The 57,671-nt window shown below is 58.8% G+C and carries 54 protein-coding genes (1 of these 54 running past the window's edge); 31 read left to right on the forward strand and 23 right to left on the reverse strand.

The window, feature by feature from the left end; all coding sequences use genetic code 11:
* The 4 genes from rluC to NPX02_RS12060 all read left to right on the forward strand — a co-directional run.
* A partial coding sequence (rluC, locus tag NPX02_RS12045; protein WP_335342557.1) for a 23S rRNA pseudouridine(955/2504/2580) synthase RluC occupies positions 1 to 1,014 on the forward strand: 1,014 nt, incomplete at its 5' end.
* Between the two features lie 23 nt (positions 1,015 to 1,037).
* Positions 1,038 to 1,691, forward strand: coding sequence for an HAD-IA family hydrolase (locus NPX02_RS12050; RefSeq protein WP_260293845.1), 654 nt, complete (start codon positions 1,038 to 1,040; stop codon positions 1,689 to 1,691).
* Between the two features lie 91 nt (positions 1,692 to 1,782).
* On the forward strand, positions 1,783 to 2,757 hold the full coding sequence (sppA, locus tag NPX02_RS12055) for a signal peptide peptidase SppA (RefSeq protein ID WP_260293847.1): 975 nt from the start codon (positions 1,783 to 1,785) through the stop codon (positions 2,755 to 2,757).
* A 259-nt stretch (positions 2,758 to 3,016) separates the two neighbouring features.
* Positions 3,017 to 3,379 carry a hypothetical protein gene (locus tag NPX02_RS12060; protein WP_260293848.1) on the forward strand — a complete coding sequence of 121 codons (363 nt, stop codon included), beginning with the start codon at positions 3,017 to 3,019 and terminating at the stop codon, positions 3,377 to 3,379.
* Between the two features lie 272 nt (positions 3,380 to 3,651).
* Here the strand turns inward: NPX02_RS12060 and NPX02_RS12065 are convergent, their stop codons facing one another.
* Positions 3,652 to 3,855: a DUF1127 domain-containing protein gene (locus NPX02_RS12065; protein WP_260293849.1), complete on the reverse strand. Its 204-nt coding sequence runs from the start codon at positions 3,853 to 3,855 to the stop codon at positions 3,652 to 3,654.
* A gap of 148 nt (positions 3,856 to 4,003) precedes the next feature.
* Here NPX02_RS12065 and NPX02_RS12070 point away from each other — a divergent pair, with 148 nt between their 5' ends.
* The 4 genes from NPX02_RS12070 to NPX02_RS12085 all read left to right on the forward strand — a co-directional run bounded on the left by NPX02_RS12070 (position 4,004) and on the right by NPX02_RS12085 (position 8,524).
* A complete protein-coding gene (locus NPX02_RS12070; protein WP_260293850.1) occupies positions 4,004 to 5,425 on the forward strand; it encodes an aminotransferase-like domain-containing protein in 1,422 nt (473 codons plus the stop codon).
* Positions 5,422 to 6,048 carry an NUDIX hydrolase gene (locus NPX02_RS12075; protein ID WP_260293851.1) on the forward strand — a complete coding sequence of 209 codons (627 nt, stop codon included), beginning with the start codon at positions 5,422 to 5,424 and terminating at the stop codon, positions 6,046 to 6,048. Before NPX02_RS12070 ends, NPX02_RS12075 begins: the two co-directional genes overlap by 4 nt.
* 101 nt (positions 6,049 to 6,149) lie before the next feature.
* Entirely contained in the window at positions 6,150 to 7,598 is a 1,449-nt protein-coding gene (locus NPX02_RS12080) for an adenylate/guanylate cyclase domain-containing protein (protein ID WP_260293852.1), read from the forward strand.
* Complete coding sequence (locus tag NPX02_RS12085) at positions 7,595 to 8,524, forward strand: outer membrane protein assembly factor BamD (RefSeq protein ID WP_260293853.1); 930 nt, start codon at positions 7,595 to 7,597, stop codon at positions 8,522 to 8,524. The genes NPX02_RS12080 and NPX02_RS12085 overlap by 4 nt, the downstream gene beginning before the upstream one ends.
* 10 nt (positions 8,525 to 8,534) lie before the next feature.
* Here NPX02_RS12085 and NPX02_RS12090 read toward each other — a convergent pair whose 3' ends face one another.
* Positions 8,535 to 9,509 carry a PDC sensor domain-containing protein gene (locus NPX02_RS12090; RefSeq protein WP_260293854.1) on the reverse strand — a complete coding sequence of 325 codons (975 nt, stop codon included), beginning with the start codon at positions 9,507 to 9,509 and terminating at the stop codon, positions 8,535 to 8,537.
* Between the two features lie 39 nt (positions 9,510 to 9,548).
* Complete coding sequence (locus tag NPX02_RS12095; RefSeq protein ID WP_260293856.1) at positions 9,549 to 10,160, reverse strand: Maf family protein; 612 nt, start codon at positions 10,158 to 10,160, stop codon at positions 9,549 to 9,551.
* A gap of 377 nt (positions 10,161 to 10,537) precedes the next feature.
* Here NPX02_RS12095 and NPX02_RS12100 point away from each other — a divergent pair, with 377 nt between their 5' ends.
* From NPX02_RS12100 to NPX02_RS12175, 16 genes are all read left to right on the forward strand, one after another.
* Complete coding sequence (locus NPX02_RS12100; RefSeq protein ID WP_260293857.1) at positions 10,538 to 10,786, forward strand: OadG family protein; 249 nt, start codon at positions 10,538 to 10,540, stop codon at positions 10,784 to 10,786.
* A gap of 67 nt (positions 10,787 to 10,853) precedes the next feature.
* Positions 10,854 to 12,635 carry a sodium-extruding oxaloacetate decarboxylase subunit alpha gene (gene oadA, locus NPX02_RS12105; RefSeq protein ID WP_260293858.1) on the forward strand — a complete coding sequence of 594 codons (1,782 nt, stop codon included), beginning with the start codon at positions 10,854 to 10,856 and terminating at the stop codon, positions 12,633 to 12,635.
* Between the two features lies 1 nt (position 12,636).
* Positions 12,637 to 13,770: a sodium ion-translocating decarboxylase subunit beta gene (locus NPX02_RS12110; protein ID WP_260293859.1), complete on the forward strand. Its 1,134-nt coding sequence runs from the start codon at positions 12,637 to 12,639 to the stop codon at positions 13,768 to 13,770.
* A 168-nt stretch (positions 13,771 to 13,938) separates the two neighbouring features.
* Complete coding sequence (locus NPX02_RS12115) at positions 13,939 to 14,379, forward strand: YceD family protein (RefSeq protein ID WP_260293860.1); 441 nt, start codon at positions 13,939 to 13,941, stop codon at positions 14,377 to 14,379.
* Positions 14,380 to 14,419: 40 nt separating this feature from the next.
* On the forward strand, positions 14,420 to 14,599 hold the full coding sequence (gene rpmF / locus NPX02_RS12120) for a 50S ribosomal protein L32 (protein ID WP_260293861.1): 180 nt from the start codon (positions 14,420 to 14,422) through the stop codon (positions 14,597 to 14,599).
* Positions 14,600 to 14,777: 178 nt separating this feature from the next.
* Positions 14,778 to 15,803, forward strand: a complete 1,026-nt coding sequence (gene plsX, locus NPX02_RS12125) for a phosphate acyltransferase PlsX (protein ID WP_260293862.1) — start codon at positions 14,778 to 14,780, stop codon at positions 15,801 to 15,803.
* On the forward strand, positions 15,800 to 16,768 hold the full coding sequence (locus NPX02_RS12130) for a beta-ketoacyl-ACP synthase III (protein WP_260293863.1): 969 nt from the start codon (positions 15,800 to 15,802) through the stop codon (positions 16,766 to 16,768). The genes plsX and NPX02_RS12130 overlap by 4 nt, the downstream gene beginning before the upstream one ends.
* Before the next feature lie 200 nt (positions 16,769 to 16,968).
* Entirely contained in the window at positions 16,969 to 17,709 is a 741-nt protein-coding gene (fabG, locus tag NPX02_RS12135) for a 3-oxoacyl-ACP reductase FabG (RefSeq protein ID WP_260293864.1), read from the forward strand.
* Between the two features lie 194 nt (positions 17,710 to 17,903).
* Complete coding sequence (gene acpP, locus NPX02_RS12140) at positions 17,904 to 18,137, forward strand: acyl carrier protein (RefSeq protein WP_029134634.1); 234 nt, start codon at positions 17,904 to 17,906, stop codon at positions 18,135 to 18,137.
* A gap of 98 nt (positions 18,138 to 18,235) precedes the next feature.
* On the forward strand, positions 18,236 to 19,480 hold the full coding sequence (gene fabF, locus NPX02_RS12145) for a beta-ketoacyl-ACP synthase II (protein ID WP_260293865.1): 1,245 nt from the start codon (positions 18,236 to 18,238) through the stop codon (positions 19,478 to 19,480).
* A 193-nt stretch (positions 19,481 to 19,673) separates the two neighbouring features.
* The gene (pabC, locus tag NPX02_RS12150) at positions 19,674 to 20,492 is read left to right on the forward strand and encodes an aminodeoxychorismate lyase (RefSeq protein ID WP_260293866.1); all 819 of its coding nucleotides are present in this window, start codon (positions 19,674 to 19,676) and stop codon (positions 20,490 to 20,492) included.
* Between the two features lie 49 nt (positions 20,493 to 20,541).
* On the forward strand, positions 20,542 to 21,540 hold the full coding sequence (gene mltG, locus NPX02_RS12155; protein ID WP_260293868.1) for an endolytic transglycosylase MltG: 999 nt from the start codon (positions 20,542 to 20,544) through the stop codon (positions 21,538 to 21,540).
* Positions 21,541 to 21,546: 6 nt separating this feature from the next.
* Positions 21,547 to 22,191, forward strand: coding sequence for a dTMP kinase (gene tmk, locus NPX02_RS12160; protein ID WP_260293870.1), 645 nt, complete (start codon positions 21,547 to 21,549; stop codon positions 22,189 to 22,191).
* Entirely contained in the window at positions 22,184 to 23,197 is a 1,014-nt protein-coding gene (locus NPX02_RS12165) for a DNA polymerase III subunit delta' (RefSeq protein ID WP_260293871.1), read from the forward strand. Before tmk ends, NPX02_RS12165 begins: the two co-directional genes overlap by 8 nt.
* A 7-nt stretch (positions 23,198 to 23,204) precedes the next feature.
* Positions 23,205 to 23,564, forward strand: coding sequence for a PilZ domain-containing protein (locus NPX02_RS12170; RefSeq protein ID WP_260293873.1), 360 nt, complete (start codon positions 23,205 to 23,207; stop codon positions 23,562 to 23,564).
* Positions 23,565 to 23,617: 53 nt separating this feature from the next.
* The gene (locus NPX02_RS12175) at positions 23,618 to 24,394 is read left to right on the forward strand and encodes a TatD family hydrolase (protein WP_260293874.1); all 777 of its coding nucleotides are present in this window, start codon (positions 23,618 to 23,620) and stop codon (positions 24,392 to 24,394) included.
* A gap of 23 nt (positions 24,395 to 24,417) precedes the next feature.
* Here NPX02_RS12175 and NPX02_RS12180 read toward each other — a convergent pair whose 3' ends face one another.
* Positions 24,418 to 24,819 (reverse strand): acyl-CoA thioesterase, encoded by a 402-nt coding sequence (locus tag NPX02_RS12180; RefSeq protein WP_260293875.1) that lies wholly within the window; start codon positions 24,817 to 24,819, stop codon positions 24,418 to 24,420.
* Between the two features lie 78 nt (positions 24,820 to 24,897).
* Positions 24,898 to 26,043: an aminotransferase class V-fold PLP-dependent enzyme gene (locus tag NPX02_RS12185; RefSeq protein ID WP_335342558.1), complete on the reverse strand. Its 1,146-nt coding sequence runs from the start codon at positions 26,041 to 26,043 to the stop codon at positions 24,898 to 24,900.
* 342 nt (positions 26,044 to 26,385) lie between these two features.
* Here NPX02_RS12185 and NPX02_RS12190 point away from each other — a divergent pair, with 342 nt between their 5' ends.
* Both NPX02_RS12190 and NPX02_RS12195 read left to right on the forward strand, forming a co-directional pair.
* On the forward strand, positions 26,386 to 26,757 hold the full coding sequence (locus NPX02_RS12190; protein WP_260293876.1) for an ArsR/SmtB family transcription factor: 372 nt from the start codon (positions 26,386 to 26,388) through the stop codon (positions 26,755 to 26,757).
* Positions 26,750 to 27,196 (forward strand): hypothetical protein, encoded by a 447-nt coding sequence (locus NPX02_RS12195; RefSeq protein WP_260293878.1) that lies wholly within the window; start codon positions 26,750 to 26,752, stop codon positions 27,194 to 27,196. Before NPX02_RS12190 ends, NPX02_RS12195 begins: the two co-directional genes overlap by 8 nt.
* Positions 27,197 to 27,264: 68 nt before the next feature.
* Here the strand turns inward: NPX02_RS12195 and NPX02_RS12200 are convergent, their stop codons facing one another.
* The 7 genes from NPX02_RS12200 to nagZ form a co-directional block, all read right to left on the reverse strand.
* The gene (locus NPX02_RS12200) at positions 27,265 to 30,333 is read right to left on the reverse strand and encodes an error-prone DNA polymerase (RefSeq protein WP_260293879.1); all 3,069 of its coding nucleotides are present in this window, start codon (positions 30,331 to 30,333) and stop codon (positions 27,265 to 27,267) included.
* A 10-nt stretch (positions 30,334 to 30,343) separates the two neighbouring features.
* Positions 30,344 to 31,765 (reverse strand): Y-family DNA polymerase, encoded by a 1,422-nt coding sequence (locus tag NPX02_RS12205; protein ID WP_260293880.1) that lies wholly within the window; start codon positions 31,763 to 31,765, stop codon positions 30,344 to 30,346.
* Position 31,766: 1 nt separating this feature from the next.
* Positions 31,767 to 32,378, reverse strand: a complete 612-nt coding sequence (imuA, locus tag NPX02_RS12210) for a translesion DNA synthesis-associated protein ImuA (RefSeq protein ID WP_260293881.1) — start codon at positions 32,376 to 32,378, stop codon at positions 31,767 to 31,769.
* Between the two features lie 273 nt (positions 32,379 to 32,651).
* A complete protein-coding gene (locus NPX02_RS12215; protein WP_260293882.1) occupies positions 32,652 to 34,169 on the reverse strand; it encodes a hypothetical protein in 1,518 nt (505 codons plus the stop codon).
* A 331-nt stretch (positions 34,170 to 34,500) separates the two neighbouring features.
* Positions 34,501 to 35,247, reverse strand: a complete 747-nt coding sequence (locus NPX02_RS12220; protein ID WP_260293883.1) for an S-methyl-5'-thioinosine phosphorylase — start codon at positions 35,245 to 35,247, stop codon at positions 34,501 to 34,503.
* Between the two features lie 143 nt (positions 35,248 to 35,390).
* Entirely contained in the window at positions 35,391 to 35,996 is a 606-nt protein-coding gene (locus NPX02_RS12225; protein ID WP_260293884.1) for a peroxiredoxin, read from the reverse strand.
* 389 nt (positions 35,997 to 36,385) lie between these two features.
* Positions 36,386 to 37,432 carry a beta-N-acetylhexosaminidase gene (gene nagZ / locus NPX02_RS12230; RefSeq protein ID WP_260293885.1) on the reverse strand — a complete coding sequence of 349 codons (1,047 nt, stop codon included), beginning with the start codon at positions 37,430 to 37,432 and terminating at the stop codon, positions 36,386 to 36,388.
* 92 nt (positions 37,433 to 37,524) lie between these two features.
* Between nagZ and NPX02_RS12235 the strand changes: the two genes are divergently transcribed.
* Positions 37,525 to 37,935, forward strand: coding sequence for a flagellar basal body-associated FliL family protein (locus tag NPX02_RS12235; RefSeq protein WP_260293886.1), 411 nt, complete (start codon positions 37,525 to 37,527; stop codon positions 37,933 to 37,935).
* 6 nt (positions 37,936 to 37,941) lie between these two features.
* On the opposite strand, the gene NPX02_RS12240 is transcribed toward NPX02_RS12235, so the two are convergent.
* From NPX02_RS12240 to cysM, 6 genes are all read right to left on the reverse strand, one after another.
* Positions 37,942 to 38,439, reverse strand: coding sequence for a L,D-transpeptidase family protein (locus NPX02_RS12240; RefSeq protein WP_418067330.1), 498 nt, complete (start codon positions 38,437 to 38,439; stop codon positions 37,942 to 37,944).
* Positions 38,436 to 38,903, reverse strand: coding sequence for a CYTH domain-containing protein (locus tag NPX02_RS12245; protein ID WP_260293888.1), 468 nt, complete (start codon positions 38,901 to 38,903; stop codon positions 38,436 to 38,438). Before NPX02_RS12245 ends, NPX02_RS12240 begins: the two co-directional genes overlap by 4 nt.
* 13 nt (positions 38,904 to 38,916) lie before the next feature.
* Positions 38,917 to 40,248 (reverse strand): 23S rRNA (uracil(1939)-C(5))-methyltransferase RlmD, encoded by a 1,332-nt coding sequence (rlmD, locus tag NPX02_RS12250; RefSeq protein ID WP_260293889.1) that lies wholly within the window; start codon positions 40,246 to 40,248, stop codon positions 38,917 to 38,919.
* Between the two features lie 200 nt (positions 40,249 to 40,448).
* Positions 40,449 to 41,063, reverse strand: coding sequence for a YdbL family probable chaperone protein (locus NPX02_RS12255; RefSeq protein WP_260293891.1), 615 nt, complete (start codon positions 41,061 to 41,063; stop codon positions 40,449 to 40,451).
* A gap of 298 nt (positions 41,064 to 41,361) precedes the next feature.
* Positions 41,362 to 43,458: a hypothetical protein gene (locus NPX02_RS12260; protein WP_260293892.1), complete on the reverse strand. Its 2,097-nt coding sequence runs from the start codon at positions 43,456 to 43,458 to the stop codon at positions 41,362 to 41,364.
* On the reverse strand, positions 43,439 to 44,332 hold the full coding sequence (cysM, locus tag NPX02_RS12265) for a cysteine synthase CysM (protein WP_260293894.1): 894 nt from the start codon (positions 44,330 to 44,332) through the stop codon (positions 43,439 to 43,441). Before cysM ends, NPX02_RS12260 begins: the two co-directional genes overlap by 20 nt.
* A 188-nt stretch (positions 44,333 to 44,520) precedes the next feature.
* On the opposite strand from cysM, the gene NPX02_RS12270 reads away from it, so the two are divergent.
* The 3 genes from NPX02_RS12270 to NPX02_RS12280 all read left to right on the forward strand — a co-directional run bounded on the left by NPX02_RS12270 (position 44,521) and on the right by NPX02_RS12280 (position 50,392).
* A complete protein-coding gene (locus NPX02_RS12270) occupies positions 44,521 to 46,476 on the forward strand; it encodes a TonB-dependent receptor plug domain-containing protein (protein ID WP_260293895.1) in 1,956 nt (651 codons plus the stop codon).
* 86 nt (positions 46,477 to 46,562) lie between these two features.
* A complete protein-coding gene (locus NPX02_RS21475) occupies positions 46,563 to 47,561 on the forward strand; it encodes an ABC transporter substrate-binding protein (RefSeq protein ID WP_260293896.1) in 999 nt (332 codons plus the stop codon).
* Entirely contained in the window at positions 47,558 to 50,392 is a 2,835-nt protein-coding gene (locus NPX02_RS12280) for an ATP-binding protein (protein WP_260293897.1), read from the forward strand. Before NPX02_RS21475 ends, NPX02_RS12280 begins: the two co-directional genes overlap by 4 nt.
* Positions 50,393 to 50,459: 67 nt before the next feature.
* Here the strand turns inward: NPX02_RS12280 and dsbB are convergent, their stop codons facing one another.
* Positions 50,460 to 50,990, reverse strand: coding sequence for a disulfide bond formation protein DsbB (gene dsbB, locus NPX02_RS12285; RefSeq protein ID WP_260293899.1), 531 nt, complete (start codon positions 50,988 to 50,990; stop codon positions 50,460 to 50,462).
* Positions 50,991 to 51,530: 540 nt separating this feature from the next.
* Positions 51,531 to 52,634 (reverse strand): saccharopine dehydrogenase family protein, encoded by a 1,104-nt coding sequence (locus NPX02_RS12290; protein ID WP_260293900.1) that lies wholly within the window; start codon positions 52,632 to 52,634, stop codon positions 51,531 to 51,533.
* Positions 52,635 to 52,825: 191 nt separating this feature from the next.
* Between NPX02_RS12290 and NPX02_RS12295 the strand changes: the two genes are divergently transcribed.
* Positions 52,826 to 54,313 carry a cobyric acid synthase gene (locus NPX02_RS12295; protein WP_335342560.1) on the forward strand — a complete coding sequence of 496 codons (1,488 nt, stop codon included), beginning with the start codon at positions 52,826 to 52,828 and terminating at the stop codon, positions 54,311 to 54,313.
* Positions 54,314 to 54,317: 4 nt separating this feature from the next.
* Here NPX02_RS12295 and NPX02_RS12300 read toward each other — a convergent pair whose 3' ends face one another.
* The 3 genes from NPX02_RS12300 to recO form a co-directional block, all read right to left on the reverse strand.
* Positions 54,318 to 56,504 (reverse strand): EAL domain-containing protein, encoded by a 2,187-nt coding sequence (locus tag NPX02_RS12300; RefSeq protein WP_260293903.1) that lies wholly within the window; start codon positions 56,502 to 56,504, stop codon positions 54,318 to 54,320.
* A gap of 221 nt (positions 56,505 to 56,725) precedes the next feature.
* Complete coding sequence (gene pdxJ / locus NPX02_RS12305; protein WP_418067329.1) at positions 56,726 to 57,487, reverse strand: pyridoxine 5'-phosphate synthase; 762 nt, start codon at positions 57,485 to 57,487, stop codon at positions 56,726 to 56,728.
* A 23-nt stretch (positions 57,488 to 57,510) separates the two neighbouring features.
* Positions 57,511 to 57,671, reverse strand: the final stretch of a protein-coding gene (recO, locus tag NPX02_RS12310; protein WP_260293905.1) for a DNA repair protein RecO. The gene runs 559 nt beyond the window's last position; the window shows 161 of its 720 coding nt (coding positions 560-720); its start codon lies beyond the right edge, outside the window; it ends in the stop codon at positions 57,511 to 57,513.

Raw genomic sequence — 57,671 nt, forward strand, 5'->3', positions numbered from 1 at the left:
CTACTTGAACAACTACTTGGTGTCGTTTCCGAAACTGGTATCATACGCCCGATGTCCTACTCCCAGCCGATCAGCAGTGCCGTACATACCCTGAATATAGAATCGGGTTATGACGGGCAGCGTATTGACAACTTCCTTATTAACTATCTCAAGGGGGTTCCCCGGAGCCTGGTCTACAGGATACTGCGGCGCGGCGAAGTGCGCGTCAACAAGGGTCGCATCAAGGCGAATTATCGCCTGCGGACAGGTGATCAGGTGCGTATCCCCCCGGTCCGCATGGCCGAAAGGGATACCCAGGAGAGGGTGGACAGCCGCCAACTGGATCGGCTCGAAAAGGCGATAATCTTCGAAGATAAGCGATTGTTGGTACTGAATAAGCCGTCAGGGGTTGCCGTGCATGGCGGCAGCGGCCTCAGTTTTGGCGCCATCGAGGCACTGCGCCAACTGCGCCCCGAAGAGCGCGAGCTTGAACTGGTGCATCGACTGGATCGCGAGACATCGGGGTGCCTGCTGATTGCAAAGCGCAGAAGTGCCTTGCGAACACTGCATGAACTTATGCGCTCCAATGGAATCGATAAGCGTTACATTGCGCTCGTGCGGGGACACTGGGGGCGCGATCGTATCGAGGTTGACGCACCACTCCTGAAGAACACCCTGCAGGGGGGGGAGCGGATGGTGATGGTCGATCCGCGCGGCAAGGAATCCGTCACCCGGTTCAGTGTCATGGAACGGATGACCGAACTAATGCTGGTGGAGGCCAGGCTGATGACCGGGCGTACCCATCAGATCAGGGTTCACGCGGCCCATCTGGGAACGCCGATACTGGGTGATGAAAAATATGGTGATGCCGGCGCCAACCGGGAGATGAAGGCCGCGGGCCTGAAGCGCCTGTTCCTGCACGCCGAAACATTGAAATTTCGCTGGCCCGACGAGAAACGGGATCAGGTATTCAGGGCGCCGCTTGAACCGGCGCTGGAGGAGCTGTTGCAGCGGCTTCGGGCAAAGAGTGCATGAACTGAAGTGGTACCGGACAACCCATGACACGTAACTTCAAACTCCTGGTATTTGACTGGGACGGCACATTGATGGATTCGGAGGCGCGAATCGTCTCCTGTGTCCGCGCCGCCACCCGGGATATGGCGATCGAAACCCCGCCTGACGAGCAGATCAGGAACATCATTGGGTTGGGGCTGAAAGAGGCGCTGGAGATGCTGTTCCCCGGCTCCAGCGAGCCATTCAAGGAGCGCTTCATCGATTGCTATCGCCACTATTTCCTGAATGAGGACAGCACACCCTCGCTGCTTTTTCCCCGCGCCATGGAGGTGCTTAATCGGCTGGCGGAACAGGAGTATCTGCTGGCGGTCGCCACGGGGAAGGGGCGACCGGGCCTGAACAAGGTGTTGGATGAGACCGGCCTGGGGCCGTTGTTCCATGCCACCCGATGCGCCGACGAGACCTTTTCCAAGCCGCACCCGGAAATGTTGCTGCAGATCATGGATGAACTGGGCGTGGAGCCGGCGGATACCCTGATGATCGGCGATACCGAATACGATCTGCAGATGGCCATCAACGCCGGCACTCAGGGACTGGCGGTGAGCTACGGGGTGCATACGGTGGATCGTCTCAACCGCTTCAACCCGCTGGGTTGCCTGGACGATATAGGGGAATTGGCCGACTGGCTGAATCAGTGACCCGGGACGCGAGCCATCGCACAGCGCTGGATTATTCCTGCAGTCGCGGGCTATAACAAAAAACTGACTAATCAATAACAGAGCGAGAGAGATGGACGATCTGGAACAAGAGCGGGTGAAACGCAAGGATGGCTGGGAACGCGAGTTGCTGGAAAAACTGGCCATGGCCTCCATCATTGAGCAGCGCCGCTCCCGGCGCTGGGGGATATTCTTTAAACTGCTGACCTTTGCCTATCTGGTGATTCTGCTGCTGCTCTGGCTGCCGGACTCGCTCACCGGAGACGCCATGACGACGGCCAAGGAGCACACGGCGTTGGTCGAAATAAACGGCGTGATTGCGGATGATAGCGACGCCAGTGCCGATAACGTGGTGACCGCCCTGCGCTCCGCCTACAAGGACAAGAAAACCAAGGGGGTGGTTCTGCGTATCAACAGCCCGGGCGGCAGTGCGGTGCAGGCGGGCTACATCAATGACGAGATCAAGCGACTCAAAGCGAAACACCCGAAAATACCCGTGTACGCGGTCGTTACCGATATGGCCGCCTCGGGTGGCTACTATATCGCGGTGGCGGCTGACGAAATCTATGTGGACAAGGCCAGTATCGTCGGCTCGATCGGTGTACTGATGAGCACCTTCGGATTCGAACGCGGGATGGAGAAGCTGGGTGTCGAGCGCCGGCTGCTGACCGCCGGTGAGCATAAAGGCATACTCGACCCCTTCTCCCCCCTGAAATCCGAAGAGAAACAGCATGTACAGGAGATGCTGGATCAGGTGCACCGGCAGTTTATTCAGGCGGTAAAGGATGGCCGTGGGGAAAGGCTGAAGGAGCAGGACGATATCTTCAGTGGACTCTTCTGGTCCGGAGAGGAGAGCATCAAACTGGGCCTCGCCGATGGCCTGGGCAGCAGCAGTTATGTGGCGCGTGAACTGATAGGCGCCGAGAACATGGTCGATTATACCCGCTCCGAGGACTTGCTGGAACGATTCGCCAGACGTATCGGCGCCGGCGCGGCCGCGTTTGTCTCCAGTCGTGCCGGCCTGGGGATCGACCCGGCCATTCGCTGAGCGCCCCTTGCCGCCCGGTGGGGCGGCAAGCCCCCAGGCGGCGTGGTACAGGGATGTACCATTTACGGAGCCGAGGATGCAATGGGTCTGCGGCGTCCCGGCAAGCGAGTAGTCAGATCCTCTCTCACAAGCAGTCGCGTGTTCAGGCGATTACCGGCGTGGCACCGGCGTCGTTTCTGTTGCCACTGTCCGCTGGTCCGGCGTACTATCGGGTGTGTGGAATCACACCCAAACACCAGAGACAGCCAGTAAAAATCCCATGATCGGCCCCGTTGACTCCAATTGCGCCAAGACCCTCTGCAAAAGCCACCGCAAGGTGAGCTCGCCGGCCTCGGAGGGGGAGGCGAATATTTTCTTCAATCTCTGCCTGGATCGCGTTCACTACGCCCCCGAACGCAATGCCATCTACTTTGTCGACTCCAGCTATATGCAGGTGGCGGAAACAATCGGCTTGGTCCTGCGCGGCCTGGGCTGCGAACCGCAGATCGAACAGCTCTATCTGGACCAGCTGAACATCTTCAAAAGCCTGAAACGGGTACAGCTTGACCAAGCCCAGGCCCGGGCGGTCATGGTCGCCCTGCGCATGCAGGGTATGCAGATCACCGTCTCAAAATGTAACTGATCACCCGGTCTGTAAGTGATTGGCCTGCCTTGTTGGCCGATCTCGGTGGCGCCTCGAATCCAGCCCCTTTTTCAGATTCAAGCCTGCCCTTGTTTGAGCGAAGCGAGTTTGGGCAGGCGCTGAAAAAGGGGCTGGATTAGAGGAAACAAGCCATCGTGTGAGGCCGGCAGGGCAGGGCAATCACCCCGTGAGTAGTTACTTCAAAACAGCAGTAACCCGATCGCCCTAAGAGGCAGTTGTCGGACCGCCCGCCGTTGGCGGGCGGCAATGCCTCACGCCTTCCAGAAGGGCTTGGTCGCCTCCTGTTCGGCATCGCAACGACTGATGCCGATATCGCTCAGCATGCGATCATTCAACTGCAGCAGTGCGCGGCGCTGCCGTTGCCGCTGGTACCAGAGGGTGATCAGTTCACTCCACCGGTAGCGGGGGCGGCTGGTCTGCCGCTGAACCATAAGCTTGCGTAAGGTGATTTCCATTGAACTGCCCCCCTGGTGGTTTGATGAGAAACAGTTTATGCGTTATTCTGTAACCATTACAGATCCACAATACTATTATCTATAGCATTACAGTTTTCTGTTTTACCCATCTGTAAGGCGTCAAATGGTCTCATCTGTACTGGTTAATATGAAAAAATATGAACAGGTAGCGCAAACGCTGAGTGAACAGATTGCCCGCGGAATCTATAAAACGGGAGATCGGCTGCCCTCGGTGCGCCATCTGAGCGGGCAGTTGGGTGTGAGCATCTCCACCGTGCAGGAGGCCTATCTTCTGCTGGAACAGCGGGGCATCACCGAGGTACGGCCAAAGTCGGGGCATTTCGTAACCCAGCAACAGCAGCGCCTGCTCGATCTGCCGGTGACCCAGGCCTACTCGGCACGCCCCAAGGAGACCAGCACCTGGGCCAAGGTGTTCCATGTGCTCTACCAGACGGAAACCGCCGATGCGCTCTATCTAGGGCGGGCGGTACCCAATCTCTCGCTCGGCACCCTGAAACCGCTGCAGCGATCACTCGCCGCCCTGACGCGGCGCGGCGAGCTGAGAGGACTCTCCTATGACTATATTTTCGGCTGTGATGAGCTGCGCAAGCAGATCACCCGCCTTGCCGTGGACTCCGGCTGTAATCTCTCCGCCGATGAGGTGATCATCACCTCGGGTTGCCAGGAGGCGCTGGCCAGCAGTCTGCGGGCACTGACCCAGCCGGGGGATACTGTGATTGTCGATTCCCCGAGCTTTTATGGTTCGCTGCAGGCGATTGAGGCGTGTGGCCTGAAAGTGCTGGAACTGCCAACCCATCCGGAGCAGGGCATCAGTCTGGAGGCGATGGAACTGGCGCTGGAACAGTGGCCGGTGAAGGCGTGCCTCATCACCCCCACCTTCAACAATCCGCTGGGATACACCATGCCGGATGATCGCAAGGCCAAGCTGGTCGAGCTGCTGGCGCACTTCGATATTCCGCTCATCGAAGATGATATCTATGGCGATCTGGGCTATGAAACCCCACGGCCGCGGACCCTGAAATCGTTCGACAAAGCGGGCCGGGTCATTCTCTGCTCCTCCTTCTCCAAGACCCTGGCCCCGGGCCTGCGGGTGGGCTGGGTGGCGCCGGGGCGCTACGCCAGCCGCGTCATGCACATGAAATACATCTCTAGCATGAGCTCGGCCACCCTGCCACAACTGGCAGTGGCCGACTTCATCTCCCGGGGCGGATATGACCGCCACCTGAAGAAGGTTCGGGCGGTGTACCAAAGAGGGCGGGATTACCTGCTGGAGTGGATTACCCGCTATTTTCCCGAAGGCACCCGTGTTTCCAATCCCCAGGGGGGATACCTGCTCTGGGTCGAGCTGCCGGAGACGGTCAACTCCATGGCGCTGACCACGGCCGCGATGGAACAGGGTGTCGGCGTGGCACCGGGAGAACTGTTCTCCAGTACCGGCAAATATAACCACCACATCCGTTTGAATTATGCTGATTGTCCTACGGCAAAAATCGAGAAGGGGGTTAAACTGTTAGGTGGGATAGTGGCGGCGATGGATCATTCGGCATGAGTCAGTTCGAGTTGGATTGCACGAGTATCTCCAGGATACTTGCCGACAAAGGGCACCAACTCCCCGAGCCAGTAGAGTATCCGGACGGCTACTTCAACGCGCCGCCCGAACCGGCCTCGGTATTGATTCCGCTATTCAGGGATATCGATGGATGGCGGGTGCTCTATATCCGGCGTGCCGAACACGAGCGGGACCGCCACAGCGGGCAGGTGGCCTTCCCGGGGGGGAAGCTGGACGCGATCGACCGGGATGCCCACGCTGCCGCCCTGCGCGAGGCCCAGGAAGAGATCGGGCTGGATCCGGCCCATGTCTCCATACTGGGAAATTTGAAATCCTATCGCACGATTAGCAATTACCTGGTGACACCGGTGGTGGCGGAGATCAACTGGCCGGTGCCTCTGGTGCCGGACAGCCGTGAGGTTAGTCGGGTTTTCAGTATTCCGGTCGCCTGGCTGGCGGACCCGGCCAATCATCAGGTGAGCTGGCGAACATTGAGAAAGGGCGATGCCGGCGTACAGGTGATTCATTTCCAGCGTTATGAAGGCGAGCTGCTGTGGGGGATCACGGCCAAATTGACTGTCAGCCTGTTCAATCTGATCGGTCTGCTGGCCGACCGGAAGTAAAACAAGGGGTATCTGGAAACGGGGCTCCATCTCGGTTGCTCGGACGTGCTAATATTGCCCGGCTGGCTCAACCCCGGTTTACCGCGCACTGGCGCTCAAGAATGAAAAACCTGACCAGATGGCTTGAAAACTCATCACTGCCGCTTGCCCTAAAGTGGTCGGTGGTTATCGCCTGCTTCGTTTCGCTGGTGATGGGATCGCTCGGCTGGTTTCTGATCAATCAACAGACCGCCACCTACCTCCAACAGAATGATATTCTGGGCGGGGTCGTGGTCGATCAGTTGGCTTTTGCCGCCGGAGAACCACTACTCGCTGGCGACGATCTCAGTCTCCAGGTACTGGTCAGTCAGCAGGAGAAGAACGCCCTGATTATCGGTATGCAGGTGTTTGATCTCAACGGAGTGCTCAAGGCGAGTGCCGGCATCGCGCCGATTGGCGATATCCTGGCACTGGTGAAGCATGACGATAGCAAACGCCAGTTGCCCTGGCGTACGCCTTATGTCAATGCGGTCTCGTTTTTCAGCAGTATCGAGTTCAAGGATGTCACCACCGGCTACGCTGTGGTCAGCATCGACCAGGGGCCACTGAAACAGCAGCTCAACGCGCTGACCGGCGCCCTCATCACCACCACCATGAGTCTGATACTGATCGGCGTGCTGCTCTCTTTTCCCCTGTCTCATCGACTCTGCCGACCGATTTATCAGCTGGTCAGGGTGGGCGAGGCCATCGACAGTGGCGACATCCGAACCCCCATCACCATCGGGCGCAAGGATGAGATTGGCCGGGTGCTCGATGCCTTTCAACGCATGGCCGATGGCATGGAGAAGAAGCGGGAGGTGGAGCAGGCGTTTTCACGTTTTCTTTCGCCCACCATCGCGCACCAGGTACTGAACCGGCCTGAGGGCAGCGAACTGGGCGGCATCACCAAGGAGGGCAGCGTCCTGTTCTGTGATGTGGTCGGTTTTACCGAATTGTCGGAGTACCTGTCACCTCAGGAGGTGGGGGGATTGCTGAATCAGTATTTCAGCTACTTTTCCATTGCCGCGGACAGCTGTAACGGCACGGTGGATAAATTTATCGGTGACTGCATCATGATCCTCTTCGGCGTGCCCGAAGCGGATGGGTCGCATGGCCTGCACGCCGTCACCTGCGGTGTGCTGATTCAGGAGATCGCCATCCGTATCAATCACCAGCGGGAAAAACAGGGATTGCCGCTGGTGCAGTTCAAGATCGGTATCAACAGCGGGCAGATGCTGGCGGGGAACCTGGGAAGTGTAGAGCGCATGCAATATACGGTGGTGGGTGATACGGTGAACCTGACGGCGCGTATCTGTGACATCTGCACCCCGGGGCAGATTCTGGTAACCAAAGCGACCCTGGCACAGCCGGGCATCGGGTCTCTGGTGAAAACCATTCCGCAAGATACCGTCAAGGTAAAGGGGCGCCGCCAGTCAGTCACGACTTACCTCATCGACAGCGAATCATTTATCGCCGAATCCCGGCTTCAGGAAAGTCTGGAAAAAATACTGCCGATGGAGGCGGTTTCGTGAGAATTTTATCGATTCTTCCATTCATGATTCTGCTCACCGCCTGCAGCGCCATTTCAACAAAAGCCCCCCCTGCGGCAAAGACGGCAACCCCGTCGGTGCTGATCAACCAGGCCAGAGCCCTGCACCAGCAGGAACAGTGGCATGAGGCGCTGGCGCTGCTGAATGAGGGTATAAAACAGTATCCCGAGGCGCTTCAGATCGCCGAGTTGCGATCGGAAATCAAACGTGACTGGGAGATTCAAAAACGCAACAAGGAAGACTGGATTCTGGTCCAGGAGACACGCGCCCTGCAGCGGAAGATCCCCTATCTGGAGGAGCTGGCCGCGATCGATCCGAATAACTACATCACCAAATCCCGTCTGCTGTTCTGGAAAAACCTGCTGGAATCCAAAGTGGCCGGGTTGATCGCCTGCGGGTCAGTGCAGCTGCACCTCGATCAACCGCTGGCAGAGGCCTGTACCACGCTGGCGGAACAGATCAAGCCGACCCGGGAGAGCAAGCATCTGCTGGGGAAGATCCAGCAGGCGCATGCCGCGCAAAAACGCACCGAACGCACACAGCAGGCGGTGCAGGAGAAACGCGACACCGCACAACAGCGTGAACGCCTGCTGCAGCAGGCGCGGGCGCAACTGGCCGACGATGCCATCGCAGATTCCATTGTCACACTGAAGCGGCTGCTTGAGTTGGTACCGGAGGATGGCGAGGGCAGGGCGTTGCTGGAACAGGTGACCCGGTTACGCGATGAGCGGGTGACGAAACTGATTGTATATGGTGACGCGCTCTACCGTGATCAGCAGATCGAGCAGGCTGTTTTCGTTTGGGAGTCGGCGGAAAAACTGGACATGGGTCGGCAGGATGTTGCCGCCCGCATAGAGCGCGCCACAAAGATACTGGAACGGTTGCGGGAGATCCGGGAGAATCCCTGACCCCACCGGATCAGGCATCCACCGCCGGGCGATTGGTCGAACCGATGTCACCCGACCAGAAGGCGCTGCCGGGATTGAGGAATTCACTCCAGGGGATGTAGTGCGAACCATCACAGGAAAAATTGAGACCGACCAGTCCGTTAAAGACATTGATGGACCCGGAACGCAGATACACCGTCTCATCCGCCAGGCGCAATTTCTTGAAACCCTCCAGGATCGGTTTGATTCTGTCCTGGGGCAAGACAGCACTGGATGAATAGGGACGGACCGGGTAGGCCAGACAGATATCCGGGTCGATCAGGTCCTCAACCTCCAGGATGCGGTAGCGATAGGGATCATCCACCAGCCACAGGGTGGCCCGGCTGCTGGAGAAGTGGAGCTTTCCGTGAAACACACCGCGCTGGGCGATCAGCTCCTCCATGATGGACATGACTTCATCGATATGGCTGTCCAGCACGCTCTTGACCCGGGTCTGCTGGAACAGCAGCCCGCGGATCGAGGGGTCCCCCTTCATCTGCCGCCATTGATCCGGTTCCTCATACAGCTGCTGGGTCAGCGGCAGATCCCTCAGGTCGAAGTCGGCACCGAGCAACCCGACCACCCGCCCATCCCGCCTGACCAGTTGTATGGCGGTAATACTGGGGCGGCCGGAAAGCAGGCTGATATAGGCCTCGGAGAGATTGTAATCGACCGCCGGGTAGACGCTGTTGAGATAGGGGCGGCTGGAGCGGTCGCGTCCGAAATGCTCGGGAAGGCGGCCGCTGGCGTTGATATTGTCCGACAACTGGATCGCGTCGGTCCCCAGGGCATAGATATAGGCGCAGTAGGGCAGCTCGGCGACATGCGCCGCGAGTACCTCGTCAAGTGCCTCCCGATCGGGCCAGACGGCGCCGCAGGCCCCGGCAATGCGCCCCAGGATAGGCCGGATCAGTGTGCCGAGGGCGTGTCGCTGCTTGCTGATGCTTCTCTGTATAGGGCTGTTCATAACTGCTGCCAGCGATAAGAGGGTGTGATTACGGCATGCTCAGGGGACCTTGATCCCCTCGGCATCCAGGAAGGCGATCAGCCGTATCAGCGGCAGTCCGATAAGGGCATTCGGATCATCTCCCTCCATGCGTTCAAACAGGGCGATGCCCAATCCTTCCGACTTGAAGCTGCCGGCGCAGTTGTAGGGTGTTTCCGCATCGAGATAACGCTCGATCTGCTGCCGGTCAAGGTTCCGGAAATGGACATGGAAGGGTTCGCAGGCAACCTGTGTCGTACCGGTGGTGCCGTTGATCAGGCAGAGCCCGGTGTAAAAAGTCACGCGTTTTCCCGAAGCCATGGCGAGCTGCCGGAGGGCGTTGTCACGAGTGCCCGGCTTGCCCAGGATCTGTTGTCCGATGCAGGCCACCTGATCCGAGCCGATAACCAGCGCCTGCGGATGCCGTTTGGCCACCGCCATCGCCTTGGCCCCGGCCAGACGGGTCACCAGTTGCTGCGGGGTCTCATCAGCCAGCGGGCTCTCATCGATCTCGGGCGAATCAACCTCAAAGACGAGGCCGAGCTTCTCCAGCAGGGCGCGGCGGAAAGGGGAGGTGGATCCGAGGACGATCCGGGGCGATATCGAACCCTCCACGGGAGTAATACTGTTCATGCTTCCTGGCTGCCGTCTGCTGTATGCTGGATGTTGAAACGAATCGGGTCATACTATCAAACAACCCCGGAACAGTGGAGGGAATGTGCGGAAAACCAGTGTAAAAAAATTCGCAATATTTCCGCCATATTGCAATGTCTTGACATTCTTAAAACTCATAGATACATTGAAAAAAAGCATTGGTTTTATCAATACATAACATCCATTCAGGATATACACATTAATTATCAACAGGTTATAAAACCACATATTCCACGTAGACTTGACAAACGGCCCCTGTATCACCTAGAAATGCAGCCCGAATTAAGTCACTGCTAATATTAAATCGTCATTCTGTAACTCCACGGACAGAGAAGCGGGACGAAGGGGCTGACAAAATGCACGTTGCCGATCTGCTGGTTGAAGGAGTGAATCTCATGCTGCTGGGCATGGGGAGTGTGTTTCTCTTCCTGACTGTCCTGGTGCTGGCGATGAATGGAGTTTCACGTCTGGCGGCACCCTACGCCGATGACGGTGCCCGCGGATACCCGCGGCATCAACCTGCATCTGCGACAGCCGGCAACGAGAGCGAGGAGATCGTCGCGGTGATCTCCGCAGCCATCAGTCGGTATCGAAACAGATCCTAGCAGCAACCCGACCGCCATACGGAAAGGTTGCTCCTTTACGCATCACTGCCTAGTTAAGCGAAACCCTATGACCAATAACACCAAGCTCGGCATAACCGACGTCGTTCTGCGCGACGCCCATCAATCGCTCTTCGCCACGCGACTGCGGATTGAGGATATGCTGCCCATCGCGCCCAAACTGGACCAGGTGGGCTTCTGGTCGCTGGAGACCTGGGGTGGCGCCACATTCGATTCCTGTATCCGTTTCCTGGGCGAGGACCCCTGGGAACGGCTGCGGCTGCTGAAGCAGGCGATGCCAAACACCCCGCAGCAGATGCTGTTCAGGGCGCAGAATATACTCGGCTACCGGCATTATGCGGATGATGTGGTGGAGCGGTTTGTCGAGCGTGCGGCGGCCAACGGCGTGGACATCTTCCGCATCTTTGATGCCATGAACGACCTGCGTAACCTGGAAACCGCCATCAAGGCGACCCTTAAGGTGGGCAAGCACGCCCAGGGTACCATCTCCTACACAGTGAGCCCGGTCCACAACACCGCCTACTGGCTGGACATGGCCAAGGGGCTGGAGGAGATGGGGGCCAACTCCATCTGTATTAAGGACATGGCGGGGCTGCTGAAGCCTTATGTCGCCTTTGATCTGATCACCCAAATGCGCGATGCAACCGATCTGCCGATCGCGCTGCACTGTCACGCCACCACGGGATTGAGTACCGCCACCATCGTCAAGGCGGCCGAGGCCGGCGTGAGTATGGTGGACACCTCGATCTCTTCCATGAGCATGACCTACGGACACTCGCCGACCGAATCGGTGGTCTCCATCCTCGACAAAACCGATCGGGATACCGGGCTGGATATTCATCTGCTGGAGGAGATTGCCGCTTACTTCCGCGAAGTCCGCAAGAAGTACGCCGGCTTCGAGGGCTCGTTGAAGGGGGTGGATTCCCGTATCCTGGTCGCCCAGGTTCCCGGGGGCATGCTCACCAATATGGAGAATCAGCTCAAGGAGCAGGGCGCCGCAGACCGCCTGGATGCGGTATTGGAAGAGATTCCCCAGGTCCGTAGAGATCTGGGTTATATCCCCCTGGTAACCCCCACCTCACAGATCGTCGGTACCCAGTCGGTGCTCAACGTGCTCAATGGTGAGCGCTATAAATGCATTACCAAAGAGACCGCCGGGGTCCTTAAGGGCGAGTACGGCGCCACGCCGGCACCTGTCGACAGTGAACTGCAGGCGAGGGTGCTTGAGGGGGCGGAGCCGATCCACTGTCGCCCCGCCAACTTGTTGGAACCGGAAATGGACAGGCTGACCGGAGAGTTCCAGTCCCTCGCCGAGGAGAAGGGGATCCAGGTTGCCGAGAATCTGGTCGAGGACGTGTTGATCTATGCGCTGTTCCCGCAGATCGGCCTGAAATTCCTGGAAAATCGCGGCAATGCGGAGGCCTTCGAGCCGGCACCGCAAAGCGACACCTCAGCCAAGCCTGCTCCGGCCACCGCCGCGGCTGCTCCGGCGGCGCCAGACCCGGAATCCTATACCGTGACGGTCAATGGCAAACCCTACAGCGTTACCGTTTCGGCGGGCGGCGAGATCCAGCAGGTGGTGCAACAGACACAACCGACCGCTGCCCCGGCCACCCCCGGAGAGGCGGTGCCGGCCCCTCTGGCGGGCAATATCTTCAAGGTCAAGGTCACTGTGGGCCAGTACATCAAGGCGGGCGACGTTATCATCATCATGGAGGCCATGAAGATGGAGACCGAGGTGCGGGCGAACCGCGGCGGCACCGTGGAATCCATCGTCGCCAAGGAAGGGGAGTCGGTCCAGGTGGGTGATCCACTTGTGATCCTCAGCTGACATGAACGGCGCCGAAGCACTCTGGCAATCCATGGGGATTGCCAACATGACCTGGGGCCAGCTGCTGATGATGCTGGTCGGCTGTCTGCTGATCTATCTTGCCGTGGCCAGGAAGTTTGAACCGCTGCTGCTGCTGCCGATCGGTTTCGGCGCCATCCTGAGCAATATTCCCGAGGCGGGTATCGCCCAGGCGGGCGGGCTGCTGTACTACATCTATCATATCGGCATTGAGACCGGGGTGTTCCCCCTGCTGATCTTCATGGGGGTGGGCGCCCTGACCGATTTCGGCGCGCTGATCGCCATGCCCAGCACGCTGTTCCTGGGGGCCGCGGCCCAGTTTGGCATCTTCGCCACCCTCATCGGCGCGTTAACCCTGAACCTGATCCCCGGCTTCAACTTCAGCCTGGCGGATGCCTCGGCGATCGCCATCATCGGTGGTGCCGACGGGCCGACGGCCATCTTTCTGGCCTCTCGGCTGGCGCCGGACCTGCTGGGTGCCATCGCGGTAGCGGCCTACTCCTATATGGCGCTGGTCCCGATCATTCAGCCCCCCATCATGCGCCTGCTCACGACGGAAAAAGAGCGGAATATCGTCATGTCCCAGCTACGCCCCGTCAGCCGGCTGGAGAAGATACTGTTTCCCTTCACCGTCTTGCTGCTGTGTATCCTGTTCCTGCCCTCTGCCGCGCCCCTGATCGGCATGCTGATGTTCGGCAATATCCTCAGGGAGGTGGGGGTGGTGGACCGGCTGAGCCGCGCAGCCCAGAACGAGATTATCAACATCGTTACCATCTTCCTTGGCCTGGCGGTAGGTTCGAAGCTGTCGGCGGACAAGTTCCTCACCCTCGAAACCCTGGGTATCCTGGCCCTGGGCGCGGTGGCCTTCTGTATCGGTACCGCCGCGGGGGTGCTGATGGGGAAAGTAATGTGCAAGATCAGTGGTGGCAAGGTGAATCCGCTGATCGGCGCCGCCGGGGTATCCGCCGTGCCGATGGCGGCGCGGGTGGTGAACAAGGTCGGCCTGGAGAGCAATCACCACAATTTCCTGCTCATGCATGCCATGGGACCGAATGTGGCGGGCGTGATCGGCTCCGCGGTCGCCGCCGGCGTATTGCTGGCCGTGGTCGGAAGCTGACCGGCCGCCAAGCGGGTGAATGCACGTTATTTTTTTGACGTTTCCCGAGTCCCGTAATATCATTGCGCGCTTATGTCGTCGCGACTTCCTGAATTCATAGATCCCCGGCGCCTAGCGAACCAGGGAGCGGGGTTTTCCGGGACGGTGGAACTGAGTGAACTTCCCCGTTTGAGTGAGGCACTCATGGATCCCGTGGGTATCGCCGAGTTCAGTCTGGAATTCTATCGGGACAACCGGAAACGGGCGCGAATAAAAGGACAGGTTCAGGCTGATCTGGTACTGGAGTGCCAACGCTGCCTGGGCGCAATGGTCTTCCCGGTCAAGGCGGAACTCGACCTGGCTGTCGTCCAGGTGCCGGAAGAGGCGGAGAGTCTGCCGGAATCCTGCGATCCGGTTTGGGTCGAAGCGGAGACATTGCGACTGTTGGACCTGGTGGAAGACGAGCTGATACTGGCTATCCCCCAGGTGCCGAGACATGAACCTGACGCCTGCGGAGTTGATAGTACGAATCCGGTCAATGGAGAGACAGCGGATCAGGAACAGGAAGATGATGCATCAGACAAGCCGAATCCGTTTGCCGTACTGGCCGGATTCAAGTCTGATAAATAGTTTAAATTTAATTGCTTATTGTAAATCAGGAGCTTGAACCATGGCGGTCCAGCAGAACAGAAAAACTCCTTCCAAACGTGGTATGCGTCGTTCGCACGATGCACTGCGGGGCGAAACCCTCTCCATCGATCCAACCTCTGGTGAGACCCATCTTCGCCACCACGTGTCTCCTGACGGTTTCTACCGCGGCCGCAAGGTCGTCAGCGGTAAGGGCGAATAAACCCTCATCACCGTGGGCAGTATGATAGTGGTTCATCACAACCGTCCTTTTGGGACGGTTGTGCTTTTTTGCGTCCGCAAAAGCAGTTCAGGGGACCGGAAATGAACAAGCAGCCGCAGTCCGTTCCCGGGCCACGGGTTTGCTCTCTCACCGTGCCTAACCTCCCGAGGAGATGTAGTTGAGCGATCGGATAAGCATAGCCTTGGATGCGATGGGGGGGGATTTCGGTCCTTCCGTGGTAGTACCCGCCGCCCTCGATTTTCTGAAGAGGGATCAGGATGTCGACCTGATCCTGGTCGGACAGGAAGCGGCGATAAGAGAACATCTGGGGAGACGGCAACCGGATGCACGGCTGCGCATCATGGCCGCCTCGGAAGAGATCGGCATGGACGAACTGCCCTCCAAGGCACTGCGCGGGAAGAAAGATTCTTCCATGCGTGTCGCCATCAATCTGGTCAAAGAGGGGCAGGCTCACGCCTGTGTCAGTGCCGGTAACACCGGCGCCCTGATGGCGATCGCCCGTTTCGTTCTGAAGATGCTTCCCAATGTGGACCGTCCCGCCATTATTACCGCGCTGCCCTCAATGACCGGACACACCTGGGTGTTGGACTTGGGGGCGAATGTCGAGAGCAGTTCCGATCACCTGTTTCAGTTTGCCGTGATGGGAAGTGAACTTGTTGCCTCGGTCGATGAGGATATCCCCAATCCACGCATTGGGCTGTTGAATATCGGCCAGGAAGAGATCAAGGGCAATGACCAGGTGAAGCGGGCGCATGAGCTGTTGAGTAAAAGTTCACTCAATTATATTGGATATATCGAGGGCGACGGTGTCTATACTGGTGAAGTCGATGTGGTGGTGACCGATGGGTTTGTCGGAAACATTGCATTGAAAAGCGCGGAAGGCGTCGCCAAAATGATAGCCTATTACCTGAAAAGCGGCTTTAAACGCAATATATTCACCCAACTGGCCGGCTTTCTGGCCATACCGGTCATCAACGGCTTCCGCAAAAAGATCGACCCGCGCCGGTATAACGGGGCCAGTCTCCTGGGTCTGCGCGGCATCGTGATCAAGAGTCACGGCGGAGCCGATGTACTGGCTTTCGAGAATGCCATCCAAATGGCCAAGAAGGCAGTCCACAACAACGTCCCGGAGCGCATAGCCCATGGGGTCGAATGTCAACTTGAAAAAAGGGCAAGCGTGTGACCTATTCCCGCATTATCGGAACAGGCAGTTATCTGCCGGAGAAGATACTGACCAATGACGACCTGGCGCAGATGGTCGACACATCCGACCAATGGATCAGGGAACGCACCGGGATACATAAACGGCATATTGCGGCCGATGGCGAAACCACCTGCGATCTGGCCGAACATGCGGCGCGCAATGCCATCGCCGCCTCGGGAAAATCCATCTCGGACATCGATCTGATCGTGGTCGCAACCACCACGCCGGATCAGATATTCCCCAGCACCGCCTGTCTGCTGCAGAGTCGGCTGGATATCCACGGTTGTGCCGCCTTTGACGTGCAGGCCGTCTGTACCGGTTTTATTTACGCCCTGGGCGTGGCGGATAACTTTATCCGTACGGGCAATGCCACTTGCGCGCTGGTAATCGGCGCCGAGACCTTTTCACGTATTCTCAACTGGCAGGACCGCGGCACCTGCATCCTGTTCGGTGACGGTGCCGGCGCGGTGGTCATCGAGAAGAGTGACGAGCCGGGCATCCTCTCCACCCACCTGCATGCGGATGGCGATTATGCCAATCTGCTGCAAGTCCCGGAGGGCGTTTCCAAAGGCTATGACGTGGTCAGGCAAAACGCCGCCTTTGTCGAGATGAAAGGCAACGAGGTGTTCAAGATGGCGGTGAACACCCTGGGCCGGATCGTCGACGAAACACTGGAAAAAAACGGCATGCGGAAATCGGATGTGAACTGGCTGATCCCGCACCAGGCCAATATCCGCATTATCCAAGCCACGGCACGCAAACTGCGCATGCCCATGGAGCAGGTCGTCGTCACGGTCCATGAACATGGCAATACTTCCGCCGCCTCCGTGCCGCTGGCACTGGATGTCGCCGTGCGCGATGGCAGAATCAAAAAAGGCGAGACCCTGCTGATGGAGGCCTTCGGTGGCGGGTTCACCTGGGGTTCGGTACTGGCAAGATTTTAACCGAGCCAACCTGATAGCTTGCTTGAGTCACCCGCAACGCCGCCAAGGACGCGAAGGTAACAAAAATAGGTTGGCGTATACCTCACAACAGACGCTGCAAAAGCTGTTCGGCTGTCCACCATTGGCAGCAGTTGTGGTTTCACCTTTGCGAACTTTGTGCTCTGCGGGATTAATTCGGAATAAATTGCATGGAGATAGAGATGCTTGAAAACGAAATTGCGCTTGTAACCGGGGCCAGCCGGGGTATCGGTGCGGCCATCGCTGCGGGACTCGGTGAACAGGGCGCCACGGTGATTGGCACGGCAACTTCTGAATCCGGTGCGGCCGCCATCACGGCCCGCTTTGCGGCGGACGGCATCAAAGGGCAGGGGATGGTCCTGAATGTGACGGATCCCGCCTCCATTGATATGGTGCTGAAGGCTATCGCAGAAGGCTATGGCGCACCCAGTATCCTGATCAACAACGCCGGGATCACCCGGGACAATCTGCTGATGCGAATGAAGGATGAGGAGTGGGACAGCATTCTGGATACCAATCTCACTTCAATCTATCGATTGTCCAAGGCCTGTCTCCGTTCCATGATGAAGGCACGCAAGGGTCGCATCATCAGCATCGGCTCCGTGGTCGGGTCTACCGGAAATGCCGGCCAGACCAATTATGCCGCGGCCAAGGCGGGGATGATCGGTTTCACCAAATCGCTGGCGCGGGAAGTGGGCTCACGCGGCATCACCGTCAACGCCGTGGCGCCCGGTTTTATCGATACCGATATGACCCGGGAACTCCCGGAAGAGCAACATAAAAAACTGCTATCCGAGATCCCCCTGGCGCGCCTGGGAGCGCCCAAAGAGATTGCCAACGCCGTTATTTTCCTTGCTTCATCTGCCGCGGATTACATCACCGGTGAGACATTACACGTCAATGGCGGCATGTATATGGGGTAAACCCTAATAATCCCCCATGCGTTCAAGCTTTAAGTAATGAATGTATTGGGTTGTTATTAAAGTATTTTTTTCTGTCATTAAAAAACAAGAGATTTAAGGTCAATTTGCTTTGAACTTTTGAGGTTTGATGAATACAATACCCGTCGGTCGTGTGACAACCCGGCCATATTTTTTTACCGGAGGAATTTAAGAACATGAGCTCTGTCGAAGAACGTGTTAGGAAGATAGTTGTTGAACAGCTGGGTGTATCAGAAGATGAGGTGACCCTGGAAGCCTCTTTTGTGGACGATCTGGGTGCAGACTCTCTTGACACAGTTGAGCTGGTCATGCAACTGGAAGAAGAGTTCGGTACTGAAATTCCAGATGAAGACGCTGAGAAGATCACCACTGTCAAGCTGGCAGTTGAGTACATCAACGCACACAGCTGATCCACACTCACCCGTTCAATACAAGGCCGCACAGCCGTCTATAGCGACTGGTTGCGGCTTTTTGCTATCCAAAGATCCCAATAGGGGGTAGGTCTCAGATGTCTGGAAGAAGGGTTGTTATAACTGGGCTCGGCATGGTGGCTCCGGTTGGACACACGGTTAAAGAAGCCTGGGAGAGCATTCTCGCAGGCAAGAGCGGTATTCAACCGATCACGCATTTCGATATTGAACCTTTCAGCGTCCATTTCGGCGGTCCGATCTACGGATTCGACGTGACCCAGTACGTACCCAAGAAGGATGTGAGGAAAATGGATAAGTTCATCCATTACGGCATAGCTGCCGGCTCACAGGCGATTGAGGACTCCGGACTGGAAATTACTGATGAGACGGCCTCACGTATTGGTGTGGCGATTGGCGCCGGTATCGGCGGCATCACCGGAATCGAGAACAGCTACCAGGCCTATGTTGATGGTGGTCCAAGAAAAATTTCTCCGTTCTTCGTGCCCGCCAACATCATCAACATGGTGGCCGGTAATCTCTCCATCAAGTACGGCCTGCGCGGCCCCAACTACTCGATCGTATCCGCCTGCAGCACCGGGACACACAATATCGGTGAGGCGACCCGCCTGATCCGTCACGGCTACGTGGATGCCATGGTGGCCGGTGGTGCGGAGATGGCGACTTCGCCGGTCGGCCTGGGTGGTTTTGCCGCCGCCCGCGCCCTCTCAACCCGTAATGACGATCCCCAGGCGGCGAGCCGGCCCTGGGACCGGGACCGGGATGGATTCGTGCTCAGCGATGGCGCCGGCGTGCTGGTGCTCGAAGAGTATGAGGCGGCAAAAGCCCGCGGGGCCAACATCTATGCCGAGATCGTGGGTGTGGGCATGAACTCGGATGCCTATCACATGACGGCGCCATCGGTGGGCGGTGAAGGCGCCAGCGAGTGCATGCTGCTGGCATTGAAAGACGGCGGCATCAACCTGGAGCAGGTCGACTATATCAACGCCCATGGCACCTCGACACCGGCGGGTGACATTGCCGAGACCCTCGCGGTGAAGCGGGCCTTTGGAGATCACGCCTATAAACTGGCGGTCAGTTCGACAAAATCCATGACCGGCCACATGTTGGGCGCCGCCGGTAGCGTCGAGGCCGTTTTCTCCGCTCTGGCCATTCGCGATCAGGTCGCGCCGCCCACCATCAATTTGGAAAACCAGGATCCGGAATGTGATCTTGACTACGTGCCGAATACCGCCCGGGAGATGAAAATTGACGTCGCCATCTCCAACTCCTTCGGCTTCGGCGGCACCAACGGCACACTGGTGTTCCGTCGTCTGACGGATTGATCCTTGTTGAACCGGGTCGCACGTCAGCCGACGCCGCGCCCGGCCATCCATGGCCTCCGCGGCATAAGTCCATCCCTGGACAAAAAAAACGCCTGATCCCGGGCGTTTTTTTATTGTCGGTACTATTAATGAAGGCCGCTTCCGGCTATCTTTCTGTCAGTACTCCCAGACCAGCGAATCGTGAGGAATACGCTTGTTAATCAATGGCGAAAAAGAGACCCGGGTTGCGGCAACTGACCGCGGATTGCAGTTCGGCGATGGACTGTTCGAGACCGTCGCGATAAAAAATGGCCGCCCCTGCCTGTGGCGACGCCACATGGAAAGACTGTCGAGCGGCTGCTCCCGATTGGGTATCCAACCACCCGACACCGACCAGCTGTATCAAGAGGTGATGGCCGAAACCGGTCAAGAGACGCAGGGTGTCGTAAAGATCATCATGACCCGCGGACCAGGACGCCGGGGATACCGTCCGCAGCCGAATCACACACCGACCCGTATCGTCGGCTGGAGTCAGTATCCGGTTTTCCCCGAGCAGGTCTACCAACGCGGCATCGTGGCCCGTCTCTGCTCCACCCGCCTTGGTTGGAATCCGGCACTGGCTGGATTGAAGCATCTCAATCGCCTGGAACAGGTTCTGGCCAGATCCGAGTGGAATGACCCTTCAGTCCAGGAAGGGCTGATGATGGATACCGCCGATTGTGTGATTGAAGGCACCAGTTCCAATCTGTTTGTCGTTCAGGATGAAAGAATCTATACCCCTGATTTGAGTCGCTGCGGTGTTGCGGGCGTCATGCAGGGCCTGGTGATCGAGATCGCCCAGAACCTGAATATCCCCATCACCGTCACCGACATTTCGCTGCACGACCTGTGGACCGCGGACGGACTCTTTGTATCCAATTCGCTGATAGGCATCTGGCCGGTCCGGGAACTTTCCGGCCAGGAGTTTTCGGTAGATGCGATACCGAAAAAATTGCTGGAGGCGGTTCTGGAACAGGGTTTCAATCATGCCTGATGAACTCTTTCCCTCACTATCCAGACGCTAATCCTGTAAAATCGTCCTGATGTTTTATCGACTGATTGGAATACTCGTTCTTGGCGGAAGCTTCGCCCTTGCCTGGGTGATGATGTCACTCAACAGTTTCAGCAGCAATCCCATGCAGCTACCCGAGGCAGGAGTCAGCTACGTGCTGATGCCCGGCAGTTCACTCTCGGCCGTTGCCAGGGATCTTGAGCAGCGGGGCTATCTGGAGAGCGCACTCTATTTCCAGTTAATGGCCCGGCTGGACGGTCAGGCCAGCCGCATCAAGGCGGGTGAATACCATCTCGCGTCTGGGTTGACGCCGAAATCATTGCTGGCGCTGCTGGTTTCGGGCCGGGTCATGAACCACACGCTCACCCTGGTGGAGGGGTGGACTTTTCAGCAGGTCCTGGTGGCTGTGGAGGGGCATCAGGCCCTGAAAAAGACGCTGTCCGGTCTCTCCGATGAGGAGATCATGGATAATCTGGGATTTTCCGCCATGCATCCGGAAGGCCGGTTTCTGCCGGATACCTACCATTTCCCGAAGGGTACCACCGATCTGGACTTCCTGAAACGTGCCCATCGCGCCATGGAGCAGCTATTGGCGCGTGAATGGGCGGCGCGGGCGCCGAATCTGCCGCTGAAGAGCCCCTATGAGGCGCTGATAATCGCCTCGATAGTCGAAAAGGAGACCGGGCAGGCGGAGGAGCGTCCGGAGATCGCCGGCGTGTTCATCCGTCGGCTCAAAAAAGGCATGCGACTGCAGACTGACCCGACGGTTATCTATGGCATGGGACAGACCTTCAACGGAAATATCAGGCGTAGTGATCTGCGCCAGGATACTCCTTACAATACCTACGTCCACAGAGGGCTGCCGCCGACCCCCATCAGCATGCCGGGGGCGGACGCACTGCACGCCGTATTGCATCCGGCCGATGGCAACAGCCTCTACTTCGTCGCCAAGGGCGACGGTTATCACCATTTTTCCGACACCCTGGCTGAACACAACAAGGCCGTAAGAAAATACCAGCTGAAGCGATAACTGAATATGACAGTCGACAAAGGAAAGTTCATCACGGTAGAGGGAGGCGAGGGGGCCGGTAAGAGCTCCAACCTGGCGTTTATCCGCGATCTGCTGGAACAGTCGGGAGTCGAAGTGGTTTTCACCCGTGAACCCGGCGGCACCGCCCTGGGGGAGGAGATCCGCGACCTCCTGTTGGGCCACAAGCACACCGGTATGGCCAAGGACACCGAACTGATGCTGATGTTTGCCGCCAGGGCGGAGCATCTGGCACGGATCATTTTGCCGGCCCTGAATGCCGGAAAATGGGTGCTCTGTGACCGATTCACCGATGCCTCCTACGCCTATCAGGGTGGCGGTCGCGGGATCGAGATGGCGCGGATTCGCGCACTTGAGGAGTGGGTGCAGCAGGGCCTGAAACCCGATCTAACCCTGTTGCTGGATCTGCCGATCGAGACCGGGCTGGATCGCGCCGGACAACGCTCCGAACCGGATCGCTTCGAAGTGGAACAGCACGCCTTTTTCGAGCGGGTGCGATCAGCCTATCTGGACATTGCCCGGCGTGACAGCCAGCGCGTCCGGGTTATTGACGCGGCGGTGCCACTGGCCCAGGTACAGGCGCAGATTCGTCTCCTCATGGACCGGTTCGTACAGGTGCAGCGCCATGGATGATTATCTGTCGGCGAGTCTCGTCGATGAGGCCGTTCTGCCCTGGCAGGAGGCGAACTGGCAACGCCTTCTGTCGGCAAGCCAGTCGGGACGCCTGCCCCATGCCCTATTGCTGACCGGCGGTGCCGGTCTGGGGAAATCCTGGTTTGCGCATCGTCTGGCGGCATCACTGTTATGCAATGCAGTTCAGGGAAACGGCAAGCCGTGCGGCAGTTGTCAGAATTGTAGGCTGCTGCAGGCATCCACTCACCCGGATTTCACCTTGCTGCAACCGGAAGAGCCGGGCAAGGTGATCAAGATCGATACCATCAGGGAGTTCACCCAAAAGGGAGCCCTCACCAGCCGTTCCGGCGGTTTCAAGGTGATTATCATCGAGCCGGCCGATGCACTGAATACCGCGGCGGCAAACAGCCTGCTGAAGACCCTGGAAGAACCGGTGGACCGCACCGTGATCATTCTGGTGACCGCCCAGTCGGGGCGTCTCCCGGCAACCATTCGCAGCCGCTGCCAGCGTTATCACTTCACGCCCCCGGATGAAAGCACCGCGCTTGCCTGGTTGGACCGGCAGGTGCAGGGGACGGCCGATCTCCGGTTACTCCTTTCGCTGGCCGCTGGCGGCCCCTTGCTGGCGGTGAAATATGCTCGGGATGGTACCCTGGAAGAACGCGCCAGGATGATCGAGGAGCTGACAGCGGTCCTGAAGGGCGCACAGGACCCGCTCACGGTGGCCCTGCGTTGGAGCAACCTGGAGCAAGACGGTGTCCTCAAATGGTTCAGCGGCTGGGTGATCGACCTGATAAGGGTAAAGATTGCGGTGGAATCTGCCAATATAATCAATGTGGATCAAAGGGATCGCTTGCAAGCGCTGGCGCGGAAGGTAAACTCTAGAAGACTGTATGCACTGATGGACCGACTGTTTGAGGCAAACCGGACACTGGGTACCCAGCTGAATACACAGATGCAACTGGAGAGCCTGCTGCTGGATTGGGCGGGCATTGGAGTTGAGTGATAGTGGTATGTCTGTAACGAATGCACCGACAGCCCGGCAGGGCATTCTCTCTTTGACCATCAAGGATAAGAATGCCCTGTACGCAGCCTATATGCAGTACGTAAAAAATGGCGGACTTTTTATTCCCACCAATAAGAAATATAACCTGGGAGATGAGGTATTCATGCTTCTGACCCTGATGGAGGAGACGGAACGCATACCAGTAGCCGGCAAGATCATCTGGATTACCCCGGTAGGGGCCGAAGGCAATCGTGCGGCGGGTATCGGCGTTCAGTTCAGCGACCAGGATGGCGGTATGGCGAGAAACAAGATCGAAGGCTACCTGGCCGGTGCCCTGAAATCCGATCGTCCCACCCACACCATGTAGGCGGCCGCCGACCGGCCTAACCGTTTGCCTCTCTGTACACCCAAGAGTTTGAAATGCTTGTAGATTCCCATTGCCACCTGGATCGCCTGGAACTGGCACCCTTTGATAACAGTTTCCAGAACCTGCTCGAGACCACCCGGGCGGCCGGTGTGGGCCACATGCTCTGCGTCTCCATCGATCTGGAGAGCTACCCCGCAATGCTCGCCCTGGTGGAGAACGAGGCGGATATCTCCATCTCCGTCGGCGTTCACCCCAACGACCGGGACCGCCGGGAACCCGGTCCGGAAGAGTTGGCGAGGCTTGCCCTGCACGAGAAGAACGTGGCAATCGGCGAGACCGGTCTCGACTATTTTCGCAGCGAAGGGGACCAGGATTGGCAGCGGATGCGCTTCCGTCGCCATATCGCCGCGGCGAGACTCTGCGACAAGCCGCTGATTATCCACACCCGGGCGGCCAAGGAAGACACCCTCCGTATCATGCGGGAGGAGGGGGCCGATAGCGTCGGTGGGGTGATGCACTGCTTTACCGAGGATTGGGACATGGCCCGCCAGGCGCTGGATCTGGGTTTCTACATCTCGTTCTCCGGCATCATCACCTTCAACAGCGCGGCCGACCTGCGGGACGTGGCGAAAAAGGTACCGCAAGAGAGGCTCCTGATCGAGACCGATTCTCCCTACCTGGCGCCAATACCCCACCGGGGCAAATCCAATATTCCGGCCTATGTGGGGCACGTCGCGGATAAGGTTGCCGAACTCCGGGGACTTACCCGTGAACAGGTTGAGGCGCTCACGACAGACAACTTCAATAGATTATTTTTAACTGAAAAATAAGTTAGTTACACTATCTTTGTGATCTATTTTTTAAGTATTTTAGGCCGAGATTCCTCATCCAGCCCCACATAGGTAATGGAGGCCACGGCTACCCGCCCGACGGTATGGGGATCCCTGTCACGCTCCGCGTAGACTTCCACCTTGACCCGAATCGAGGTGTTCCCCTTACGCTCCACCTCGGCGTAACAGCTCACCAGATCCCCCACATGCACCGGCTTTTCAAACTGGAAATCGTGCACGGCGACTGTCACCACCCGGGCATCGGCCACCTGCATGGCGATGAGACTGCCGGCAATGTCCACCTGGGACATCAGCCAGCCACCAAAAATATGCCCGGAAGGGTTGGTGTCCGCCGGCATGGCCAGAACCCTGACTGTTAACTGGCGTTCACCGGGATTGCGCTCTTCGATGGGGTATTGGCTCATGGTATGACTCTATTTTTTTGAAAAGTTGTCATTAGATAACCTAATAGTGACGTTTATACAGCAAGTTAACGTCTATTATTAATCCATTTTGGAGTTTAGTATCTGGTCCAGAATCCCTAGCGCATCACGCAGTTTCTGCTCCCCGGTGTAGAAATGGGGGGAGAATCGGATACCACCACCACGCGCCGCGCAGATGACCCGGCAGTGCATCAGTTTACGATAGAGCTTCTCCTGATCCTCACCGGGCACCTTGAAGGTGACTATACCGGAACGTCGCTCCGGATCGGCCGAACTGATTAGTTCAAGCCGTGGGTGATCCGAGATCAGCCGGACCAGCAGATCCGTGTTGCGCAGGATATCCGCCGCTATCCGCTCCAATCCGACCCCGCGTATCAGCGAAAGACTGCTGTTAAGCGCATGAATTCCCAACATATTGGGGCTGCCGCACTCAAAACGGCGTCCGCTGCTGGCGGGATCCGTCGCCAGGGTAGCGAAATCCCCAGCGGTTTCCAGCATGTGCCAGCCGAACTGGTGAAGCATGAGCCGCTCACGGATATGCTTGTCGGTATACAGCAGCGCCACGCCCTCCGGTCCCAACATCCATTTATGGCCGTCAGCCACCACGAAATCGGCGCCGACCTCGGCCACATCAAAGGCCAGGGCACCCAGGCTCTGAATCGCATCCACACAAAACAAGACATTGTTTTTCTTAGTATATTCACCGATACGCAACAAATCCATCCGCAACCCGGACGCATACTGCACGGAACTGACACTGATCATTCGGGTATTTTTGTCACAGGCCGCCAGCAGCGCGGTCTCGGGCTCCTGGCCAGGGCCGGGGTCGATCATCCTGACCGTCACCCCATAGCGCTCCAGGCTCTGCCAGACCACCCGATTGGATGGAAACTCCTGCTTCAGAAACACCACATTCTGGCCAGCTTGCCAGTCCAGACCGTGGGCGATGGCCGACAGGGCCTCGGACGTGCTTTTCTGAATGGCAATATCATCCACCGACGGCGCATTGATCAGCCAGGCCAGGTTGTCCCGCAACTGGCGCTCCGTATCCATCCACTGCAGGTAATTGCTGGCACCGAGCCGGGCGTTTTCCTCGGCGAAGCGCTTAACGGTCTCAGCCGTACATAACGGCCAGGGGGAGACCGCCGCATGGTTCAGATAAATCAGATCATCACTCAGAGCGAATGGATTTTGCATGTTGTTCATTTTAACCATCGTGGGATTACCGCTGTTGATTTGCAGAATAGCGGTCTTTACCAAGACAAATCCAGCCCCGAGCAGTATCGGCAATTGTATACTGCCCAATTAATAATTGCGCATAATGTATATTATGTTAAATGTTATATCTGCATAGAAATAACATCATTACGGATTAGTAAGGCTTCCCTACTTCGAGGTTGTCGAAATCTGGCCAAGCGCGGTGTCCCAACAGCCGAACAAAAGCGGCACCCGGTTGAATCTGTGGGCTGAGCTGTTCCCGTGTAAAAATGTGATTATCAATCCTTACGCTAAACTTCAATAATTCATGAAATGTTGTATTCTTGTTTTATGTCACAAGATGAACTGATTGCCAAAAAGCTGTCCGCCATGGCCCACCCTGCTCGCCTCGCCATCGTGCACATGTTGGTGAAGGCGGGTCCACAAGGCGTGTCCGCCAGTCAATTGGGTGGGCCGTTGGATATAGCTGCCAATGCGCTGACCTTTCACTTGCAGAAGCTGGCACATGCCGGCCTCGTAGAGTCGCGCCGCAGCGGCCGGTTCGTCATCTATACCGCGGCATTCGATGAACTGCTGAACCTGACGAACTACCTTGTCGGTTCCTGCTGTGTGGACTCAGCGGAAAAATGCGGCCCTCGCTGTCCGACGAGCGAGCCTTCGCCCATGCACATCTCCACTTCAAGAGGAGAGCAAAATGACTGAATTTCAAGGCAATGGACGTTCCTGGCTACGCGCCATCAGCATCGGGATAGGGGTTTCCCTCCTTACCGCCATCATTATGGTGGCAGTGACAAGGGCGGGCCTGTCACCCTTCCCCCAGCCACCCTCGCAGGCCTTCGCCGAAACCCTGTTGGGTCGAACGCTACCCCTGCCGGTGGGGCTGCTGTTCCATACCGCCTACGTGACCTTCTGGTCCGTGCTCTTCGTGCGTTTTTTCCCGCAACGCAATATCAAGACAGCCATGGCCCTCGCCGGCGCCTTGTGGCTGGTGATCCTGGCGGTGTTCTTTCCCATCGTCGGTTGGGGTTTCGCGGGGCTGCAGGTCAGCCCCAAGCTGATCGTGACTTCTTTCATCCCCCATCTGTTGTTCGGGCTTTTCCTGTGGGCACTGGATAGCTATCTGCCGCGCAAGGGCACCTGAGCCCCCGAAACGCGTGGGAGATATTAGGCGATAACTGCCGATACGAAACCGCTTTATCCTAAGCTGACTCAACGAAAATCCCGCGACGGAATATTCAGCCCACCCAGCCAGTCGCTGTGGTCCTCCAGCCTGTGGGCGATCAGGTGCACCACCTGCCCCTCGCGCTGCACCTGGCCGTTGACCATGAGTAACCGGGCGTTCAACACCACCTGACGAAACCGCTCCAGTGTCTTGGGCCAGATAACCAGGTTGACCTGGCCGCTCTCGTCCTCCAGGGTGGCGAACAGCACACCGCTGGCGGTGTGCGGTCGCTGGCGGCCGATCACCAGGCCGGCCGCACGCAGCCAGGTGCGATCCTGTGCTGCCTGCACCTCGGCCGCCGTGTGCACCCCGGCGCGACGCAGGCGGGTGCGCAGCAGTTGCAACGGATGTCGTCGCAGCGACAGGCCCAGGGCGTCATAATCGGCACACACCGCCTCCCCCAGTGTCGGTTCCGGCAGTGCGGCGCCCTGCTCTTCCGCCACGCCATCAAACAGCGGGGTCGGTGCTTCGATGCCGAGAACCTGCCACTGGGTCTGGTAGCGGTCACCACCCAGCCCCGCCAGGGCATCGGCGGCGGCCAGGGCCTGAAGATCGCGCGCGTTGAGTCGGGCACGCCGGGACAGGTCGCCGATATCGGTGAAATTCTTGTCCTGGCGTGTTTCCACAAGACGTGCCGCCCCGTTGTGCGACAGCTCATTGACCAGGCGCAGTCCCAGCCGCAGTTCCGGGCGGCCATTCCGGCCCCGCTCCAGTGAACTGTCCCAGTCGCTGTGGCACACGTCCACCGGGCGCACCCGCACGCCGTGGCGCCGGGCATCCTGGATCAGCTGCGCCGGGGCATAGAAGCCCATCGGCTGGCTGTTGAGCAGGCCACAGAAAAAGGCCGCCGGCTCATGGCATTTGAGCCAGGCCGAGGCGTAGGCCAGCAGGGCGAAGCTGGCGGCGTGGGATTCGGGAAAGCCGTACTCGCTGAAGCCCTTGGTTTGATTAAAGATACGTTCAGCAAACTCTTCGCTATAACCGCGCTGGTGCATGCCATCGAACAGTTTGCGCTGAAACACCTCGATGCCGCCGCGGCGGCGCCAGGCGGCCATGGCCCGGCGCAGGGCATCCGCCTCGCCGGCGGAGAAGCCGGCCGCCACCATGGCCAGCTCGATCGCCTGCTCCTGGAACAGGGGCACACCCAAGGTGCGCTCCAGCACCCCCCGCACTTCCGGACTGGGATACTCCACCGGTTCCAGCCCCTGGCGCCGCCGCAGATAGGGGTGCACCATGTCGCCCTGGATCGGCCCCGGGCGCACGATGGCCACCTCGATCACCAGGTCATAGAAACAGGCGGGGCGCAGCCGCGGCAGCATGGTCATCTGAGCCCGGGATTCGATCTGGAACACGCCGACGGTATCGGCCCGGCTGATCAGGGCATAGGTGGCCGGGTCCTCGGCCGGGATATCCTGCATACGGAAGACCTCGCCCCGGTAGTCACTGATCAGGGCCAGGCTGCGGCGGATGGCACTGAGCATGCCCAGGGCCAGCACGTCGATCTTCAGCAGTCCCAGCGCCTGCAGATCATCCTTGTCCCACTGGATGACGGTGCGCTCGGGCATGGCGGCGTTTTCGATCGGCACCAGCCAGTCGAGCCGTTTGCGCGCGATGACAAAGCCCCCCACGTGCTGCGAGAGGTGGCGCGGAAAGCCGATCAGTTGCGCGGTCAGCGCCAGCAGCTGGCGCAGTTGCCGCTGTTCCGGATCGAACCCCAGCTCCCGGATGCGTTCGAGGTTCAGGCGGCGACCATCCCACCAGCTGTGGGTGGTGGCCAGGCGGTCCAGGGTGTCGGTGTCGAAGCCCAGGGCCTTGCCGGTCTCGCGCAGGGCGCTGCGGGTACGGTAGGTGATCACCGTGGCGGCCAGGGCGGCGCGGTGGCGGCCGTACTTCTCATAGAGATACTGGATCACCTCCTCGCGCCGCTGGTGTTCGAAGTCGACGTCGATATCGGGCGGTTCGTTGCGCTCCTTGGAGAGAAAGCGTTCGAACAGTGTCGACTGGCGCGCCGGGTCCACCTCGGTGATGCCGAGGGCGTAGCAGACCGCCGAGTTGGCCGCCGACCCCCGACCCTGACAGAGGATCTGCCGTCCGCGGGCAAAGTGCACGATGTCGTGCACGGTGAGAAAATAGGGCTCGTAGTGCAGTTCGCCGATCAGGTGTAATTCGTGCTCGATCTGCGCACGTACCTTGGGACTCACCCCGTCTGGCCAGCGCACCTGCATGCCGGTCTCGGTCAGGGCACGCAGATGGGCCGCCGGGGTAAGGCCCGCCGGCACCAGTTCATCGGGATACTCGTAACGCAGCTCGTCCAGACTGAAACGGCAGCGCTCGGCGATGGCACAGCTCTGCTGCAGCCACTCCCGGGGATAGATCCGCGCCAGGGTCTCCAGCGGCCGCAGGTGGCGTTCGGCATTGGCATGGAGCGCCCAACCGGCCCGCTCCAGCGTGGTACGGTGGCGGATGGCGGTCACCAGATCCTGCAGCGGCTGGCGTTCACGCCGGTGCATGTGCACATCGCCGGCGGCGACGATGGGCAGGCCGAAGTGTTCGGCCGCGACGCGGAGCGAGCGCAGTCGATGCTGCTCATCGCCCATCAGCAGCCGGTTGGCCTCCAGCCACAGGCGGCCGGCAAAGCGCTCCGTATAGCGGGCCAGCCGCTCCCTGTCATCCGGATCGTCGGGGTGCAACAGCGCCAGGCAGTCCGGCAGGTCATCCAGGTCATCGAGGGAGAGCCGGTATTGCCCCTTATCGGCGGCGCGCCGGGCGCGGGTGATCAGGGCGCTCAGCCCGGCGTAGGCCTGGCGGTCGCTGGCCAGCAGCACCAGCCGGTCCCCCTCCTCCGATAAAAACTCGCTACCGATGATCAGCGGCAGTGCACGCGCCTTGGCCTCCTCGTGGGCCCGCACCACACCGGCCAGGGAGCATTCGTCGGTCAGGGCCAGCGCCCGGTAGCCCAGTTCGGCGGCTTGGGCCACCAGCTCCTCCGGATGCGATGCTCCACGCAGAAAGGTGAAGTTGGAGAGGCAATGCAGCTCGGCATATTCAGCAGGCATCCGGGTCACCTCAGCCAAAGCGGCCGTGCAGGTACCAGTCCCGCTCGTCGGCTTGGCGGAACAGCCACAGCCGGGCGCCGTGGCTATCGGTAGCAATGAAGTAATCGCGCCGCACCCAGCGCCCCTGCCACCAGCCGCTCTCGATCCGCTCGGGTCCCTGTTCCAATCGCAACGGCCCGTCGCGCCACGGCCCCTCCGGTCCCTGGCGTAACCGCTCCGGCGGGTCCAGCAGCCACAGCGGGCGCTGTCCCGGGGGTGCTCCGTCGGTCGAGTTCTCCAGGCTCCAGGCCGACTCGGGGCGATGATCGGCCACCACCCCCGGCCGCCGCACCGCCTCGCGGCCCAGGCGGGCCTGCAGGCGCTCCCACAGGGCCTGCCCTTCCGCGCGTCCGGACGGCTGGCCAAACAGTCCCAGGTTGGCATGGCCGGCGGACTGGAACTCCACACTGGCCAGGCGCAGACTCAACACCGGTGCCTGCAGTGCCTCCCGCTCCAGGCGTTCACGCCAGAGTTCCAGCAGGTAGCCCGGATCACGCTGGGGTTCAAGCAGTTGCAGGGCGATATCGACCGGGGGCAGGTCCGCATGCTCCAGGGTCAACATCAACCGGTCGATGGCGGCGTCGGCACCCAGCAGCGCCCCGCCCAGCTCCTGCAACAGGCGCCGCAGGCCAAACAGCAGCCCGCTGCAGTTATCGACCTCGGCCGGCAACTCCAGCCGCGCCGCGAAGCGATGCGGCGGCCGGAAACAGGGACGGGGGTCGGGGCTGTGGCCCAGGGCACGATCGAGCCGTTCGAGCCACTCCGCGCCGAAGCGCCGGCGCAGGCCTGCTCGCGGCAGACGCAGGCACTCTCCCAGGTGCTGCAGCCCCATGCGGCGCAGGGCCTGGCGCTGTTTGTCCGACAGCTCCAGGCAGTCGAGCGGGAGCGCGGCCAGGGCCGTGCGCAACTCCCACTCCCGGGTGATCACCGGCGCCTGGGATAAGGCGCTGAGCCACCAGGCCGCCTGGGGATTGGGAGCGATCGCGCTGCGGGGTGCGTGGCCGAGCTGCTCACAACTGGTGATGACCTGCCTGTGCAACGCCGTCACCCCGCCGAACAGGCGCCGGCTGGCACCGATCTCCAGCAGCAGCCCCCGGGGCGACTGAACCACCACCTGGGAGGTGAACTGCATGGCCCAGTGGGCCAGGCGTTCCAGCCCTTCGGCCTCCCCCACCTCATCCCGGTCGACGATGGCAAGCTCCGGCACCAACAGCTGGGCCTGCTTCATGCTCATGCCGCGGCGCACGCCAAGCCGACGGGCGGCCGGATCGGCATCGAACACCTGCTGACGATTGGCCTGCTGCTGACGAATCACCAGGGGTCCGGCGGGCACCTGAACAGCGGCGACCAACTCCAACGCAAGGTGTGGAAAACGCAGGGCCAACCAGAGCATCTCACACCGCCAGGCAGGTGCCGGCACCGGGACGGCGCCCGCGGCACTTGAGCAGCTCCACCCCCAGCCCCCGGGCCTGGGGGCTCAGCAGCAGGCGCAAGGCCACCGGAGAACTCTGCGTGGCCGCCGCCCGGGGACGAAACAGAAAACCGGGGCACTCCCCCTGCTCCGCTGCCAGCTGCAGACGGCGCAACATCTTGGTGTTGAGGGCCCTGGGCCACAACAGCACGACACCGCAACTGCCGGAGCGCAGGCACTGCTCCGCCACCCAGGCGGCATCGCCCGGCTGGTCGGGAGCAACCCAGCGCATGCTCTCCAGGGCTATCCGCGCCTGGCGCAGCGCCGGGGCATAGGGAATATAGGGTGGCGAGATCCAGACCACCGGCTTCCCGGCCTGCCCCAGTTCAACCAGCAACGGGCGCAGCAGGCCCAGCTCGCCGATACCGTGATGATCGAGCAGCAGCTCGGTGAGCGCCGCCCCCGGCCAGCCGCCGCCGGACAGCAGTCCATCCAGCGCCGGATAGCCACTGGGCAGCGTCCTCGGCCGGTGGCCAAGGAGCAGTGTATCGCCACGCCAGACAGGGGCGCTTGAGAGGAGCTCTTCCAGGATCATCGTTCTCTAACCAAGAGGCAGCAGTGACAACAGCGACAGTGGGCCAATCCCTGCAATGAGGAATCGACCACTGCCGAATCTGTTGTTTAAAGGATAGAGAACATGTGGAGAACTTTCAATGGGCCATTGAAGTAGGCACAGCACATCAACATCAGGATGCCCAGTATTTTTTGGATTTCAGGTTGTTTAACCACCAGATTCCGGCCGCAAAACCACCATTCCGCCACCTCGAAGCACTAAGAGGTGGCGGAATCGTGTGTGTGCCATGCCCCCTTATCTGGGCATTTGCGGATAGTGGTAGGGGTACCCCACGGCGGGTCCATAGACGGGCGGGTGCGGCGGATAGGGCCAGTAATAAGGCATCATCGGCGGGTTGTAGCCCCAGGGATAGCCTGGTGTGACATAGCCGGGCTGGCGCGGAATGGGGTAACGGGACCAGCCCATCCCCGGTTGCGGGCCACTCTGCGGATTGCCGGTCGCGGCCGGTCTGGTGCCAGGGGCGGCGGGGATCGGGTATCCCGTTCCCGGCCGATACGCCATCAGGCCGCCAGGCTGGGACAACATCGGTGATGCCACAGGCCGGTTGTCCGCGCTGGCCATTGCCGATTGCGGCTCCGTCTGCGCTGGAGTGTCCGTGGTATCGGTTGGCGCTACGGCTGCCTGCGTGCCTGTGCCGGTTTCCATCAACTCGGCCTCCCCTGCGGTCTGCGCGGGAGCAGTTGAGTCGGCCGAAGCTGCGGTGGCAGTTGGCTGTTCATGCGCTTCAATCATCGGCTGCGTGGAATCGCCGGCATTCGGCTGATCGGTGGCAAGTGTGGCGATCTGCTGATCCGTCGCCTCCCCGGGGCCAGCCACCGCTGCTTCACCAACCCGACTCACCGGTGGCGTCGGATCGGACGCCAAGGCAGCTGCGGTGACCGGGGTGACGGCGGTCAGGTCACTGGTACCCTGCTCCCCGCTACCCGACGGCCCGGCCACGAGCCGAGCCGCTGGCGTCGGCTGATCTGGGACCGGGGTGACCGGAGCGGCGGGCTCCCCGGCGGCGTTTTCGGCGCTGGTGACCTGCCCTGGTTCGCCGGTGGCAACCGGGTTATTCGCCACGCCGTCAGCAACGCCTCCACCATCGTCCGCTACATTGAATATGTAGAGCAGTCCGGCAACCACAACGATGACCAAGATGAATGATTTCTGCCAGAAGCCGAGGGCGGATCCCGTAGGCTTGGCCGGTGGCGGTGTCTGTTTTTCAGTTGAATCAGAAGGCATGAGTCCCATCTCCTCTAATCGTTTCTGAACATTCTCATTACGCTGTGGCGTCTCTTCCGGTGACGGTTCTGCCGCGTCGGACGTTGGCGCAGCCGTTTCAGTTTTAACTGTCGATTTCGCTGCGATATCTCCTGGCGGATTGGTTGGCACGGTCGTGATGGCGGGTTCGGTTGCGGCATCTTCCACGGTGGCGGACTCCGCTGTGGCCGCCAGGTTCCCGGATGCCGGTACCTGCCCCGGTGCCACAACCGCTGCCGGGGTCTGAGTAGCCACCGCCTGCGCCACCACACCGGCCTTTTCCATACCGGTCGCGGCACGGCTCTTGCGCGCCGCCTTTTTCTTTGGTGCGGCCTTCTTCTTGACGCTGGTTTGCTTGGTGGCCGCTGCTTTGACTGCGGGTGCCTTTTTCCTTACGGTCTTTTTTTTGGCCTCCGTCTTGGCCTCTGTCTTAACAGGTGTCGAAGGCTTGTCTGTTGCCGTTTCCTCTGCCGCGTGTTGTGGTGCCTGATTGGTATCGTCCTCGGCCATGGGTCCTACTCCTGAATTGTGCTTTTTCGTCCTGGCAGCCTAGCGTCTGCCGGGTTGGGATGCTATGTGCTGGATCAATCCTATCAGCCGCAAGCAGGCCTACCGGCATCGGATATCTTTATATAGCTATAGAGGGGCCTGATTATTCATCCTGTCCGGTTAGTGTTTATGGCGCACACGTATGAAACACCGTTGGGGTTCGCGGGCTCATCCCAGCGGTCTCAAGCGGATAACCCGGTAATCTTGTTTGCGCTCATTCGCGGCTCAATTTTCTTGCCTACGGCTGAGTCGGATGGGTAATCAGGCAGAGGAATGACCGGGACCCGGGGAGCTACCGCCCGAGCTCACCCACCAGGGCTTCGATCAATGAGATGATCTGCTCCATGCCGCGGCCGATATGTCCCTCGATCTCCTTCATCGAGATCGGACCGTCCCCTCTGCCCGCCGCCCAGTTGGCTACTACGGCGCAGCAGGCATAGTCCAGTCCCAGTTCGCGCGCCAGCGCCGTTTCCGGCATCCCGGTCATGCCGACCAGGGTGCAGCCATCCCGCTCCATGCGGTTGATCTCCATGGCGGTCTCCAGGCGTGGTCCCTGGGTGGCGCCGTATACGCCGCCGGCAACAACGGGGACCTTCGCCGCCTTTGCCGCCTTCAGCAACCGCTGGCGGATTTTTTCACTGTAGGGATGGGTGAAGTCGATATGGGTAACCTGGCTGAGGTCATGCTCGAAGTAGGTGTGATCCCGGCCATGGGTATAGTCGATGATCTGCTCCGGTATGGCGATGACGCCGGGCGCCATTTCCGGACCGATTCCGCCCACGGCGGCGATGGCAACGATTCGCCTGGCCCCTATATGTTTCAGGGCCCAGATATTCGCACGATAGTTGACCTTGTGGGGCGGTATGGTGTGGGCCGTGCCATGGCGTGGCAAGAAGGCGACCTTGCGCTCTTTGAATGTGCCGTGGCTAATCGGTGCCGACGGCTCCCCATAGGGGGTGTGTATCACCTCGCGGCGGGTGATCTCAAGCTCCTCAAGCCGGCTGAATCCGGAACCGCCAATTATTGCCAGATCTGTCACTGCAACCTTCCTTTCATTAAGAGATTGGCCTCAATGCGGCATCGACCGCTCAGGTGACTTAGCATACCTTGCCTGCGGGCATACTCAATAAAAAAAGCCGGTCACCACGGGTGGTAACCGGCTCTGTTCGGGTGCACGGCCTGTCAGAGGCTCTCGGCATTCTCCGCCAGATAGGTGGCCACCCCATCCGGAGAGGCGGACATCCCCTTCTCCCCCTGTTTCCAGCCGGCCGGGCAGACTTCGCCGTGCTCCTCGGTGAACTGCAGGGCATCGATCATGCGCAGCATCTCGTCGATATTGCGCCCCAGCGGCAGGTCATTGACCACCTGGTGACGGACCAGGCCCGCCTTGTCGATCAGGAAGGATCCGCGGAACGCCACGGCACCGTCGGGCGTCTCCACGTCGTAAGCCTTGCAGATCGCATGGGTCATGTCGGCCACCAGGGTGTAGCCCACCGGCCCGATACCGCCCTGATTCACCGGGGTATTGCGCCAGGCGTTGTGGGTGAAATGGGAGTCGATTGAGATGCCGACCACTTCCACATTGCGTTTGCTGAATTCCGCCAATCTGTGATCAAAGGCGATCAGTTCCGAAGGACAGACAAAGGTGAAATCGAGCGGATAGAAAAACAGTACCTTGTACTTCCCCGCTGTCGCCTCCTTCAGGTTGTAACTGTCGACAATCTCGCCGCTGCCGAGTACCGCCGGTGCGGTAAAATCAGGTGCTTCACGTCCTACAAGTACGCCCACGTTGAAATCCTCTAAATTGAATTGTTTGTTGATCTTGCGTCCGTTATTAGATTCTCTCTAATAGGTGGGCGATTATGCCACAGGAAGATCTTTAGTAACTACTTACCCGAGGTGTCCATGAAAGCACCACCAATGCACCACGGAGGCACAGAGGACACGACACAGAGGTTAACTGAGCAATGTAGCGTGGCGGATTATTGGAGCAGCCATTGCACTCAGATCCCCTCGACCCTGTAATGCACCGCTTACGGACTACAGGATGGAGTTGTCAGTGGTACAGGGGTGTACCATTTACGGACCAGAGGATGGACCCGTAAGAGAATCTTGTGGTTTCTCTGTGATCTCTGTGTCTCCGTGGTGCGGATAGGGGTGAGTAGTTACGTCAGAAGTTACAAATCCAGGTCCAGGGAGGGGTTCTCTTCATACCGGGCGACGATTTCCAGCGCCTCGCTCCAGCGCGGATCGAGGTGCAGAGCCTCCCTGGCGAGGGCCTTTCTGCCGTGCATGCGCACCAGCCGCATCTGCGCTGCCGGATCGCTGTGGTCGGCCAGCGCCGCCAGCACCTCGGCGGCACCCGCCGGGTTATTGCAGACCAGTACCATATCGCACCCCGCCGCCAGCGCCGCCCGGGCCCGTTCGGCATACCCCCCCGCCTGTTCGGCGGCGGCCATGGTGAGGTCGTCGCTGAAGATCACGCCCTGGAAGCCGAGCTGATTGCGCAGGACATCCTGCAACCAGTAGCGGGAAAAGCCGGCCAGTTCCCGGTCCGCCTGCTCATAGATCACATGGGCGGGCATGATTGCCTCCAGCCCGTAATCGATCATGCGCTGAAACGGCACCAGATCCTCCATCAGCAGGTGGCCCGTCGGGCGACGATCCACCGGCAATTCGCAATGGGAGTCTTCGGTCACGCCGCCATGCCCGGGGAAATGCTTGCCTACCGCGGCCATCCCTGCCTCATGGACGCCCATCATCCAGGCATGGGCCAGCTCGGCCACCACCACCGGCTCCGCGCCAAAGGCGCGGTCGCCAATCACGCTGCTGAGCCCAAGCCCCAGGTCCAGCACCGGGGCAAAACTGAAATCCACGCCGACGGCGCGCAATTCCGCGGCCATCAGCCAGCCGATGCGCTGGATGATGGATTGAGCCTTTTTTGTATTGGTCCGATTCAGTTCGCCAAACCAGGCAGCGGGCGGCAGACGGGTAAACCCCTCCCTGAAGCGCTGCACCCGCCCCCCCTCCTGATCTACGGCGATCAGCAGAGGCGGGGTACGCAAAGCATGAATATCCGCGATCAGCGCGGCGACCTGTTCCGGTGAGGCGTAATTCCGGCTGAACAGTATCACCCCACCGGCGGCGGGATGGGCCAGCATCTCCCGCTCTTCCCGGGTGAGCACCGTGCCCTTTATATCCAGCATGAGTGGACCGTGGCTCATGGAGCGAATTCCTCAATCATCATTTTTTCAATCGGTTATACTGTGCGGCTTGTTGATCGAGCATTACAGATTAAACCGATTTGGAAGTAAAGATGCGTTTTATAACCCTGCTATTGAGTGTCATGCTCGTCCTCTCGACCCCCCCACTGTCAGCGGCGGAAGCGAACGTGGATAAGGCCGAAGCGCCCGGGACGCCGGCCTATTACGAGCTCTCCCCCTCCATCGTGGTCAACGTCAAGGGCAAGGCAAAGTATATCCGTTGCGACGTACAACTCATGACCCGGGACGAGACCAAGCTTTCCGCCATCAGTCTGCACGCCCCGGCACTGCGCCACGAACTGATCCTGCTGCTGAGCGATCAGCAGGGAGCCGAGATTCGCACCACCAAGGGCAAGGAGAAACTGCGGAAGGTCGCGCTCAAGTCACTCCAGGGCGTGATGAAAAAGCTGGTGGACGATGAGACGATTGATGAGCTCTTCTTTACCACCTATCTGGTTCAATAACCGGTCTCAGCAGCGCTCGCGTATATCCACAACAGTACCCACCGACACCCGCTCGAACAACTCGATCAGCTCCCGGTTGCGCATCCGGATACAACCGTGGGAGGCCGCCTGCCCCATCGGTTCGCTGTCCGGGGTACCGTGGATATAGATAAAGCGTCTCAGGCTGTCGACGGAACCACCGCGGTTTCTGCCCGGTTCCAGTCCGCTCAGCCAGAGGATACGGGTCAGTATCCAGTCGCGCCCCGGATTAGCGGCGGCGAGTGCGGGGGTATAAATCTCGCCGGTGTGCCGGCGACCGACGAATACGCTGTTTTCCGGCAGTCCATCGCCGATTTTCAGGCGGATACGGTGCAGACCCCGTGGGGTACATTCGCTGCCCCGGGATTCGCCCGCCCCATTACGCGCGCTGGAGATGGCATAGGTGGCGATACAGGCGTTACCGGACCGTAGCCGCAACTGCTGTCGCTGCAGGTCTATCTGAATATGTTGGTCCTGACGCTTCACCACTGCGAATAGGGGTGCTTCACCAGGCTGGCGTTGTAATAGCGGGGATCTCCAGACACCTCTTCACCGGCCCAGGGGGGCAGCTCGAACGGCTCATCCTCGGAGCTGAGTTCCACCTCCGCCATGATCAGCCCGCTGTTCTCGCCCGCGAACAGATCCAGATCCCACACGTGCCCGCCCCAGCGCACCTTATATCGTGTCTTGTCGATAAAGGGCTGCTCGGCCAGCCGTGCCAGTATTTGCTCGGCATCCTCCAGTGGGATCGGATACTCGAACTCGGACCTCGTTATGCCCTTTGTCGCACTTTTGAGATTCAGGCAGGCGCTGTCGCCGGTGATGCGGACCCGCACGGTGGCGTTCGGCTGATTGGCGATGTAGCCCTGCTTCAGTATCGCCTCAGAGAGAATGTTATCCTGCCATTTATCGTTAATAACAAGGAACTTGCGTTCTATTTCTAAAGCCATTTATCCAGTCCGTTCAGGATTTTCCGAAGAGCGCGATCGACTCGACATGGGCGGTGTGCGGGAACATATCCATCACCCCCGCCGCGACCAGCCGATAGCCGTGCCGGTTGACCAGTTCCCCGGCGTCCCGCGCCAGGGTGCCCGGGTAGCAGGAGACATAGACCATGCGCTTCACCCCCAGCCGGGGGAGGTGTTCCAGCACCTCGGCCGCGCCGGAGCGCGGCGGATCGAGCAGCACCTTGTCGAAACGTTCGCGCAGCCAGGGCTCTTTCTGTAACGAATCATACAGGTTGGCCGTGTAGTAGCGGCTATTTTCGATGCCGTTGCGCCGTGCGTTATCCCGGGCCCGGGCGACCAAGCCCGCATCTCCCTCGACGCCGACCACCTCCGCCACGCCTCTGGCAATCGGCAGGGTGAAGTTGCCCAGGCCGCAGAACAGGTCCAGCACCCGGTCTTCCGGCGCAACCGCCAGCAGTTCCAGGGCGTGCTCGATCATCAGGCGGTTGAGGTCGCTGTTCACCTGGGTGAAGTCGTTGGGTAAAAAGTGGATGTGCAGGCCATAGTCCGGCAGGTCATACTGCAGATCCGCCGGCTCGCCGCTCAATGGCTCGACGGTGTCCGGGCCACCGGTCTGGGTGTAGACATCGATCTCCCGCTCCTTGCCGAACGCCAGCAGCGCCTGTTCATCCGCCGCCGACAGGGGCTCCAGGATCCGGAACACCAGCACACACCGGGAGTCGCCCATGGCCACCTCGATCTGGGGCACACGCTCCTTGATACTGAGTGACCCGATCAGTTCACTCAGGGGAGTAAGCAGCCGACCCACCCGGGGATGCAGAATATGGCACTCGGAGAGATCCGCCACATAGGGGGAGCCACGCTCACGAAATCCCACCAGTACCTTGCCCTTCTTGGCCACGTATTTAACCCCGAGCCGGGCCTTTCGCCGATAGCCGAAGGCGTCGCTGCCGACCAGTGGCGCCAGCAGCTTTGCCGGCGCCACCTTGCCGATACGCTGGAAGGCGTCCATCAGCGCGGTCTGCTTGGCCTGTATCTGCGCTTGGGTCGATTGGTGTTGCAGCGAACAGCCGCCACACACGCCAAAGTGCGGGCACTGGGGCGCCACCCGGTCAGGCGACGCGGAGATGATCTCGAGGGCTTCGCCCTCATCAAATTTCTTCTGTACGCGGGTATAGCGGAAACTGACGGTCTCTCCCGGCAAGGCGCCATGGATAAACACCGCCTTGCCGTCGATGTGCGCCACCCCGCGACCGTCATGGCTCAGGGCATCGATACCGGTCACGACCGGATCTTGCGGTAACTTGCGTCTTCTTGAGCGTCCCATGAAACCAGATCAATCCTCATTCGGTTAATAACAACGGCAGCACCGTAGCCTGGATGAAGCCGCCCCCCAACTGGATGAATCGCATGCACCCACGGCGGCGAAATCCGGGAAGCAGTCTCGACTAACCACCCTGGATTCCACCCGTCTGAGGCTGTGCGCCTGTTAGGTTCCTATGGAGCGGGCTCCATCCAGGCTACAACCTATTTCTGTACCCAGCCGCCCTGTGCATTCTGATACCACCAACCCCGGGAGGCCTTCTCTACCCAGGTGCGGGCGAAGGTGGCACGGATCTCCGGCTCCCATTCGGGGTGACCGTTGGCATCGGCAATCGCCCGGTAGAGCGCGCTGCGGTCACTGTTTTCGCTGCTGATGAGCCCCTGCACCTTGTTACGCTCTTTCAGCGGGATGGCCGCGGCATCGTGCACCGCGATCATGGCGTCCCGGGTAAAGCCGATGGCGCCGTTGTTGTAGTGGGGTGTCAGGGCACTGTTGCGGCTTTTCATGCTGGCCTGCAGTTTGCGGACGGCCGCTGAGCTGGCGTTAAAATCGGGTTGCGCCGCCTGCGCTGACGGAATCAGAAAATCGATTGCCCCGGTAGCGATGGCTCTGAACAGTGGATTATCCAGTGAGGAGCTCTTGTTTTCACCCTGCTCCCGCTCTTTCTGTTGTTGCTGCTTTTCCTTGCCCAGGATGTCATCCACTATCCGTTCCGCCGCCTCTTCAGCCTGGGCGGCGGGGAAGTAGATGTTGATCGTGACGCAGGCCGCGAGCAGGACCAGGGTAGCCAGCACAGTGCCTATTTTAAATGTTTTCATCCACTTAGCTCCTTTATCTTCATTTATTGTAACTACTCACCGGGTCTATAAGTGATTGGTCTGCCTTGTTGGCCGATCTTGATGGCGCCTCGAATCCGGCCCCTTTTTCAGATTCAAGCCTGCCCTTGTTTGAGCGAAGCGAGTTTGGGCAGGCGCTGAAAATGGAGCCGGATTCGAGGAGATAAGCCATCACGTGAGGCCGGCAAGTTAGGCCGATCACCCCGTGAGCACTGGTGGATGCGCCTACCGGCTTATCCACCCTACATCCTTACCCCGTGAGTAGTTACCATTTATTCTACTATTCGACAATGGGTGACGCACCCGACGCGATCTGTTTCAGCTTGCTGACCAATACCTGCCAATCGGTTTCGCGATTGAATCCCATGATATCGATGCGCGGTATGCCGCCGCCTTTCACCAGGTAGTAGCCTCTCTCGGCCGACTCGATTCCGCCCATGTGGCAGACGCCGCGTTCCAGGCGGCAACTGATACCCAGCCGGTCATATCCAAACTCTTCGAAGATTCTCAAAAAGCTCCGGGACAGGGCACCGGAAACGCCCGAGCCGCCCAGGTTGGAGATATTATCCACCGCCTTCTGGCTGATACGGTGTCGACTCTTGTCATCCGCCGGGGTGGCAAAGGCCGCGTCAAATGAGACCGGGGCCCACTCTTCCAGCCTGAGGTCGGTGACCCGGCCCGCCAGTTTCCCGGTAATCTTACCAAATGAGAAGGTACGGGTCAGAGTTTCCAGGTCGATATCCTTCAATTCCAGATCGGCGGTCAATGCAGGTAGTGCGCCGAACAGATCGTCCAGCTGGAGATCGCGGATCACAATCGCCCCATCGAAGACCTTCACCAGTGCCACGCCATCCACGGCAATGACTCCGTGCTCGTAAGAGAGCCCCGGGATCATCCCGGAAAGCTGGCCCGCCAGCGGCGGCCAGCCGACGGCACTACTGATTGCCGCCATACTGATCGGTGTGAGATAACCCTGAAAGCGGACCTTTGGACCGGCTTCACCCCGCGCCAGTTCAAAACTTTCCGCCCGCAGCTCGCCATCCAGTACCGGAATGTTGGCCTGATTCACCAGGGAGACGGTATCCCCGGAAAGATTCAGCGCGACGTCCGTCGCCCCCAGGGTGATGCCGCCAAACAGATGTCCCCCCTGCCAGCTGATACGGCTCTCCCGGGCGTGCTTGCTGGACCAGTTGATTTCACCATCCAGGTCATACAGGGCGAATTGTCCCTGGCCGTCTCCCCGCTGCTGTATTCCCTGCTCGATATAGACATCCTGGAGGTCGATGCGGATCCGGCTGTCGTCGGCCCGATGGCTGATATCCAGGGCGAATCGCCCAGCCAGTTCTATATCCTCCAGTTGGGGATTGGCCAACACCGGCAGGAGATTGTCACGAAAAAGCCCGGCGAGATCCGCCGGTTCCGATGTCAGATTCAATGAGACCAGCTGCGGTTCGGGCTGCAGGGAGAATTCCGCCGCCCCGTTAAATTTCAGACGCTCCGGCTGGCTGAATCTGAATTGCTCGAGAGAGATCAGTGAACGGTCGGCCCGATACCGGTAGGTGGTCTCCAGTGACAGGGGGTGTGCAGAGGGGGAGAGATAAAACTGCGGCGTCAACAGTTCTCCGGCGTTCAGCGCCAGCCGCTGGGTCCCGGCCCACTGCCCCTTGGTCGGCGATACCTCGCCCCGCCACTGTCCCGCCAGTCCCTGGCCGATGTAGCTCCCGCTGGTATCGGCAAAACCGACATGGCTGAAATCGAGCCGGCTGCTGCCCTGCAGGAGCTGCGCGCCGACGCCCCGCAAGGTCGCCGACAGCCCCAGCCCGCCACTGAGGGAGAAACGCTCCACCGACTCCGCCAGGGCCGCATGCACTGTTCCCAGGCGCTGGATATCCAGCCCTTTCCCATTCAGCGACAGGTGCCACCGCTGCCGGTCGATGTTGATCAAGGCGGCCAGTTTTCCACCAGACAATGGAATATCATCTAGTTGTATATCAATAAGTTGTGAATCTATCTTCCAGTCTATTCTTGATTTTATTCCGACCATTTGCTGCCCATTCAGGGTCAGGTCGAGCAGACCTTCCTGGCAACTGATCTGCCTCCCGGTAATCTTGCCGGCCCGGCAGTCGAAACGGAACATGCGTAGCGGGACCGGCAGCGCGGGGTGTCTGATCTCCTCGGCGGAAAGGATAAAACGGTCCTGGGAAGCATGGAGGTCAACCTGCAGTGCCAGCCCGCTGGCCTGCCAACCCTCGCCCCCGAGATCGCCCAGGGTCAGCGTCAGCCGATCCGCCGCCCGCAAGGACAGGGAGCTAGCCAGCAGCAGGCAGAGAAGGACCGCCGGCAGGGGTATGGTGAGTTTATTCAGCCGGAAAGACACCCGTGGAGAGATAACGGTCGCCCCGGTCGCAGATGATGGTCACGATAGTGGCATGGGTCACTTCCCGCGACAGCCTGAGTGCCGCGGCCACCGCCCCGCCGGAAGAGATACCGGCAAAGATACCCTCTTCCGTCGCCAGCCGGCGGGTGACTTCCTCGGCCTCCTCCTGGGTCACATCCAGTGTGCGGTCCACCCACTGCTTATCAAAGATCTTCGGGATATAGGCCTCCGGCCAGCGCCGGATGCCGGGGATGCTGGAGCCCTCCGTCGGCTGCACCCCGACAATCTGGATAGCCGGGTTCATCCCCTTGAGGTAGTGGGAAACACCCATGATGGTCCCCGTGGTGCCCATGGCGCTGACGAAATGGCTGATCTCGCCGCGGGTGTCATTCCAGATCTCCGGGCCGGTGCCCTCCAGGTGGGACAGCGGATTATCGGCATTGGCGAACTGGTCGAGGACCTTGCCCTCACCCCGTTGTTCCATCTGCTGCGCCAGATCCCGCGCACCTTCCATGCCCTCCTCTTTCGTGACCAGAATCAGTTCCGCGCCATACGCCCGCATGGAGGCGCGCCGTTCGAGGCTGAGGTTGTCGGGCATGATCAGGATCATCCGGTAGCCCTTGATCGCCGCTGCCATGGCCAGGGCGATACCGGTGTTGCCACTGGTCGCCTCGATCAGCGTTTCCCCCGGGTGGATGTCACCGCGATCCTCGGCATGCTGGATCATGCTCAGCGCCGGGCGATCCTTGACCGAGCCGGCGGGGTTGTTCCCTTCGAGTTTGACCAGAAGCGTATTCGTGGTATTTCCGGGCAGCCGCTGCAGGCGCACCAGGGGGGTATGACCGATAAACTGTTCAATGGTTGGGTATTTCATAAGAGAAGGTTACAGTAGGGTCCTGTGAAAAGAGAACACACTATATAGTATAGAACTGGACTATCCGGCAGCGGCGATCCCGTAGCTGGCCAGCGGTGATTAGTCTATCAATAACACCAAGAGAACAAAACAGAAGCATTATGGAGTACACACATCTCTTTAAAAACAGCCCCAAACGGTATTGGGCTTTGGGACTGGGTGCGATCGCCTCCCTGTCCGTTCAGGCAATGGATGCCAATAATCCATTGACTGAAGAGCTGTTTTTCAGTGATGTGCCGGTAGTGCTCTCCGCCACACGGCTGAAACAGGCCTTGCCGGATTCACCGGCCTCCGTCACGGTGATCGACCGGACCATGATCGAGGTGTCTGGCGCGATCGAACTGGTCGATCTGCTGCGTCTGGTGCCCGGCTTCCAGGTCGGCCATTACACCGGTTCCAAGTTCACCGTCTCCTCTCATGGCAATGCCGACCGCTTTGCCCGGGACATGCAGGTGCTGGTGGATGGGCGTTCGATCTATGATCCGGCCTTTGGTGGCGTCACCTGGAGCGACCAGGAGCTGGACATGGACGACATCCAGCGCATCGAGGTGATCCGCGGCCCCAACGCCAGCACCCACGGCTCCAACTCGTTCGCCGGGGTCATCAACATCGTCACCCAACACCCCTCGGAACAACCCGCCATCCGGGTCAGGACCCTGGTTGGCGATGGCGGTAGGCGGCAGATCTACAACCGGTTTGCCGGCGTCGAAAACAATCTCTCCTACCGGGTGGCGCTCAAATATGACGAAAACGACGGTTTTGATACCCGGCACGACAGCTCGGATACCCGCTGGCTGAGTATCCGTAGCGATTACCAGATCAACAGCCGGGACGCCCTGCTGCTGGAACTGGGCCAGAGCGGAGGTACCCGCGAGGACGGTTTCCCGGCCGATGCCGAGCAGCCGTTCCGCGCCACCGAGGACAACCATGCCTTCCAGCAGCTGCGCTGGACTCGCAGCCTCGCGCCCGGCAACGAGTATTCGCTGCAGTTCTATCACAACTACCAGGAGATCGATGACAGCTTTTCCGATGCCGTCACCTTTGCGCCCCTGGATGTCTCACTGGGTTACGGATTCAAGTCCCAGCGCTATGACCTGGAATTTCAACACACCTTCGATATCAACCCGGCCCAGCGCATGGTCTGGGGTCTGGGTGCCCGGCGCGATCAGGCCAAGGGGGTCTGGACCTTCAAACGGGGCGACTGGATGACCCGGGACCAGTATCGGGCCTTTGCCAACTACGAGTGGCGGATGACTGACAGCCTGCTGCTGAACCTCGGCGGCATGTATGAAAAATTTGACCAGAAGGAGGGGTTCTTCTCGCCGATGGCAGCATTGAATCTTAAGCTGGATGAGATGAATACCTTGCGGCTACGAGCCACCCGCGCCTACCGCATGCCCACCTTCTGGGAGGATTTTGCCGATCAATCGGTGGTATTGACCGGGTCGATGGTTCCGATTCTGCAGACCTACAAGACCACCACCAATTTGAAACCGGAATATATCGAATCCTTCGAATTGGGATACCTGGGAAGTTTCGAAAAGCTGGGCCTGACACTCGACATGAAGCTGTTTCACGAAGAGATCAAGGAGATGATTGCGGAAGTGGCCGATCTGAATGCCCCCGATCAGCCCTTTGCCTATATCAACAGCGGAAGCTTCAACATCAACGGATTCGAGGTGGGCCTGCGCTGGGATATTTCAGCGCGCAGCATGCTGCATATCGCCTACAGCCTGACCAACGCCTATGGCAGTCAGATCAAGAAAGATCCCCCGACGCTGCCCGAGCATTACCGGATCCTCGATCGCCGGGTTCCCCCGCTGACGCTCAGCGTACTCGGCAGTCACCAGTTTGATAACGGGATCAAGCTCAGTTCGGCCTATTACTATATGGATGATGTGGACTGGGCCGGTGATGGCGACGATATCGATATCAACCGGCGCTGGGATATCAAGATCTCCAAGCCGTTTGAGCTGGAACGCGCCGATGGGGAGATAGCGCTGATCTTTCAGAACATCGGACCGGACAATGATTTCCAGGATTTTCATACTGAAAACGTCTGGGGAGAGCGGGTGTTTCTCCAGGCCAGTTTGAACTGGTATTAACTGCAACGGGTCTTATTAGCGGAACTGTTCCCTACACGGAGGTTGTGTTGTGACTTGTAACCAGAGGCGTCGGCCAGCGTAAAACCGTGAGTCGCCAGAACCTCAGCCATAGTCTCGGTAATCTGCCGGTGCCCGTCCGATTTGGCAGGAGGGTACTGTTTGCGCTGTTGCAGGCATTATCTCTCCTGCTGATCCTGCCGGCCGGAAATGCGGCACAAGGCAATATCGTTATCTTCAGTAGCAGTCCCGCCCCGGTTTACGATCAGGTGGCCAGGCTGCTGAAAGCCAACCTCAATGAACAGTGCGGCGATTTGGGCGCCGAATGCGCACCGCATCAGATCCATATCCTCGCCCAGGAGAAGGCGGGAGAACGCGTTGTCATTCCGCCAAACACGCGGCTGATAATCACCCTCGGCCAGCATGCCGGGCAACTGATACACGACTTGGACACCGGCCTGCCGACGCTGCACGCACTGATACCAAAGAGTGCGTATGAACAGCTGGGAGGGGGCGCAAATCACTCGGCGATCTATCTTGACCAGCCGATCAGCCGGCAACTTCAGCTTGCCAGAATAATCATCCCCGATCCGCACATCGGCCTGCTGATCAGTCCGTTAACCACGCCTGTCCGGGAAAGGCTTTCGGCAGCGGCCGCCATTCAGGGCATCCCGGTCACTTATCGGGATGTCGATGACACCCACCGGCTCGGTCCATTGCTGAAAGAGGTACTCGAAGAGAGCAACGTCCTGCTGGCGCTCCCCGACCCAACCATATTCAACCGATCCACCATCTTCAATATCCTGTTGTCGAGCTATCATAATAAAGTACCGGTGATCGGGTTTTCGTCAGCCTATGTCAAGGCCGGCGCGCTCATAGCCACCTACTCGACACCAGAGGATATCGCGCACCACCTGGCGGAAACCACCCGCGATTTTCTGCATCCCGGCACAGGAGCGTTGCCGGACCCGTCATACCCGAAATACTTCAGTGTGGCCGTCAACCGTAACGTGGCCAGATCACTGGGAATATCACTTCCGGATGAGACTGATATTATTCGTCAAATGTTGGAAGACAACAAACCATGATGAAACGACGTCGCTATTCGCGAATCAAGACGCGGGCACTGTTACTGGGCATTGTCCCGGCCGCCATCCTGGCAATCTCACTGACGGCCTACCTGATCACCGCACAGCTGGACAATCTGGAACTGGCGTTCAAGGCGCAGGGCAATGCCACGGCGCAGGAGGTGGCTGCCGCCAGTTTCTACGGGATATTCAGTGGCGATATTGAATCGCTGTCGTTGAATCTGAAATCGATAATCAAAAGAAAAGACATTCTCTCCATCATCGTCAATGACGCGCAGGGCAAACTGTTGTTGAGTATCGGCGAGTCCGTGTCGAATGATGCGGGCGCCGGCACCCATGATCCCGGCAAATCATCATTCTTCTTTACCTCGGTTCAAAGCGGTTTTCAACCAGATATCCTGGGCGACTATCCCGATCAGATGCAGTTCATCCAGGACGATGTCACCCCTTCCACTATCGGTTCGGTAGTGGTGGAACTTGAGAAAACCAGCCTACTGGCGCAGCAACGTGACTCGATCATCACCAGTGTGATCATCAGTGTCACCGGACTCATCCTGACGGCCCTGATTGCCTTGCTATTAAGTCGAAAAATAACACGCCCCCTCTCCAAATTGACCCAGGCGGTCATTCGCATGAAACATGGTGATTTTTCCGTCACGGTACCGGAAATTTCCGCCGGGGAGTTGCGCAGTCTGGAAGAGGGCTTCAATGCCATGGCCCGGACGCTGAAATACAATCAGGAGATATTGCAACAGCAGGTTGACCGGGCAACCTCGGACCTCACCGAAACCATGGAGGCACTGGAAATACAGAATGTGGAACTCGATCTGGCAAGAAAACGCGCGCTGAAGGCGAGTCAGGCAAAGTCCGAGTTCCTGGCCAACATGAGTCATGAAATCAGAACGCCGATGAACGGGGTTATCGGATTCTCCACGCTGCTGATGAAATCCAAACTATCACCCGAGCAGCGTGAACTTGCCGATACCATACACAAGTCCGCCACCGGCCTGCTCGGAATCATCAATACCATTCTGGACTTTTCCAAACTGGAATATGGAAAACTGGAACCGGAATACGCCCCCTTCGATATCCGTTCCTGCTTTGAGGATCCGGTTGCACTGCTGGCCCCGGCGGCGCATGACAAACAGCTTGAGCTGGCACTGCTGATCTATTCGGATGTGCCGGCACAATTGATCGGCGACGAAACCCGTATCCGCCAGATACTGGTCAATCTGGTAGGCAATGCAATCAAGTTCACCCACCAGGGTGAGATTGTCGTACGGGTACTGATCGAGGATGAGACCGAGGACTCCTGTCGACTTCAATTCTCCGTCACCGACACCGGCATAGGCATAGACGAAGATATCCAGAAAGATCTTTTCACCTCTTTTCAGCAGGGGACCAAACAGACAAACAAGCAATACGGGGGGACCGGACTGGGATTGAGTATCAGTAAAAAACTGGCTGAATCGATGAAGGGGGAAATCGCCCTCGACAGTGTTGAGGGCAAAGGCTCTTGTTTCAGGGTTATGCTCAACCTGCCGAAAAGCCCTGAGGTAGCACAACCCCTGGTTGGTGACATCTTCAGATCCAAACGGTGCACCATCGTCGATCACCACGTGATATCGCAATTGGCTATTTCACACGCCATGGAAAGCCTGGGCATGGCGGTATCCGAGGTCGGCTGGGGACAACTGAGCAAGGCGGCCATTGCCGACCAGGATCTTCTTTTGATCGGGTTTTCAGCCGCCGAAATCAATTCCGGAATCGCCATGGACCGGATAGCCCACCTGCAAAAAAAGGCCGTTCCCAACAACCTGCTGATACTGCTCAGCAGCTCTGACGCGACGGTTCATGAGAAATTCCAGGCACTGACGCTGGCGCGATGCATTTCCAAACCGGTGACCCTGCCGGTGCTGAAACGCACCCTGGAACAGATCTTTACCAATCCATCCACCCTGTCCGGCGCTATCGAATACGGGAGTTTCAGCACCCCTTCATTCAAGGGAAAACGGTTCATTATAGCCGATGACAATCCGATTAATCTGCAACTGATATCGGCCATTCTGTCGATGACCGGTGCCGATATCGTGGAGGCCGAGGACGGTGTCGGGGTGATCAATGCCTATCGGCAACAGCGCCCGGACCTGGTGGTTATTGATGTGCACATGCCGGTCATGGATGGCGGAGAGGCGACCCGCCGGATTCGACAAATGGAGCGTCAGGAATATGCCGGCAGTCATACGCCGATCATTGCCCTCTCGGCCGATATCATACCGGAACACCGTGATGCGCTGCTGGCGGCCGGTGCGGACCTCTACCTGACCAAGCCGATAGATGACAGCAAACTCTGGCAGGCCATCGACCATCTGGTGAGTGCAAACAGACCCGCATCAGCAATTGTCGAAGCGTATGCGGCAGAAGAGGTCGTCAAGGCGGATGCCGCGGAGACGCTTCCGGCTCATGATCCGCAGGAGGCCTTGCGCATTACCGGCGGGAGAGAGGAACTGGCGATGGAGATGTTCAGAAAGTTCATGGACGATCTCCCGCAGCAGATGGCACTACTGGAAAAACATTGGGAGAACCACGACTGGCCGGTGCTGGGTGAAGTCGCTCATCGGTTACATGGCGCCTGCGCGGTTTGTGGCGTACCGGCGCTGAAAGCCGCCGTTTCGGAACTCGAGCTGGCGGCGGGAATAGCCGATGCGGATAATATCCACACCCGCATCCTACGAGTCAGAACACGCTGCCAGCAGCTCTACACGCTTGAGGTATCGGCGGACGAACGCCGGCAGTTCAGTACCGATGGCGGTTTGATTCAAGATCCCTGATTCAGCGATCACAGCTTGGCAAAACAAGCGGTAGCTACTCACCCCGTAAGTAGTTACAACAAGCTTATCAATCACGGAAAATGGAACGTTCCTTGCCGGCAAACTGGGACAGAAGCACCAACAGCAGCGCCAACAGATAGAGGGCATAAATGCCGATCATCGTCTGCGGCATGGTGTAGCCGAAAAACCGCCATTGAATCTCGTCACAGAAACCGGTTGGCTGGAACAGCCAGGGGATCCATTCATCCAGTTTTGCCCAGTCCGGGTAATTGGCCGCGAAATCACAGGTATTGGAGAGCGAGGGGAAGAGCTGTATCCCGGTATGCTTCAACGCCAGCTGCAGCCCCCATCCCGCACTGCCAGCCCAGATGAGTATTGCCAGCATGCGCAGAAGCATCAGCCCCGGTGCCAGTGCCGCTATCAGGCCGGAAAACAGTATGCCCATCACCGCGGTTCGCTCATACACACAGAGCACACAGGGATCCAGCTTCAATTCATACTGAAAATAGAGGGCGGCCAGCTCCAGTCCCAGCGCTGTCAACGCCAGCAGTATCCAGGGTGAGCGGTTGTTGGATAGTCGGTTAAAGAATTTCAGCATGTGCGGACCAGGTGACACCTCGGAAAGAAATCAGGCAGCCCGAATGGCTGCCTGGATGAGCAAACAGGTTAGAGGATACCCGTGACAATCGGTCACTTCAAGAGACGGCCACTGGAATCCCAGGGCTACCGCGGCGCAAATCCGCACCTTAGGGCTCGCGCAAGAATAATTCCGTAGTACCGACGGCGCCCCTGCGCCAGCGGCAGGTTGGTTCCATACCGGCCCATGGAAACCCCCGGTTTGGATATTAACTACCACTGGCAAGGCCGGGGCTTATTGGATGAGCGCCACAACACCCCCGCAATCCCTCCCCGTCCGGACATCTTTTCGTACCCACGGTGACTTCCTGGTCCCGGATTGGTAAAGGTTCATAGCTCTCGCCAAGACGCCAAGGAAAACCGATTTCTGCCTTTAATCTTTGCGCTCTTGGCGTCTTGGCGAGCGTTCATCTGCCATCTGTCATCGAGAGACATGCGATCCATGGAGGGGATTACCCCGGCATTTATCAAGTACTGTTCACGTCATCTGCTCTCGTTGTTGTCACCGGCCATGGGGCCGACCCGCAGCCCGGTAACAGGCGGCGAAGCGATTGTCGATAAAGTCATCGAAATCCACCTGCTCCTGGCGTATATAACCCTGCTGCGGCAGTTTGCCGTTAAAAAAGAGATCCACGATGGCACAGAGGCTGGATGCGGTAGTGATCTGTATGGCCCCCCAGTGCTCACCACCGACGTCATCATGATAAATCTTCCGGCTGTCGGTTATCTGCACGAATTTTCCATCAATAATACCGGTGGCGGTGACCATGATCAGCACCACATCCTGCCGGGTAACCGCCAGCGCCTTCTCGAATATCTGCTTGAGCAGATCCCGCTGTTCACCGAGCCGGAGATCATTGATCAGAAAATTCATCAGGTACTGATGCCCTTTATAGCGGATGGTTTTATAGGTGAGATCGGACACCCGGCCCTGCAGCGTCTCATACAGGGTGCCCAACCCGCCGGAGGTATTGAAGGCCTCGTAGGAGACACCATCCAGCGAGAAGGTCTCCAGCCCTTCCAGCGGCGTCAACTCCACATAGTGGCCGGCACGGATGGCATGGCACGGATTACAGTACTCGTTGATCAGCCCCTGGGTGGACCAGGTCAGGTTGTACATCAGGTTATTGGTGGGGAATTCCGGCAGCGCACCGACCCGCAGCTTGAGATTGTCCAGCTGATCAAACTGCTGCGCCATGTGGAAACCGAGTATGCCGATAAAACCGGGCGCCAGTCCGCACTGGGGCACAAACACCTGTCCCGCGGCGGCACGTTCGGCAATCTGTTCTATGGCACTGGTGGTCGCGTTGTCCTCGGTCAGATCAAAGTAGCTGATACCGGTGGCGGCGGCCGCTTCCGCGACCAGGGTATTGACATCATAGCCACAGGCCGAGATGACGGCATGGCATCCCCGAATCTCCTGCTGCAAGTTATCCCCTTGACCAATCTGCAGTATCCGTTTTTCGACCCGATCACTGAGGCGGATCGATTCCAGGATATGGCTGAACTGATCGGTGAGCAGGATCTTATAATCCCCACTATCATCCAGAAGCCTGGCGATGGCTGCCCCGATCCTTCCCGCACCGACGATGGCCACTCTATGCATACAGACTCCTGGAGATCGGCAAATCGGGAACGATGCTTGCGCGATCCCGACCCTATCCGAATATGGTAAAATTCGCCCTTTATTACAGAGAAGTTTAGCACTCCCCTGCTCGGTCACCGGCCATCGCTCACGCCATACGGCGGTCCGCTGGGCCGGCATATCCCTAACCTACTCGATTGCGTACTCCTATGATTGACAGTAAAACCCTGATGATCCAAGGCACCACCTCGGACGCCGGCAAAAGCACGCTGGTTGCCGCGCTCTGCCGGGTATTCAGTCGCCAGGGCCTCAGTGTTGCCCCGTTCAAACCGCAAAACATGGCGCTTAACAGTGCGGTGACAGCGGATGGCGGTGAGATTGGTCGTGCCCAGGCGGTCCAGGCCCAGGCGGCACGCCTTGAACCACACGTGGATATGAATCCGGTCCTGCTGAAGCCCAATACCGATACCGGTTGTCAGGTGATCGTGCAGGGCCAGGCCGCGGAGAACAACATGGAGGCCTGGGGCTACCACGCCTACAAACCAAGGGTGATGCCCGCAATTCTCCAGTCACACCGCCGGCTGCGGGCCGATTATCGATATATCCTGGTGGAAGGGGCCGGGAGTCCGGCGGAGATCAACCTGCGGGAGAACGATGTGGCCAACATGGGATTTGCCGAGGCGGTGGACTGTCCCGTGCTGCTGGTGGCCGATATCGACAAGGGGGGTGTCTTCGCCCACCTGGTCGGCACCCTGGCGCTGCTCTCGGCGAGCGAACAGGCCAGGATCAAGGGTTTCATAATCAACCGGTTCCGTGGTGAGTTGAGCTTTCTGCAGCCGGGACTGGATTGGCTGGAACAGCACACCGGCAAGCCGGTTCTGGGTGTCCTGCCCTACCTGGCCGGACTGCACCTGGAAGCGGAAGACAGCCTGACCAATTCGGAGATCGCACCCACCGTTGAGAAGCCGCTGCGGGTGGTGGTCCCCTGGCTGCAGCGCACCAGCAACCATACCGACCTGGACCCCCTTGCGCTGCATCCACAGGTCGAGGTGCGCTGGATCGGGCCGGGTGAAGCGATTCCGCCGGCCGACCTGATTATCCTGCCGGGATCAAAAAGCGTGCGCTCGGATCTGGCGTATCTGCAACAGAGTGGCTGGGAACGGGCCATCAAACGCCACCTACGTTTGGGTGGAAAGGTGCTGGGCATCTGCGGCGGGTATCAGATGCTCGGGCAAGCCATACATGACCCGCAAGGCATCGAGGGTCAACCCGGCAGCAGTTACGGCCTGGGACTTCTGGATATGGAAACCACCCTGGAGCGAGAGAAGCAGCTGCGCCTGGTGACTGGCGAACTGACCCTGGCGGCGTCGGTTCCGGTGAGTGGCTACGAAATCCACATGGGCGTCAGCCGGGGACCGGCACTGTCCAGACCGCTGGTCAGGCTTCAACAGGGGCATGATGGCGCCCTGTCTGAAGACAACCAGGTCGCCGGCACCTACCTGCATGGTCTCTTTGAGCTGCCATCCGCCTGTGATGCCCTGCTTACCTGGGCCGGCCTTGAACAGGCCGCGACTCCCGATTACCACCAGTTGCGTGAAGCCGGCATTGAGCGGTTGGCGGATGCCGCCGAAGCGCACCTGGATATCAAAAAAATCATTGCAATTGCTGACGGTCGAATTGAATCACCGGGTCGGTGGTAGTTAACTATGAAGTCACGTATGACGGATCCGTCGGGTACGCCCCTTCCGGAACGCTGGCCGTGCTCCCCGTGGCTGAAAACGGATTCAACCGCAACAGTATTTCGAGCTGTGACTGGGCGCCTGCCTGCAACAGCTGCGTTATCGTATCCGCCGCCAACGGTGGACAGGTGTAATAACCCTGGACCCAGTGACACCCCTGTGTCCGCAGGTAGTCAAGTTGTTCCCGGGTTTCCACACCCTCGGCGATAACCTGCAGGTCAAAGTCGCTTGCAAGCCGCAGCAGCGAACTGACCAACTGCGTGCCATTGCCATCCGGCCCCATGTCCTGGACGAACTCCTTATCAATCTTCATGGCGTTGAAATTAAAATTCTGCAGATAGGTGAGCGAGCTGTAGCCTGTGCCGAAATCATCGGCGCTCAGTTGTACGCCCAGCTCGCTCAGCCTGGCCATATTGATTCGCGTGGTTTCCTGGTCGGCGATCAACAGGGTTTCAGTCACTTCACAATGGAGCCTGGCAGGATTAAACTCGGCGTTTTCCAGGATCTCTTTCACTACATCAATGATATCCATGTGGCTGACCTGGCGGGCGGAGAAATTGACCGAGACAAAAAAATCGCGCTCACCAGCAAACTTTGCACTCCATTCACCAACCTGCCTGCAGGCACGCGCCAGCACCCACTCTCCCAGGCGATGAATGACATCGGAGCTCTCCGCTATCGGGATAAACTCGTCGGGCGGAATTCTGCCGAAGTCGGGATGCTGCCAACGCAATAACGCCTCGAAACCATCGATCATCCCGGATTCCAGATTCACAATCGGCTGGTAATGAATATCCAACTCACCCCGGTCAAGTACCGTGTGCAGATCATGTTCGATGTGGGTTGTTTTGGCCACCTCGGCATGCATCTCGGGGGCGAAGATATCTATCCTCCCCTTGCCGAGATTTTTGGCCCGATACATGGCGATATCGGCATCGCGGATAATCTCGTCCACGGCCTGATAGTGGGGTTCACCGTAGCAGATGCCGATACTGGCACTTATATTCAACGAAGTCCCCCGAAGTTCGAAGGGCAGATTAATTGATTCCAGGAGGCGATTGGCAATCAGAATCGCCTCCTGCGGGTTGCCTATATCATCTACCAGGAAGGTAAATTCATCGCCACCCATCCGGGCCACGGTATCCGCTGGCCTGAGGATCCGCCTGAATCGTTCCGCGACCTCCTTTAACAGCAAATCACCGACCGAGTGTCCGTAACAGTCGTTGAGATTCTTGAATCGATCGAGGTCGACAAAGCAGACGGCATATTGATAGTTGCGGTTCCTGGCCTGTCTCGCCATCGACACCTGCAGTCGATCGCTAAAAAGGAAACGGTTCGGCAGGCCGGTGAGTGAGTCATAGAGTGCCCCGCGTTCCAGACTCGCCAACAACCCCAGCCGTTCCGCCTGCCGATGACGGGCATACAATCCAAAGGCAAAAATACCGGTAATGCCGGCAAACCAGACGGCAACATGGGTGATAACCATGGAGTCGGAGGTCTCTTTGGCCGCGTCCAGATAGGGGGTCATGGGGATGGACACACTGACACCACCGCGCAGGTCGCCCTCCTTGAAGCCCAGTATACCGTGGCACTTATCACACCCCTCTGTCATATACATGGGTTTCATGAAGCGCATGTAAGGCTTGCCGTTGATATTGGTCTGCTCAATCACCTCGTCCACCCGTTCCTGCTCAAAGCGCTCCAGCGCCATCCGTTCCCAGGAGTCAGGTTTGTTGGTTGGATCGAAGGTGATCTTGCCGGTGATCTTGCCTTTGACACCGTAGGTATCCTCGTAATCACTGGTGATCTGGCGAAGCATATAAGCCGGATTCATCAGGGTGAGCCGCATACCCTCGGTGGTGACGATGTCCCGGTTTTTCAAATGGGAAAGGTAGGGGCTGGGAGGTGTATTTTCCGTCGGTGGTACATAGACGCCGCCATGCTTACTGGCCCACTGCCTGAATGCCTGATCCTTGTTCCAGTTGGATCTTGCCTCGCTGATCGCCAGCTCGGCCTTTTCATTTTTGAGATTGGTGATATTCCAGTCCAGCGAATAGCCGACCAGGGCAGTCCAGACCAATGCCCCGATCAGCACCAGCAGGGCAACCGGTTCATTGGTAAATTTCGTCAACTGTTGATCGAGAGATTTCATGGCTGCACCGATGCTTCATCCTTGTTTTGTAATCGGTCTTGAATACTGGCGGGGTATGGTATGCTTTTTTGCCGCCAATAGGCCTTTTACCCTACAAATTTGGACATATATCGGCTATGCCGGGCAAAGCTTGAGCACTATACTGGGCCGGCAGAGGACGCTTTTCCGGTAATCCGCACGGAACCGCGGGTGATTAATCGGTTTTCTTTATCGATATGAGATCAATCATCATCCAGACATGAAGCCCTGTGCGACGAGAGAATGAGGCGCTTCATCTCCCTAACCGCATCGGCTAGTCCGGAAAAAACGGCACGTGCGATGATGGAATGACCGATATTCAGCTCCCGGATACCCGGTATCGCGGCGATCGTTGCCACATTGTGGTAGTCCAATCCGTGACCGGCATTTACCTGCAGACCGGTATTTAAACCAAAATCAACCGCTTGCTGAATCTTCAGCAGCGCTTTTTCCCGCTCGACACCGCTACGGGCGTCGGCAAAATGACCGGTATGAATCTCCACGGCGGGGACGCCGATAGCGTAGGACGCCTCCAGTTGCCGCTCATCGGCATCGACAAACAGGGACACCCGGATACCCGCCTCCTGCAAATCCGCGCAGAAGTCACGGAGATACGCCTGGTTGGCCACGACATCCAGTCCCCCTTCCGTTGTCAGCTCCTGACGCCGTTCCGGAACGATACAGCAATCGGAAGGCGCTATTTTCCGGGCGATTGTCAGCATTTCGGCCGTGGCGGCCATCTCCAGATTCATTCGAGTCTGCAGCATATCGGCCAGCATCTCCACATCACGATCCTGTATATGGCGCCTGTCTTCACGCAGATGCAGCGTAATCAGGTCCGCGCCCGCCTGTTCGGCAAGCAGCGCCGCCTGAATCGGCTCGGGATACCGCGTACCCCGCTGTTGGCGCAGCGTGGCCACGTGATCGATATTGACGCCCAGCAATTTTGGATATGACATGTTCATGATATATGCTTTTATTACTTGAATTAATCTCGCGCCCGATGAGCGTGCCGAAAAAGTTCCCTGCTCTTCAAAGGTTTATCACCCAGATAAAAACCCAGTGCGGCACGAAGCAGATTGCGTGCCTCTCTTTGCTCCCCGGATCCGCACAGTGTCCGTGACTCCAATGATAGCAACGTCTGACCAC

Origin of the sequence: Sedimenticola hydrogenitrophicus (assembly GCF_025175675.1) — a bacterium.
Lineage (GTDB): Bacteria > Pseudomonadota > Gammaproteobacteria > Chromatiales > Chromatiaceae > Sedimenticola > Sedimenticola hydrogenitrophicus.

Coding starts and splice junctions, on each gene's coding strand:
- NPX02_RS12050 (WP_260293845.1), top strand. CDS start 1,038: ATGACACGTAACTTCAAACTCCTGGTATTTGACTGGGACGGCACATTG.
- sppA (WP_260293847.1), top strand. CDS start 1,783: ATGGACGATCTGGAACAAGAGCGGGTGAAACGCAAGGATGGCTGGGAA.
- NPX02_RS12060 (WP_260293848.1), top strand. CDS start 3,017: ATGATCGGCCCCGTTGACTCCAATTGCGCCAAGACCCTCTGCAAAAGC.
- NPX02_RS12065 (WP_260293849.1), bottom strand. CDS start 3,855: ATGGAAATCACCTTACGCAAGCTTATGGTTCAGCGGCAGACCAGCCGC.
- NPX02_RS12070 (WP_260293850.1), top strand. CDS start 4,004: ATGAAAAAATATGAACAGGTAGCGCAAACGCTGAGTGAACAGATTGCC.
- NPX02_RS12075 (WP_260293851.1), top strand. CDS start 5,422: ATGAGTCAGTTCGAGTTGGATTGCACGAGTATCTCCAGGATACTTGCC.
- NPX02_RS12080 (WP_260293852.1), top strand. CDS start 6,150: ATGAAAAACCTGACCAGATGGCTTGAAAACTCATCACTGCCGCTTGCC.
- NPX02_RS12090 (WP_260293854.1), bottom strand. CDS start 9,509: ATGAACAGCCCTATACAGAGAAGCATCAGCAAGCAGCGACACGCCCTC.
- NPX02_RS12095 (WP_260293856.1), bottom strand. CDS start 10,160: ATGAACAGTATTACTCCCGTGGAGGGTTCGATATCGCCCCGGATCGTC.
- NPX02_RS12100 (WP_260293857.1), top strand. CDS start 10,538: ATGCACGTTGCCGATCTGCTGGTTGAAGGAGTGAATCTCATGCTGCTG.
- oadA (WP_260293858.1), top strand. CDS start 10,854: ATGACCAATAACACCAAGCTCGGCATAACCGACGTCGTTCTGCGCGAC.
- NPX02_RS12110 (WP_260293859.1), top strand. CDS start 12,637: ATGAACGGCGCCGAAGCACTCTGGCAATCCATGGGGATTGCCAACATG.
- rpmF (WP_260293861.1), top strand. CDS start 14,420: ATGGCGGTCCAGCAGAACAGAAAAACTCCTTCCAAACGTGGTATGCGT.
- fabG (WP_260293864.1), top strand. CDS start 16,969: ATGCTTGAAAACGAAATTGCGCTTGTAACCGGGGCCAGCCGGGGTATC.
- acpP (WP_029134634.1), top strand. CDS start 17,904: ATGAGCTCTGTCGAAGAACGTGTTAGGAAGATAGTTGTTGAACAGCTG.
- fabF (WP_260293865.1), top strand. CDS start 18,236: ATGTCTGGAAGAAGGGTTGTTATAACTGGGCTCGGCATGGTGGCTCCG.
- mltG (WP_260293868.1), top strand. CDS start 20,542: ATGTTTTATCGACTGATTGGAATACTCGTTCTTGGCGGAAGCTTCGCC.
- tmk (WP_260293870.1), top strand. CDS start 21,547: ATGACAGTCGACAAAGGAAAGTTCATCACGGTAGAGGGAGGCGAGGGG.
- NPX02_RS12165 (WP_260293871.1), top strand. CDS start 22,184: ATGGATGATTATCTGTCGGCGAGTCTCGTCGATGAGGCCGTTCTGCCC.
- NPX02_RS12170 (WP_260293873.1), top strand. CDS start 23,205: ATGTCTGTAACGAATGCACCGACAGCCCGGCAGGGCATTCTCTCTTTG.
- NPX02_RS12175 (WP_260293874.1), top strand. CDS start 23,618: ATGCTTGTAGATTCCCATTGCCACCTGGATCGCCTGGAACTGGCACCC.
- NPX02_RS12180 (WP_260293875.1), bottom strand. CDS start 24,819: ATGAGCCAATACCCCATCGAAGAGCGCAATCCCGGTGAACGCCAGTTA.
- NPX02_RS12185 (WP_335342558.1), bottom strand. CDS start 26,043: ATGAACAACATGCAAAATCCATTCGCTCTGAGTGATGATCTGATTTAT.
- NPX02_RS12190 (WP_260293876.1), top strand. CDS start 26,386: ATGTCACAAGATGAACTGATTGCCAAAAAGCTGTCCGCCATGGCCCAC.
- NPX02_RS12195 (WP_260293878.1), top strand. CDS start 26,750: ATGACTGAATTTCAAGGCAATGGACGTTCCTGGCTACGCGCCATCAGC.
- NPX02_RS12200 (WP_260293879.1), bottom strand. CDS start 30,333: ATGCCTGCTGAATATGCCGAGCTGCATTGCCTCTCCAACTTCACCTTT.
- NPX02_RS12205 (WP_260293880.1), bottom strand. CDS start 31,765: ATGCTCTGGTTGGCCCTGCGTTTTCCACACCTTGCGTTGGAGTTGGTC.
- imuA (WP_260293881.1), bottom strand. CDS start 32,378: ATGATCCTGGAAGAGCTCCTCTCAAGCGCCCCTGTCTGGCGTGGCGAT.
- NPX02_RS12215 (WP_260293882.1), bottom strand. CDS start 34,169: ATGGCCGAGGACGATACCAATCAGGCACCACAACACGCGGCAGAGGAA.
- nagZ (WP_260293885.1), bottom strand. CDS start 37,432: ATGAGCCACGGTCCACTCATGCTGGATATAAAGGGCACGGTGCTCACC.
- NPX02_RS12235 (WP_260293886.1), top strand. CDS start 37,525: ATGCGTTTTATAACCCTGCTATTGAGTGTCATGCTCGTCCTCTCGACC.
- NPX02_RS12245 (WP_260293888.1), bottom strand. CDS start 38,903: ATGGCTTTAGAAATAGAACGCAAGTTCCTTGTTATTAACGATAAATGG.
- rlmD (WP_260293889.1), bottom strand. CDS start 40,248: ATGGGACGCTCAAGAAGACGCAAGTTACCGCAAGATCCGGTCGTGACC.
- NPX02_RS12255 (WP_260293891.1), bottom strand. CDS start 41,063: ATGAAAACATTTAAAATAGGCACTGTGCTGGCTACCCTGGTCCTGCTC.
- cysM (WP_260293894.1), bottom strand. CDS start 44,332: ATGAAATACCCAACCATTGAACAGTTTATCGGTCATACCCCCCTGGTG.
- NPX02_RS12280 (WP_260293897.1), top strand. CDS start 47,558: ATGATGAAACGACGTCGCTATTCGCGAATCAAGACGCGGGCACTGTTA.
- dsbB (WP_260293899.1), bottom strand. CDS start 50,990: ATGCTGAAATTCTTTAACCGACTATCCAACAACCGCTCACCCTGGATA.
- NPX02_RS12290 (WP_260293900.1), bottom strand. CDS start 52,634: ATGCATAGAGTGGCCATCGTCGGTGCGGGAAGGATCGGGGCAGCCATC.
- NPX02_RS12300 (WP_260293903.1), bottom strand. CDS start 56,504: ATGAAATCTCTCGATCAACAGTTGACGAAATTTACCAATGAACCGGTT.
- pdxJ (WP_418067329.1), bottom strand. CDS start 57,487: ATGAACATGTCATATCCAAAATTGCTGGGCGTCAATATCGATCACGTG.